Here is a 57,671-nt window from a genome sequence, read left to right as displayed (position 1 = left end):
CGAAGCCCGGCCGTGCCGGGCTTTTTTCCGCCTGTCAGCCGGCGGCGCAGCGAATGGTTTCGCTTTAGCGAACGCTTATCAAGGTCAGGCTACGGGTCTGCAATCGGTGGCTTGGAACGACCTCCAACATTGCTGACGCGAAGCTCGTTTGATCACGGAGAACGCGTGATTCATTCGTGCCGCAATGCCTCGATCGGATCCATTTGCGCGGCGCGGCGCGCGGGGAAGTAGCCGAACAGTACGCCGATCGCCGCCGCGAACAGGAACGAAAGCAGATTGATGGACGGGCTAAACAGATACGGCACATCCATCACCCTGGCCAGCACTACCGACGCCGCAGTGGCAAGCACAATGCCTATCAGGCCGCCCAAGGCCGCCAGCACCACAGCTTCAATCAGGAACTGCGACAGCACTTCGCTCTCCAGCGCGCCAATCGCCAGGCGCAGGCCGATCTCGCGCGTGCGTTCGGTGACGCTGACCAGCATGATGTTCATGATGCCGATGCCGCCCACTAGCAGGCTGACCGCCGCCACCGCGCCGAGCAGGGTCGTCATCACCTTGGCGGTACCGGAAATCGTTTCGGCGAGCTGCTTCGTGTCGAGCACATTGAAATCGTCTTCGTCGGCTGCCGCCAGCTTGCGGCGCTCGCGCAGCAGCTGGCCCAGGCTGGCTTTCAGGCTAGCACTGTCGGCGCCGTCGTTCATCGACACCAGCAGTGTCGCCACCCGCAGATTGCCGGTGACGCGGCGCTGAAAGGTATGCAGTGGCATCATGACGACATCGTCCTGGTCATTGCCCATCGCGGCCTGTCCTTTCGCTGCCAGCAAGCCCACCACCTCGCACGAGAATTGCCTGACGCGCAGGCGTTCGCCCAATGCATTGCGCGATTCAAATACTTCGCGCCGTACCGTTTCACCAATCACGCACACCGGCGCGCCGGCCTGCAGCTCGGCCTCCTCAAAGCGCCGTCCTGCCGCCAGCCTCCAGTTGTTGGTGTCGAACCACGCATTGCTGCTGCCGACCACGCTGGTTGTCCAGTTGCGGCCGTTGGCCACGACGGTGACGCTGGTGCGCGCTTCGGGTGCGACTGCCCTGATGCCGCCGATCTCGGCGGCAATCGCTGCCGCATCGGCCTCTTTGAATGCGGGCGCGCCACCGCCACCGCCGCCGAAGCCCAGGCGTTGCCCGGTGCGCACCATCAGCAAGTTGCTGCCCAGGCTGGCAATCTGGTTTTGCACCGCCTGGGTGGCGCCATTGCCCAGTGTGACCATCGTGATTACTGCGCTCACACCGATCACAATGCCGAGGACGGTCAGGAACGAGCGCAGCATGTTGCGATGGATCGAGCGCAGCGCCAACGACAGGGCATCAAGGAGCATATGGGTCATGCGCCCGCCTCGCGCGCCACCGAGGGCGTAGCGCTACCTTGGACGTCCTCGTCGATGACGAGCCTGCCGTCGAGGAAATGCAGCACCCGTCTCGCGTAGAGGGCCATGTCCGGTTCATGGGTCACCATCAGTACCGTGATCCCTTGCTGCTGGTTCAGCCCAACTAACAGATCCATGATCTCGCGGCCGCGCTGGCTGTCGAGATTGCCGGTAGGTTCGTCAGCCAGCAGAACCTTCGGTTCGGTGACGATGGCACGTGCGATTGCGACGCGCTGCTGCTGTCCGCCGGATAATTCACCGGGTGTGTGAGACTCCCAGCCGGCCAGCCCGACCGATGCCAGCGCCCGCGTTGCCTTCGCACGCCGCACGGCCACGCTCTCGCCTCGGTAGATGAGCGGCAGTTCGACGTTTTCGAGTGCCGACGTGCGGGCCAGCAGATTGAATCCCTGGAACACGAAACCGAAGAAGCGACGACGTAGGCGCGCGCGTTCGTCGCGCGACAAAATCTCGACATGGGTGCCGCTAAACAGGTATTCGCCCGCCGACGGCGTGTCCAGACAGCCAATGATGTTCATCGCAGTCGACTTGCCCGAACCGCTTGGCCCCATGATGGCCGTGAACTCGCCAGCCACAATGTCGATGTCGAGATTCTTGAGCGCCATCAGCGACGCCTGGCCGGAGCCATACACCTTGCTGACCCCGCGCAGCCGGATCAGGGGAGCATGGCCCGCTGCTTGCGGCGCGCTCACGGCTGCGTTCCCGCGCGCTGATCGGTGATCACTTGCATGCCCTCACGCAGGTCTCCGCCGGTCACCTCGGTCATGCGGCCGTCGCTGATTCCGGGCATCACGCTCACTTCGGCTGGCGCACCGTCTTGCAATATCCAGACCCGGCGCGTCGCCGCCGTGTTGGCACCGGCGGCGGGACGGCGCGGCGAGCGCGCCGGGCCGCGCGGCATCAGGCTGTCGACGATGCCGCCGGCGGCAGGCTTCGCCTCCCGATTCGGCGTGAAGCGCAGCGCCGTGTTGGGCACCAGCAGCGCATTATGGCGTTCAGTGGCGCGAATGACGGCGGTAGCGGTCATGCCCGGCCGCAGGCTCAGGTCACTGTTGTCGACTTCCAGATAGGTCAGGTAGGTGACGACGTTATCCGTGATGGTCGATCCGTAGGCGACCCGCGTCACCACTGCGGGATATTGTCGGTTGGGGTAGGCGCTGACAGTGAAGCGCGCCTGTTGTCCAAGCTGGAGCGCGCCGACATCGGCTTCATCGACGTTGACCTGCAGGCGCAGCCGGTGCAAGTCCTCAGCAATCGTAAACAGCGTTACCGCCTGCAACGACGCCGCCACGGCGTTGCCGGGGTCCACGCTGCGGGTGAGGACGACGCCGTCGGTGGGCGCGCGAATCGATGCCTTCGCAAGGTTGGTTTCGTCGGTGGACAGGGTGGCGTTGGCACTAACGACATTGGCGCGCGCGCTCAGTTCATTGGCACGACCACGTTCGAGTTCGGCCAGGCTTGCGTCCAGTTCGGCCTTCGATGGCACTTTGCCGTCCGACAGGCGCGCCACCTGTTCCAGCCGGGCTAGGTTGGCCCCCGCTTCCTTCACCGTGGCCTCCGCCTGCGCCACGGCGGCCTTCGCGCCGGCGAGCGCTGCGCGCGAGCGGACGATCTGGTCGTTCAGCTTGGCGGTGTCGAGTTCCACCAGCACTTGCCCTTTCTTCACCTTGTCGTTCACGTCCACCATCACCCGCGCCACCGTCCCCGATAATTCGCTACCGATGCTGACGAGACGGGTTGGCTGCAAACTGCCGTTCGCGCTGACGGTGAGCAAAAGCTCGCCGCGCTTGACCTGCTCGGTGGTGTAGCTCGGCGCGGCGCCGGCCTTGCGCTGTAATTGCCACTGGTACAGCCCCAGCGCCACGGCGACGAGTATGACTGCGCCCAATGCCCAAGGCATGGCGCGCCGCCACCAACGCTGCCCGCCGGGCTCGCTCAGCGGCGTATGCGTCTCGGTGCCGGTCGCAGTTTCTGCAGGGGAGCTGTCCATGTTCATTGCGCATTCCCGCTCACGGTTCCATCCGGCCCACGCATCGCCGCATGATCGGGCGTCCAGCCGCCGCCCAGTGCCTTGTACAGACGGACGTGGTCGGCGCTGAAGTCGGCGCTGGTGGACGCCACCGCATCCTGCAAAGCGAGCAGCGAGCGCTGCGTCTCGAGAACAACCTGGAAGTCGATCACACCGCCGGTGTAGCGCTGGCGGGCGAGTAGCTCCGCATTCACGGCGGCCTCGGCCGCATAACGCAGGTGGAGTAGCCGCCCGCGATCGCCTTCCAGTGCCGACAGCGCGTCCTCCACGTCCTTCAATGCGGTCAGGATGGCCTCCCCATACGCCAGCCGTGCTTGCTCCAGCGCCGCCTGCTGCGCGCGAACCTGGGCGCGCCGGCTACCGCCGTCGAAAAGCGGACCGGACACGCTGGCGAGAATCGTCCGCGCCACCGCGCCGCTGCCGAGCGCGGCCAGGCTGGCCGCGTTGAGTCCGAGCGAACCGGCCAGCCTGAATCCGGGGTAACGCGCGGCGTCGGCGGCGCTGACCCGAGCCAGCGCCGCGCGCACTTCATACTCTGCCGCCGCGACGTCAGGGCGCTGGCGCAAGGTATCGGCCGGCAGGCTCAGTGCCAGCTCATCTGGCGCCTGCGGGACCGGCGCCACACCCGCCAGCTGCGATTGCAATCCCGCCGGCGGCTGTGCACACAACACCGCCAGCGCGTGCGCGATCTGGGCGACGTTGGCCTCCAATGCGGGAATTTGCGCCTGGGTCTGCTCGCTGGCCGCACGCGCCTGCTCGCCCTCGAGCGAAGTGAGCAAGCCGGCCTGCACCCGCCAGCCTGTGATCTGAAGGGTTTCCAGCTGGCTGGCCAGGTTGGCGCGCGCGATGACGAGCCTGGCCTGTTCCCCACGCAACTGGATATAGGCAAGCGCAACCTCGGCCGCAATCGATACCTGGACCGAGGCCAGCGTCGCAACGGAGGCCTGCGCACCTGCCTCGGCAGCGCGCACCCCATAGCGGTTCGCACCAAACAGATCCGCTTCCCAACTGGCATCGATGCCAGCGCTAGCGGGACTATTTGCGCCAGCGTTGCCCGTCTTGCTGCGCTGCGCAGAACTGGAAAAGGACGCAACTGGCCGCAGCGACGCGGCTGTGACGTCGCGTAAGGCGCGCGCCTGACGTAGCGCCGCCTGCGCGCTCATGACGCTAGTATTGGCCTGCAATGCTCGGCGCACCAGCATGCCGAGCATCGGGTCGCCAAAACTGTCCCACCAAGCGGCCAGTGCGATGCCGACGGACTTGTCGCCGGTAGGCTGGGATTGGAGCGTTGTCGACCAGGCCACCGGCACGGCAATGTCTGGAGTGGTCGGCGTCATGGGCAATGAACTGCAAGCCGACAATAAGGTCGTCGCTCCGAACAGCAAGATTCTGGCCAGCATGCGATCGTCCCTCCATCGGCTACGATATCGGATGAAATCCAATGTAACCCAGAAGAGCCAATGAGTGATCCCACCCATTTGATGTAAATCAAGTGTGGGGGAAGGATATGAACTGTCGTTCAAGCTTCATTTGCTGGCGTTGCGTGCGCGGTCGCTAACGCTCAAGCCCGTAATGCCGGATCGTGCATTCGGTAGTTGTCAACAATCCGGTCGAGAGCGCCATCCGTCCCATTGCCATCGGCAAAAAGAACTGGCTAATTAGCGGCTCGGAGCGGGCGGGCCGCCGTGCCGCCGCCATCCAGAGCCTGTTCGCCACCGCCAAGCTCAACGGACTCGATTCGCTGCGTTGGCTGGCCGGCGTTTTGGAACGTCTCCCGACGTGCCGCAACAGCCAGATCGACTCGCTGTTGCCATTCCCGGACTTTATCCAAACCTGAACGCGCTGCATAGGTGGAGCGGCTGGCCGCTTGCAATGGTTTATCTTGACATCAAGATAGTTTACGATCACACTCCATTTTTATCTTGATGTCGAGATAGTTCATGCCTGCCTCCGCTCACCGTCCCGCCTGGGGCGATATCATGCTCACCGCGCTGGCGCCCTTGATCTGGGGTTCCACGTATATCGTCACGTCCGAACTGCTGCCGCCCGATCGCCCCTTCACGGCGGCCCTGATCCGCGTGCTGCCGGCCGGCTTGCTGTTGCTGCTGCTGATGCGGCGCTTGCCCGCGCGGCGCGACTGGGGCCGCGTGCTGATTCTTTCCGCGCTCAATATCGGCGTGTTCCAGGCGCTGCTGTTCGTCGCCGCCTACCGCTTGCCGGGTGGCTTGGCGGCCGTGGTGGGCGCCATCCAGCCGCTCTTGGTGATGGGCCTGGCCTGGGGCGTGGAAGGGCGCCGTCCGGCCCGCCTGGCGCTGCTGGCCAGCGTGCTGGGCGTGGCCGGCATGGGCGTCTTGTTGTTGTCGCCGCGCACGGTGTGGGAACCCATCGGCATCGCCGCCGCGCTGGGCGGCACGGCCTGCATGGCGGCCGGCACGTATCTGACGCGGCGCTGGAAGCCGGACTTGCCCGTGCTGGCGCTGACGGGCTGGCAATTGTTGCTCGGCGGCCTGATGCTGGCGCCCGTCGCCTGGCTGGCCGATGCTCCGTTGCCGGCCTTGTCCCTGCAGCAAGTGCTGGCCTACGCCTACCTGTGCCTGGCCGGTGCCCTGCTGGCGTATGCGCTATGGTTTCGCGGCATCGCCACGCTGTCGCCCGTGGCCGTGTCTTCGCTGGGACTGCTCAGTCCCCTGATGGCCGTCGTGCTGGGCTGGGCCTTGCTGGGCCAGGCCATGACGGGCTGGTCGATGCTGGGCTTGCTGCTGGTGCTGGCCAGCGTGCTGGCGGTGCAGTGGGCCAGCGCCCGTCCCGCAACAAAGTCCTGACTTGCGCGCATTTCTCCCCGGCAGGCTGATTGCATCGGCCTGCCTGCTTCCCTCCGGGCGCTGCCTTTTTGCTGCACCGCACATACTGTTTTGCTTGCACTGTAATAGGGCATTGAGGCACTATTCGCTTCGCGCAAACGTTTGCGCGCAATGAAATTCCATAAAAGCATGCTCTACACGTGCTTGACCAACAACTCTGGAGACGCTCATGACATCCCGTATTCGCCTGAAAATGCTTGCCGCCGCTGTCCTCGTGTGTGCCTTGCCCGCCGTGCCGGCGATGGCGCAGACACCTGCCAAACCAAAGGTCGCGCTGGTGATGAAGTCGCTCGCCAATGAATTTTTCCTGACCATGGAAAATGGCGCCAAGGCGCATCAGAAGGCGAATGCCGCCAAGTACGACTTGCTGTCGAACGGCATCAAGGATGAAACGGATACGTCGAGCCAGATCAAGCTGGTCGAGCAAATGATCGTCTCGCGCGTTAATGCGCTGGTGATCGCCCCGGCCGACTCGAAAGCGCTGGTGCCGGTGCTGAAGAAAGCCATCGACGCGGGCATCATCGTTGTCAATATCGACAACAAGCTCGACGAGGGCGCCCTGAAAGAGAAGGGCATCAGCGTGCCGTTCGTCGGTCCGGACAACCGCAAGGGCGCCAAGGTCGTCGGCGACTATCTGGCCAAGCAGATCAAGAAGGGTGATCCCGTCGGCATCATCGAAGGCGTCTCCACCACCTACAACGCACAGCAGCGCACCCTGGGTTTCCAGGACGCCATGAACGCGGCCGGTGCCAAGGTCGTCAGCGTGCAGTCGGGCCAGTGGGAAATCGCTCCCGCCAACACGGTGGCCGCCGCCATGCTGAACGCCAACCCGAATATCAAGGCTTTGCTGTGCGGTAACGACAACATGGCCATCGGCGCCATTTCCGCCATCAAGGCGGCCGGCAAGACGGGCAAAGTGCTGGTCGTCGGCTACGACAACATCAACGCCATCAAGCCGATGCTGGCCGATGGCCGCGTGCTGGCCACCGCCGACCAGTTCGGTTCGCAGCAAGCCGTGTTCGGCATCGAGACCGTGCTGAAAGCCCTGGCGCAGAAGAAGAAACAGGCCGAGCTCGGTGGCGTCATCGAAACCAAGGTCGAACTGGTTGCCAAGGGCGCCAAGTCCTGATCGTTTGATCCCGCCGGGGCCGGCGCCAGCGTACTCACGAGTAGGCGGCGCCGGCCCCGCCGCCACTACCGCGGAGTTTTATCATGCCCATCGACATCCCCCCGGCGCCATCAACCGCCGCCCCTATATTGACCCTGGACAACATCGGCAAGTCCTATGTCGGCCCCGTGCTGGGCGGCGTGGGCTTGCACTTCGCCGCTGGCCAGGTGCTGGCGCTGACGGGCGAAAACGGCGCGGGAAAGAGTACCCTGTCGAAGATCATCTGCGGCCTGGAGCAAGCCACCACGGGCACCATGCTGCTCGACGGCAAGCCTTACCTGCCCGCTTCGCGCGGTGCCGCCGAGGCGCTGGGCATCCGCATGGTGATGCAGGAACTGAACCTGATTCCTACCCTGTCGATCGCGGAAAACCTGTACCTGAAAAATTTGCCGCAGCGTTTCGGCTTCATCGACCGGACGCGCCTCGAACGCGACGCGCGCGAACAGATGGAGCAAGTGGGCCTGGGCGGCCTCGACCCGTGGACACTCGTGGGCGAGCTCGGCATCGGCCACCAGCAAATGATCGAAATCGCGCGCAACCTGATCGGTTCCTGCCGTTTGCTGGTGTTAGATGAGCCGACAGCCATGCTGACGCACCGCGAAGTGGAATTGCTGTTCCTGCAAATCGAGCGCCTGAAGGCCGAAGGCGTGTGCATCATCTATATTTCGCACCGCCTGGAAGAACTCAAGCGCGTCGCCGACCGCATTGCCGTGCTGCGCGATGGCCAGCTCGTGTGCGATGACGATATAGCGGGACACTCCGCCGCCGACCTGGTCAGCCTGATGGTAGGCCGTTCGGCCGACGATGCTGTGGACTTGAGCGGACGCAGCATCGGCGCACCGTTGCTGCGCGTGCGGGGCCTGGCGCGCGGCAAGGTGGTCAACCCCACGTCCTTCGACTTGCGCGCCGGCGAAATCCTCGGCATTGCCGGCCTGATCGGCTCGGGTCGCACGGAATTGCTGCGCCTGATCTTTGGCGCCGACCGCGCCGATGCCGGTGAAATTTTCCTCGGTGACAGCGCCACGCCCGCCGCCTTGCACTCGCCGCAGGCGGCAGTGAAAGCCGGCATCGCCATGATCACGGAAGACCGCAAGGGACAAGGCCTGTTGTTGCGCCAGTCCATCGCCGTCAACACGACCCTGGCCTCGCTCGACACCGTCAGTGGCGCCGGTTGGCTCAACGATGCGGCTGAGGCGTCGGTGGCCGACGATTACATTCAGCGCCTGGGCATCCGCTCGCGCAACAGCGCGCAAACGGTGGCCGAGCTCTCTGGCGGCAACCAGCAAAAGGTGGTGATCGCCCGCTGGCTGTACCGCGACTGTCCCGTGATGCTGTTCGACGAGCCCACGCGCGGCATCGATATCGGCGCCAAGTTTGATATTTATCAGGTGCTGGCCGAACAGGCGCGCCAGGGCAAGGGCCTCGTCATCGTCTCGAGCGACTTGCGCGAGCTGATGCTGATCTGCGACCGCATCGCCGTCATGAGCGCCGGCAGCATCGTCGACACCTTCGAGCGCGGTGCCTGGAGCCAGGACGCGCTGCTGTCGGCTGCCTTCTCCGGCTATTTGACTCCTACTTCCACTCCAGCTGCGGCCTGATCCGCCGGAAAGATTCCCATGACCACCCATTCCTCTCCTTCGTATCTGCAGCGCAGCCTGGCCGACCTGAAAAACTATGCGGGCCTGATCGGCGCCTTGCTCGCCATGTGCGTGCTGTTTTCGTTTGCCAGCGAAAATTTCTTCACGCTCGCTACCCTCAGCACCCTGTCGAACAACATCCCGACCCTGGTCGTGATGGCCGTCGGCATGACCTTTGTATTGATCATCGGCGGCATCGATTTGTCGGTCGGCTCCGTCATGGCGCTGGCCGCTTCCGTGCTGTCGCTGGCCGTCGTGCACTGGGGCTGGCCCGTGTGGAGCGCGGCCCTGCTGGGCATGTTCGTCGCCGCCCTGTGCGGCGCGACGACCGGCCTGATTTCCGTCGGCTGGCGCATCCCCTCGTTCATCGTCTCGCTGGGTGTGCTGGAAATGGCACGCGGCATGGCTTACCAGGTGACCAATTCGCGCACGGAATATATCGGCAGCGCCGTGGACGGCATCAGCTCGCCGATCGCCTTTGGCCTGTCGCCGGCCTTCATCGCCGCCATCGCGATTGTTGTCATCGGCCACCTGGTGCTCACGCGCACGGTGCTGGGACGCCACTGGATCGGCATCGGCACGAATGAAGAAGCCGTGCGTTTGTCCGGCATCAACACGAAACCGTCAAAAGTGCTGGTGTTTGCCCTGATGGGCTTTCTGGCTGGCGTGGGCGCGCTGTTCCAGGTGTCGCGCCTGGAAGCGGCCGACCCGAATGGCGGCGTGGGCATGGAATTGCAAGTGATCGCCGCCGTCGTGATCGGCGGCACGAGCCTGATGGGCGGACGCGGTTCCGTCATCAGCACGTTTATCGGCGTGTTGATCATTTCCGTGCTGGAAGCGGGCCTGGCGCAGGTGGGCGTGTCCGAACCCGTGAAACGCATCGTCACTGGCCTGGTGATCGTCGCCGCCGTGGTGCTCGACACTTACCGCCGCCGCGGCGAGCGTTCATAATACTGGCCCATGGCAACGATCAAACAAGTGGCGCAGGCGGCGGGGGTGTCGTTTACCACCGTGTCGCACGTCCTCAACAATACCCGTCCCGTCAGCGACGCGGCGCGCCGCGCCGTGCTGGCGGCGGCGGAGCAGTTGCATTACGTGCCCAGCGCGCTGGCGCGCTCCCTGCGCAGCCGCAGCACGGGCACCATCGGCCTCATCATTCCGAATAATACGAATCCGTATTTTTCGGAAGTAGCGCGCGGCATCGAGGATAGCTGCTACGCGGCCGGCTACAGCGTGATTTTGTGCAATTCCGATGACGACCCCGTCAAGCAGCGCGACTACCTGAACGTGCTGCTGACCAAGCGCTGCGACGGCCTGATCCTGTCCGCGCTGGCCGACAGCGATGGCGAACTGCTGCGCAAGATGAAGGTGCCGGCCGTGCTGCTCGACCGCGCGCCCAGCGACCTGTCCATCGATGCGGTGGCCGTCGACAACCGCGCCGGCGGTGCCCTGGCCGCGCGCCATTTGCTGGGCCTGGGACGTCGGCGCCTCGCCTGCATCGCCGGTCCCCGCGAAGTGCGCATTTCCAACGAGCGTATAGCCGGTGCGCGCAGCGCCATGGCGGACGCGGGCGTGGTCCTGGCCGACGCCCTGTGCGTGCATGGCGATTTTACGAGCGCGGGCGGTTATGCGGCCGCGCTGGACTTGCTGGCGCTGCCGCCAGGCCAGCGCCCCGACGCCCTGTTCTGCTGCAATGACTTGATGGCCTTTGGCGCCCTGCGCGCCGCCGCCGAGCGGGGCATTGCCGTGCCGGGCGAACTGGCTGTCGTTGGCTTCGACGATATCGATCTGGCCAGCTTCGTGCATCCGGCCTTGAGCAGCGTGGCGCAAAATACGCGCGAGCTGGGCCACATCACGGCCGCCTGCCTGCTGGCGCGCATTGCCGACCCCGCGTTGCCGCGCCAGCAGCGCAGCATCGCGCCCGCACTGCATGTGCGCGGCTCCAGCGTGGCTGTACCTGCCACAGTAACTTCTTCCGCACCTACTTCTTCACCTGCAACTGAACTGATGGGAATGACATCATGATCGTGGTTATCGGCAGCATCAATATGGACCTGGTCTTGCGCGTGCCGCGCATGCCCCTCCCCGGCGAAACCCTGACGGGCGGCGCTTTTCGTACCATTCCTGGCGGCAAGGGCGCCAACCAGGCCGTCGCTTGCGCGCGCCTGAGCGGCAAAGTGGCCGCCGGTGGCCAGCAAGTGGCCATGGTCGCTTGCGTGGGCGATGATGCGTTCGGCACGACGTTGCGCTCCGCACTGGTGGGCGACGGCATCATCGATAGCCACGTCACGACCTTGCCGGGCGTGGCGTCCGGCATCGCCTCGATCCTGGTGGACGACAAGGGCCAGAACAGCATTGTGATTGCCGGGGGCGCCAACGATTTGCTCAGCCCCGCGCACATTGACGCGGCGCAAGGGCTGATCGAACAGGCCGATATTGTCGTGCTGCAGCTGGAAACGCCGATGGCTACCGTCGTGCACGCGATCAAACTGGCCCGCTCGCTGGGCAAGACCGTGGTGCTGAACCCGGCGCCGGCCGCCAGCTTGCCCGAAGGCGTGCTGGAACTGGTCGACTACCTGATTCCGAATGAAATCGAAGCGGCCATGCTGGCCGGCGTCAGCCCGCAAGGCGCGGATGCCAAGGCGCTGGCAGCCGCCCTGCAAAAGCTGGGCAGCGACAACGTCATCATCACCCTCGGCTCCAAGGGCGTGTACGCGGCCCTGTATGGCGGCGAATTCACCTTCCCGGCCGAAGTGGTGCAAGCCGTCGATACGACGGCCGCCGGCGACACGTTTATCGGCGGCTTCGTGGCGGGCCTGGCGTCCGGCATGGACGAGGCGGAAGCGATTCAACAAGGCCAGCGCGCGGCCGCCTGGAGCGTCACCAAGCCTGGTGCGCAAACTTCGATCCCCCACTTGCACGAACTGTTCTAACGACACCACACCCATGAAAAAATCACCGCTGCTCAATATTGCGCTGTCGCAACTGATCGCTTCGCTTGGCCATGGCGATATGCTCGTCATCGGCGACGCGGGCTTGCCCTCGCAGCCGGGCGTGCCCCTGATCGACCTGGCCTTGACGCGCGGCATCCCCGGCTTCATCGATACCGTCAACACGGTTTTGACTGAAATGCAGGTGGAATACCATTTGCTCGCCAGCGAGTTGCCGCAGCATAATCCGGCCATGGCGGCGCAGGTGGCGGCCCTGGCCTTGCCCGACGCGCGCCAGGTGACGCACGAAGAGTTCAAGCAACTGTCCAAGGGCGCGCGCGCCATCGTGCGTACGGGTGAGTGCAGTCCGTATGCCAACATCATTTTGGTGGCAGGCGTCGTGTTCTAGCGCAAACAAACGCCAGATTTTTTGCCAAAAACATCAACGTTATTGTTCTTAGTGAAATAATTATCCATCGGCAAAAGGGGCGGCTACAATAGTCGTACCCTGCCAGCTCGGCAGTTTCCTGTGGTGTCCTGCCATGCCGATGAAAGCATTCGACGCTTTCCGCTGCTGTTTCATTCTGCTGCTGTGCCTGGCCACGCCCGCCCGCGCGCTGGATGCCATTTCCCTGCAGCTCAATTTCACGCATCAGTTCCAGTTTGCCGGCTATTACGCGGCCATCGAGCAAGGCTATTACCGCGAGGCGGGGCTGGAGGTCAAGCTGGTCGAAGGCAGCGGCGTGCCGCTTGCCGAGGCGGCCGTGCTGACGGGCCAGGCCGACTATGGCGTGGGTAACAGCACCCTGTTGCTCAGCCGCATGGCGGGCAAGCCCCTGGTGGTGCTGGCCGTGGTGTTCCAGCATTCGCCCAGCGTGCTGCTGATGCGCCAGCATGGCGGCGCGCCCGACATGCGCAAGCTGGTGGGGGCGCCCGTGATGATCGGTGCGGCCACCGACGTGGCAGCCACATCCGATGAAGTATCGCTGTTCCTGCAGAAAATGGGCGTCGCGCCGCAGCAGCTGCGCCACTTGCCGCCCAGCTACCGGATCGAGGATTTGATCGATGGCAAGGTCGACGCGATTGCCGCGTATTCCACCAACGAACCGGACTACCTGGACCGGGCGGGCTTCTCCTATTACCAGTTTACGCCGCGCACGGCCGGCATCGATTTCTACGGCGACAACCTGTTTACCAGCGAGTACGAACTGCGCCGCCATCCCGAGCGCGTCAAAGCGTTCCGCGCGGCCAGCCTGCGCGGCTGGCAATACGCGATGGCGCACCGCGAGGAAATGGCGCATCTGATCCATGCAAAATACAGCCAGCGCCATGACCAGGCGCATCTGCTGTACGAGGCGCAGCAGATGGAATTGCTGCTGCAGCCCGTGCTGGTGGAACTTGGCTACATGAACCCCCTGCGCTGGCAGCATATCGCCGATACCTATGCCGCCATGGGCGTGCTGCCGCGCAATGCCACGGACAGCCGCGCCTACCAGGGCTTTTTGTATCGCCCCGTGCCGGGCGTCGACCTGGGCTGGCTGTACCTGTCGCTGGGTGTGGCGGGCAGCTTGCTGGCCGTGTCGGCCGCCTTTCACTTCAGTAACCTGGCACGCGAGCGCCGCCGCACGGAGGAAACCATCCGGCAAGGGGAATTGCGCTTTCGCACCATGTTCGAGGAAGCGCCCATGGGGATCGCCCTGATCGATACCGTGAGTGGGCAGTTTCTCGACATCAATCCGCGTTACCTGGCCATCAGCGGGCGCAGCCTGGAACACATGAAGCGGTCGAACTGGATGGAGATCAGCCATCCCGACGATGTGGCCGGCGAGCAAGAGCAGGTGGCGCAGTTGCTGGCGCGGCGCATGCAGGGCTTCCGCCACGCCAAGCGCATCGTGCGTCCCGATGGCGGCGTGGTATGGGTCGATGCGTCGGTGACGGCCATTGCCACGGCGCGCCATGGCGGGCCGCACCACCTGTGCATGCTGGAAGACGTGACGGACAAGCGGCAAACGGAAGCGCTGATCTGGCAGCAAGCCAATTTCGATACCTTGACGCAATTGCCGAATCGGCGCATGTTCCACGAACGCCTGCGCCAGGCGCTGGCCCAGGGCCGGCGCGATACGAGCCGCGTGGCCATTCTGTTTATCGACCTCGACCATTTCAAGGAAGTCAACGATACCCTGGGCCACCACCAGGGCGATATTTTGCTGATCGAAGCGGCGCGGCGCATCCGCGTGGGCGTGCGCGAGACGGATACGGTGGCGCGCCTGGGCGGTGATGAATTTACGGTGATCTTGTCCGACCTCGATGATCTGCAGCAAGTCGACCGCATCGCGCGGCAGATACTCGACGGCTTGCTGGCGCCGTTCTTGCTGGGGCAGGAGCAGGCCTTCGTCTCGGCCTCGATCGGCATCACCCTGTATCCGGACGACGCGGGCACGATCGAGGACTTGCTCAAGCATGCGGATCAGGCCATGTATGTCTCGAAAGGCGCGGGGCGCAACCGCTATAGCTACTTTACGCCCGCGATGCAGGTGGCGGCCGTCAACCGCATGCGCATGGGGGTGGACTTGCGCACGGCCGTGCGCGAACAGCAGATGCAGCTGCATTACCAGCCCATTGTCGAACTGCATAGCGGCAATATTGTCAAAGCGGAAGCCTTGCTGCGCTGGCACCATCCGCAGCGGGGCATCGTGTGTCCGCCGGATTTCCTGGCACTGGCCGAAAGCAGCGGTTTGATTGTGGATATTGGCGACTGGGTGCTGCGCACGGCGGCCGCGCAACTGCTGCGCTGGCGGGCGCAGGGCCAGGCCATCGGCTTGCCGGGGCTGCAACTGTGCCTGAACCAGTCGCCGCTGGAGCTGCAGCGCGAAGCCGAGGCGCCCGGCACCTGGCTGCGCCAGTTGATGGCGCTCGATGTGCCGGCCTCGGCCATCGTGCTCGACATGCGCGAAGATGCGCTGCTGGGACCCGGTGCCAGCGCCGGCAGCGGCATGGCGCAGCGGTTGCAGCATTTGCGCGACGCGGGCTTGCAGATCGCCTTGGACGACTTCGGCAGCGGCCCCGCCTCGCTGACGCAATTGCAGCAATGCGGCATCGATTACCTGAAGCTCGACGGCGTGCTGGTGCGCAAACTGGCGCCCGGCGCCAGCGAACTGGTGCTGTGCGAAGCCATCGTCACCATGGCCCACAAGCTGGGCTTGCAGGTCATCGCCGAAGGGGTGGAGACGCCAGAGCAGCGCGCGCGGTTGCTGGAAATCGGCTGCGATTTTGCGCAAGGCGATCTGTTTGCGCCGCCGCTGGCCATCGAAGCGTTCGATGCCCTGCTGCATGCCCGGCGGCCCTTGCAGCCTTGAAACAGGCGTGCTCAGCCACCAGATGTCCACTGGCCCTGCGGGACAGGGCTCCCGGCCTGAACAGGCTTATACTCGACGGGCTGGCGCCTGCGCCCGGCTCCAGCTGTCACCGGTTCGCGTCATGAACCGGGCGCGCAGGCAAACCTTCTTCCATTCACTCAACTCGAGGTGACCTCATGGGCATTTTCAGCAATATCTACAACAAGATCTTCCACCATGCGTCCGACGCAGCTCCGGCAGCCACGCCAGTTGCCGCTACCGACGTGCCAGCGGCGGCCGTACCGGCAGCAGCAGCTGCACCAGCGGTTGCCGTGCCGGTGGTGGACGTGGAAGTGGTGCTGGTCGACCTGGCCAGCAAGAACGCAGAAACACTCAATTGGCGCACGTCCATCGTCGACCTGATGAAACTGCTGCAGCTTGACAGCAGCCTGGGTTCGCGCAAGGAACTGGCGCAAGAGCTGCACTTCACGGGCGACACCAATGATTCGGCCAGCATGAATATCTGGCTGCACCGCCAGGTGATGATCAAGCTGGCGGAAAACGGCGGCAAGGTACCGGAAGAACTCAAGAATTAAACACTGGGCGGCAGCCGGAATCTCCAGCGCTGCCGCTATTCAATCCTGCGGGAACTGCCTATGATGGTGTTCCCATAGTGTCGCGATAGTTAAAGCCAATTGAAACTATTGTAACAATCAATTTTGAATATGGACTAAAACCCCTTACACTAGGGTCTTACTGATTCACCACACGAGAGGAAATGATTATGTCGCTCATCAATACCCAAGTTAAACCATTCAAGGCAACCGCATTCCACAATGGCAAATTCGTCGACCTGACGGAAGCGTCGCTGAAAGGCAAGTGGTCGGTATTCGTGTTCTACCCAGCCGACTTCACCTTCGTTTGCCCAACCGAACTGGAAGACCTGGCCGATCACCACGCCGAGTTCCAGAAGCTGGGCGTCGATGTCTACGGCATCTCGACCGATTCGCATTTCGCGCACAAAGCATGGCACGACACCTCGGACGCGATCAAGAAAGTGCAATACGCACTGATCGGCGACCCAACCGGTACCCTGTCGCGCAATTTCGAAGTCATGATCGAAGAAGAAGGCATGGCACTGCGCGGTACCTTCGTCATCAATCCAGACGGCTTCATCAAAGTGCTGGAAGTGCATGACAACGGCATCGGCCGTGACGCATCGGAACTGTTGCGCAAAGTCAAGGCAGCCCAATACGTTGCCGCTCACCCAGGCGAAGTGTGCCCAGCCAAATGGACGGAAGGCGCAGCAACGCTGACCCCATCGCTGGACCTGGTTGGCAAGATCTAAGTTTCGATGCACCACGTAGCAAACAAGTAGTTACCGCGATGCCGGACCGGGCGTCCGGCCCGGCATTCGCCTAAATATTTGTAAAGGAAGAAAAAATCATGTTAGATGCAACCCTCAAAACCCAACTGAAATCCTACCTGGAAAAAGTGGTGTATCCGCTTGAGCTGGTCGCTTCTCTCGATGACAGCGCAAAAGCCAGCGAGATGAAGGAATTGCTCCAGGAGATAGTCCTGTTGAGCGACAAGATCACGCTGGTCGAGCGCCTTGACGCTGGCGTACGGGTTCCGTCATTCAGCATCAACCGTACCGGCTCCGACATCGGCGTGCGTTTCGCCGGTGTGCCGCTGGGCCACGAATTTACCTCGCTGGTGCTGGCGCTGCTGCAAGTGGGCGGCCACACCATCAAGTTCGACGACGCCGTGATCGAGCAGATCCGCAACCTCGACGGCGATTACGAGTTTGAAACGTTTATTTCGCTCTCCTGCCATAACTGCCCGGAAGTGGTGCAGGCCTTGAACGCCATGGCGGTGATCAACCCGCGCATCAAGGTCACCACCATCGATGGCGGCGTGTTCCCGAAAGAAGTGGAAGAGCGCCAGATCATGGCCGTGCCGATGATGTTCCTGAATGGCCAGCATTTTGGCCAGGGACGCACGAATGTCGAGGAAATCCTCGCCAAGCTCGATACCAACGCAGGCGCACGCCAGGCGGCAGCGTTGAGCAAGAAAGATGTGTTTGACGTGCTGATCGTCGGCGGCGGCCCTGCCGGCGCGGCAGCGGCCATCTACGCGGCGCGCAAAGGCATCAAGACGGGCGTGCTGGCCGAGCGTTTCGGCGGCCAGACCCTCGACACCATGGCCATCGAGAATTTTATTTCCGTCAAGGAAACCGATGGTCCGAAGTTTGCCATGGCGCTGGAACAGCACGTCAAGACCTATGACGTCGACATCATGAACACCCAGCGCGCCAGCAAGCTGACGCCAGGCAAGCTGATCGAGATTGAAACGGCGAATGGCGCCATCCTGAAAGCCAAGACCGTCATCCTGGCTACCGGTGCCCGCTGGCGCGAAATCAACGTGCCGGGCGAGAAGGAATACCGCAACCATGGTGTCGCCTACTGCCCGCACTGCGATGGTCCCTTGTTCAAGGGCAAGCGCGTGGCCGTGATCGGCGGCGGCAACTCGGGTGTGGAAGCGGCGATCGACCTGGCCGGTCTGGTAAAACACGTGACCCTGATCGAGTTCGGCGCGGAATTGCGTGCCGATGCGGTGTTGCAACGCAAGCTGCACAGCCTTGCTAACGTGACCGTGATTACCTCGGCGCAAACCACCGAGATCCACGGCGACGGCAAGATCGTCAATGGCCTGAGCTATACGGACCGGGTCAGCGGCGAGTCGAAAAAGGTCGAGCTGGAAGGCGTCTTCGTGCAAATCGGCCTGGTGCCGAACACGGAGTGGCTGAAGGGGACAGTGGCACTGTCGCGCCACGGTGAAATCGAAGTCGATGCCCGCGGCCAGACCTCGATCCCCGGCGTATTTGCGGCCGGCGACGTCACCACGGTGCCGTACAAGCAGATCATCATCGCTACCGGCGAAGGCGCCAAGGCAGCCCTGTCCGCCTTTGACCACCTGATCCGCTCGGATGACGAGGAAGTGGTTGAAGAAGCCGCAGTGAAAGAAGCGCTGACGGCATAAGCTGTCCGGCCGCAAAAAAAACCGGAAGCACCGCAAGGTGCTTCCGGTTTTTTTACGTGTAGAGGAAACTTAGCTGCCGGCGTACAGCGGGTTGGCGGCCACATACACCTGCACGCCATCGACGGGCATGTCCTTCGGCGCGATCTCGCTCAGGGCGAATTTCGTTTGATGGTTAAAAGTTTGCACGTGCCAGGTAAAACGCTGGCCGGCGCGCGCGATGGTGACGGTTTCGCCGCGCGTGACGTTGATGTGGCGCGTGTCCGGCTGCAGTTCGATGCTGCGCTGGGCGGCGGCGTGCGGGGCGCTGCTGCCATAGTCGGCGGCCGTGCCCGTGGGACCGGCGGCGAGGGCCGAGGTGGCAAAGGTGGCGCACAGGATCGCCAAGGTGCTGCGGTGGGTGATCAACATGATTTCTCCAAGAATAAGCCAGGCGCGGTGAGTAACCGCACCGTGTTGTCGTCGTAGCTGCACCGGGATCGCCGGTTTTTGCAGCACGGCATCGTAAGCGTTTCTTGGCCGATTTGCAAAGCTGTATTTCCTGTCTATATTTCCACCGTCGCCGCCAGCGGCACGTCCGGCGCCAGGTGGCTGGTCAGCACGATGCACTGGCGCGCCAGGCGGGACGGGTCGGACAGGCGCTGGCGCAAGTACGCCATGGCGGATGCGTCTAGGCCATTGAACGGCTCGTCGATCAGCAGCAGGCGCACGGGCAAGACCAGGGCAAGGGCCAGTTGCAGTTTTTTGTGCTGGCCCAGCGAGAGGGCGGTGATGCTTTGCTGCAAGGTGGACGTCATGGCAAACGCCTTCAGCTCGTCGTTCAGCAGGGATTGGTCGCTGCCCGGATACAGAGCCAGGTGCAGGTCGAGAAATTCGTGCACTTGCAGCCAGGGCAGGGCAGGGGCGTCGCCGCCACAATAGAAGGCCAGTGCGCGGTAGGCCAGCGGCATGCGGCTACTGTCGACGTCATCGAGGCGGATGGCGCCGCGCGCGGGCAGCAGGGCGCCGCCCGCCAGCTTCAGCAAGGTCGTCTTGCCGGCCCCGTTCGCACCGCGCAGCCAGGTGATGCCGGGGCCGAATTGCAGATTGCAGCCCTGGAAGACGCTGTGCGTGGGGAAGTGAAAATCGAGGTGTTCGATGTGCAGGGTGGGAGAAGAGGCATTCAATTCCATAATTCGCTTCCGATGGCGCTCAAGGCAAGGATGGAGAGGACGACGAGGACGACTCTACCCCGCGCCTTGAGGCGGGGCAGGCCGACGATGGCCAGCAGGGCCACACTGGCCGTGAAGGCGTAGACCTGGGTCACGCGCTGCTGCAAGACGGCGGGATCGATGCAGTACAACAAGACGCCAGCGCCCAGCAGCACGGCAAACGGCGGCAGCAGGCTGGCGGCGCAAGCCAGGCGCATCAAGGCCGTGCTGGCCAGGGGCCAGGCGTTCAACGATGGGCGCAGCAAGCCGATCTGTTCTCGCACGGCCTTGTCGCCGCGGTCCGTCACAATGATCAGGCTGGCGCTGGCCAGCAAACCCAGCAGTGGGGCGGGCACGAGCGGTGCGCGCAGCAGCCAGGCCAGCATGCTGGCGCCAGCCGTGGCCAGCAGCACGCTTTGCTGGATGCCGATCCTGTTTTCATTGCGCCAGAACGGCAGCCAGAACAACTGGCGCCACAGGAACACGCTGCGCCAGCGGGGAGGCTGTGGCACATAGGCCGTCATCGTGGGTGGGCGCGCGCTTTGTGCGGCGCGCGGCGCGCGCAGGCGCTGCGCCACGATGAGTGTCGTCAGCAGCCAGGCCAGCAGCCAGGCGGCAATGGTGGCGGCCATGCCGGGCGCGGCAACTGGACGTAGCCAGGGCGGCGACTGCAGCAGCCAGATGCTGGCCGAGATGGCATAGGCGAGGCCCAGCGGCAGCATCAGCACACCGGCCACGGCGATATCGGCTTGCCAGCGCAAACGCGTCGGCAAGGGCAGCTGGCGCAGCCAGGCGGCGGTATTCGCCGGCAACAATCGCTTGCGCAGCAGCCAGGCGGGCAGGCAGGTCAGCAAAGCTTGCGCGCCCAGCAGACCCAAAGCGGCAGGCCAGGGCAGGCTCACGGCAAGAAAGCCGGGCAGGGTGATGACGCTGAGTAAACCCAGCAGGACGGGACCGGCCAGGAACACGAGGATTTCCATGGAACTGGCCAGGCTGGCGGCAAATTGCAGCAACGCATGATGGGCCAGGCGCAAGCGCAGGACGAGGTAGGGGGAAAGACTGCGGGGCAGGCGCATCAGGCAGGAGCTGCAGAGTCAGGATGAGCGCTGATTCTAACAGCCGGGGTCAGACCCCCGGACAAGTTAGCGTTGAGCTTGACGTTGGCGGTGTTGAGGGTCTGACCCCAGAATGGGAAAAGCCCTTCGGTTCCAGGAACCAAAGGGCTTTTCTTTTATTGGCGGAGCGGACGGGACTCGAACCCGCGACCCCCGACGTGACAGGCCGGTATTCTAACCAACTGAACTACCACTCCAAGCTCGTATGATCTGTGTTGCTGATCCATGAAGCACTGGATAATTTTCTGTATTGGTGGTGGGTGCTGAGAGGCTCGAACTCCCGACCTACGCCTTGTAAGGGCGCCGCTCTACCAACTGAGCTAAGCACCCGCATACCCAGAAAACTATCCCGACGTTTGTCACCACGTCTGGAAGAGGCACTATTATAGGGGGCGCTTTCGTGCTTGTGCAACTATTCTTGAGGGGGAAAAGCAGTTTTTTGCTGAAAAACGCAAAAATTTTCGGGGAGAGGGAGGGCTGGCGCTTTTTCTGCTTCTGAAATGGGAAAAGCCCTTCGGTTCTGGGAACCAAAGGGCTTTTCTTTTATTGGCGGAGCGGACGGGACTCGAACCCGCGACCCCCGACGTGACAGGCCGGTATTCTAACCAACTGAACTACCACTCCAAGCTCGTATGATCTGTATTGCTGATCCATGAAGCACTGGACAGTTTTCTGATTTGGTGGGTGCTGAGAGGCTCGAACTCCCGACCTACGCCTTGTAAGGGCGCCGCTCTACCAACTGAGCTAAGCACCCGTTGCTTGTCTCAGAAAACCATCCCGACGTTTGTCACCACGTCTGGAAGAGGCGCTATTATAGGATGGCTAAAACCCTTGTGCAAGCGCTTTTTTACATTATTGGGTAATACCCCACTGCGACAGCATCCACGCCATATTGAATGCGTTCTCGGCGATGGCGTTATAGCGGCCCGACGCGCCGCCGTGGCCGGCGCCCATATTCGTTTTCAGCAGCAGCGCATTGCCGTCCGTTTTATACGCGCGCAGCTTGGCCACATACTTGGCCGGTTCCCAGTACATGACCTGGCTGTCGTTCAGGCCTGTCGTCACCAGCATGGCCGGATAATTCTTGCGCGCAATGTTGTCGTAGGGCGAGTAGCTGAGCATGTAGTCGTAGGCCGCCTTCTGGTTCGGGTCGCCCCATTCCAGGTATTCGCCCGTGGTCAGCGGCAGGCTGGCATCCATCATGGTGTTCATCACGTCGACGAACGGTACGGCCGCGTGCACGGCGTGGAACAGGTCGGGACGCATGTTGACGACGGCACCCATCAAGAGGCCGCCGGCGCTGCCACCCTGGATGATCAGACGGTTCGGGCTGGTCCATTTTTCACGCACCAGGTAATCGGCGCTGTCGATGAAGTCATTGAAGGTGTTTTTCTTCTTCATCAGCATGCCGTCTTCATGCCAGGCTTCGCCCATGTCGGTGCCGCCGCGGATATGCGCCTGGGCATAGATGACGCCCCGCTCCAGCAGGCTGATGCGGCTGATGGCAAAACTGGCCTCCGTGGAAATGCCATACGAGCCGTACGAGTACAGCAGCAGCGGCGCGGAACCGTCGAGCTTGACGCCCTTCTTGTAGACGACCCACAGCGGCACTTGCACGCCATCACGCGCTGTCACCCACAAGCGCTGTGTCGTGTAGCGGCTACCGTCAAAGCCGCCGACGATTTCCTGCTGTTTCAGCACCGTGCGCTTGCCATCCTGCATGTTGACGTCAATCACCGTGGGCGGCGTGACGGGCGACTGGTACGACATGCGAAATTGTGTGGCGGAAAACTCCGGTGTGCCGGCCGCCGTGGCCAGGTAGACGGGGTCGTCGAACTGCACCGTCTTCCAGTTTTTATGCGCGAAATCGTAGATGCGCGCGCGGTTCAGGGCGCGCGCCTTTTCCATCACCACCAGGTGGCCCTGGAAGACGTCGATGGACTGGATCACGGCGTCCTTGTTGTGCGGCACGACGCTCTTCCAGTGTTTCGGCTGCGGCGCAGACAGCGGCGCGCTGACGACGCGGAAATTCTTCGCATCTTTGTTGGTGAGAATATACAGCTGGCCGTCGCGGTGTTCGATGCCGTAGCGGTGGCCCTTTTCGCGTATCAGCACGGACTGGAAACTGCCTTGCGGCTTGCTCGTTGGCAGCAGCAGCACTTCGCTGGTATCCGTGCTGCGCGCGGTGAGCACAAAGTAGCGATGATCGCGCGTGCGGCTCACGCCGATGGCGAACTGTTCCACTGGCTCGTGGTAGACCTGCTGCGCCGTGCCGCCCAGGGCCAGGCGGAACAAACGGTCCGCGCGCTTGGTGGTGGCGTCTTCCTGCGTCAGCATCAGGGTGGCGTTATCTGCCGCCCAGGCCAGCGAGGTGACGCGCTGCATGGTGTCGCCCAGCAACTTGCCCGTCTTCAAATCCTTGACATGCAGCTCGTACTGGCGGAAACCCGTCGTGTCGGTGGTGTAGGCCAACAATTGCTCATTCGGGCTGATGGCAAACGCGCGCACGGCAAAGAATTTGTGACCTTCGGCCAATTGATTCTGGTCCAGCAGGATTTCCTCAGCTGCCTGCGCATCGTAGGCGCCATGTGCGCCGACAGGGCGGCGGCAATGCAGCGGGTATTGTTTGCCCGCTTCCGTGCGCGTGTAATAGTAAAAGTTGCCCTGGCGCGCAGGCACGGACAGGTCCACTTCCTGCATGCGGCCCTTGATTTCCGCAGTCAGCTTGTCGGCCAGCGGCTGGATCGGGGCCGTGACGGCCGCCGTGTAGGCGTTTTCCGCATTCAGGTAGTCGATCACGGCAGGATCGGTCTTCTTTTGCAGCCAGCGGTAGTCGTCCGTGACGAGCGTGCCGTGGCGCGTTTCCTGCCAGGCTGTCTTGGCGGCCACGGGGGCGGTGGCGGCGTCGGCGGCCAGCGCGGATGCCGCCAGGGTGGACAACAGCAGGGCCGGCAAGATGGATAACCAGGCGGACCGGCGGCGCGCAGCGTGATGGGTAATGGACAAGGCGACTCCTTTGAATAGTTGTGTCAGGATTGTAATCTTGCCATTGAGAAAAGCAACTGCGGTGCGCATGCGTTTCAACTTGCATCCACGGGCATTTCCAGCGATACTGTATATAACTACAGTATCCTGCCGCGAGGTGTCCTTGACCACATCTGCCTCCCCACTTCCCGAGCCACCCGCCCGCCGCTGGATAGCCCACCTGGACATGGATGCCTTCTTTGCCTCTGTGGAACTGCTGAAATATCCCGAATTGCGCGGCGAAGCCGTCGTCATCGGCGGCGGGCGATTGCAGCAACCGGTGCTGCAGGAAGATGGCACGCGGCAGTTTGCGCGCATGCGCGACTACGTGGGGCGCGGCGTCGTCACCACCTCGACCTACGCGGCGCGCAAGTTTGGCGTGTTTTCCGCCATGGGCATCATGAAGGCGGCCAAACTGGCGCCCGACAGCATCCTGCTGCCCGCCGACTTCGAGGCTTACCGCGAGTATTCGGCCCGCTTCAAGCAAGCCGTGGCCCAGCTGTGCCCGATCATCCAGAACGTCGGCATCGATGAAATCTATGTCGACCTGACGGAATACGGCGAGCAGGCGCCGGCCATGGCGGCGCGCCTGAAGGCGGCCGTGTTCGAGGCGACAGGCCTGTCGTGCTCGGTCGGCCTGGCGCCCAACAAATTGTTGGCAAAAATCTGTTCCGACCTGGAAAAGCCCGACGGGCTCACTATTTTGTCGCCCGAGGATGTTGCATCGCGCGTGTGGCCCTTGCCGGCAAAAAAGATCAATGGCATCGGCCCGAAGGCCACGGCCAAGCTCGAAGCGCTGGGCATTGTCACCATCGGCGAGCTGGCGCGGGCCGATCTCACCATGCTGCGCACGCAGTTCGGTGACCTGTACACGGGCTGGCTGCGGCAGGCGGCGCTGGGCATCGACGAGCGGCCCGTGCAGACGAGCCGGGAAACCAAGTCCGTCAGCCGCGAAACGACGTTCGAGCGCGACTTGCAGGTGGTGCGCGACCGCGCCACCCTGTCGGAAAAGCTGGAAAGCCTGTGCACGCGCGTGGCGGGCGATCTGGATAAACAATCGCTGGCGGGGCGCACGGTGGGCATCAAGCTGCGCTTCGAGGATTTCAGCACCGTCACGCGCGACATCACCTTGCCCAGCGCCACGGCGGACGCCGCCGCCATCCTGCGCGCCAGCCGCGACTGCTTGCGGCGCGTGCCATTTGAAAAGAAAATCCGCCTGCTGGGCGTGCGCATCTCGACCTTGTGCGATCCGGCCGTGGTGACGCGGCAAGCGCCGGCCCAGGCGGAGCTGTTTCCCAGCCTCTAGCGGCGTTTCCTACAAGATACATACCGCGCCGGACCGCGCTTTTGACGGCATTTTCACGTCGAAAGTGTAGAATGGCGTTCCCCTGGCACTACTGAAACAAACGGAAGACAAAAACTATGTGGTTCAAGAATCTTCAGATTTACCGCCTGCCCGCACCGTGGGCTTACACGCCAGAACAACTGGAAGAGGCCTTGTCCTCGAACAAATTTACGCCGGCGACCAGCATGGATCTGATGCGCCAGGGCTGGGATACGCCGCGCCCGAACGGTGGTCTGGTGCACGTGGTCAACAAGCAAATGTTGATCTTGCTGGGCACGGAAAAGAAACTGTTGCCAGCCACCGTTATCAACCAGGTGGCCAAGGCCCGCGCTGCCGAGATGGAAGAAGCGCAAGGATTTGCGCCTGGCAAGAAAGCCATGAAAGAATTGAAGGAACGCGTGGCCGACGAGCTGCTGCCGCGCGCCTTCAGCATCCGCAGCAACGTCTGGACCTGGATCGACCCGGTCAATGGCTGGCTGGTGGTCGATGCCGCCAGCCCGGCAAAAGCCGATGAAGTCATCAAGCTGCTGTTGAAAGCCGTGGACAAACTGCCGCTGGAAAGCCTGCGCGTGCAGCGCTCGCCCGTGGCGGTGATGACGGAGTGGCTGCAGGCCGACGATGCGCCTGCCGGCTTCACGGTCGACATGGACACTGAATTGCGCGCCACGGGCGAGAGCAAGGCCACCGTGCGCTACGTGCGCCACACCCTGGAAGCGGACGACGTGCGCCGCCACATCGCGGCCGGCAAGCAGTGCACGCGCCTGGCCATGACGTGGAACGACAAGATCTCGTTCGTGCTGACGGAGTCCCTGGCCATCAAGAGCGTCAAGCCGCTGGACGTGATCAAGGAAACGGAATCGAGCACGAAGAACGACGACGAGCGTTTCGACGGCGACCTGATGCTGATGACGGGCGAGCTCGCCAAGCTGATGGCCGACGTGGTCGAAGCATTGGGCGGCGAAGCGACTGCATAAAAGCAGTTGTACAGGTACGGAAAAGGAGCTGACGCTCCTTTTTTTTCGCCTGTGGAGTATGTTGCTGCATAAAAAAAGCGCCTTGCACGGTGAAGTGCAAGGCGCTTTCCAGACAAGCTAATTCACGACGTCAAATTAGAACTTGTAGTTGCCGGTGATGTAGAACGAACGCATCATTGGATCGGCGTAGCGTGGGTCGAAACCGACTTGGTGGCCTGACGAAGAACGCAGCGACAGCGGCGGTGCACGGTCGAACAGGTTTTTGATGCCTGCGCGGATCGTGGTTTGCTTGTCAAAGGCGAAACGCGCTTGCCAGTCGAACGTGGTGTACGACGGAACTTGCAGGCGGAAATCCTTCACTTCTTTTGCGGCTGCTACGTCGTACACGGTAGCGGCTGCATCGGTGTAGCCGTTACGGTAGTTGACCGTTACCGTGTTGCTCAGGCGGCCCGTATCGAGGGTTGTCGTCAGCTTCATCAGGTTGCGGAACGTGACTTCGTTGGTGTCGCCGAAGAAGTCCATGTTGCTGGTGAACACGTTGTTGCTGCCTGCCTTGGTGTAGTTGGCGTGCAACATGTGCGTACCGCTCAGTTGGGCGGTCAGCTTGCCGAAGTCAAACTTGTGGTTGGCCGACAGATCCCAGTCGATACCACGGTATTCCTTCTTGCCGATGTTGACCGACAGTTTCTTGAACGCGTAGTAGGGATTGCCGGTCGATGGTTCGATATATTGCGTGAAGCTCGTCGCGTACTTGACTGGATCGGCAAATGCCTGCGCTTCGGTGATTTCCGATACGGCATTGCGCAGTTTCACGTCCCACAGGTCGGCGCCGAACGAGAAGGCCGCGCTAGGCTCGACACGGAAGCCCAGGGTGAACTGTTTCGATTTTTCCGATTGCAGCTCAGGATTGCCTTCCGACATGGCGTTGTATTGCGTTGCTTCCGCGCGGCACAGTGCCGTACCTGGGTAAGGGCAATCAAATTTCTTGGCAGTAAAGCCTGCAGTGACCAATGGCTGTGCCAGATCCAGCATGCTTGGCGCCTTGAAGCCCGTGCCGTAGGAACCGCGGATCAGCACGGTTTGTACCGGCTGCCAGCGTGCCGATACCTTGTAGGTATTGGCGCTGTCTTTTTTGCCGACAGTTTTGCTGTTCAGCTTGTCATCGATCGCCTTGACGGCATCGTAACGGCCGCCAACGGTCATTTCGAACGACTTGGTCAGCGGTGCCAGCAACTCGACGAAGGCGCCATAGGTATCGCGGCTCAAGTCGTAGGCAGGCGAGGTGTTGAAGTTGTAGATATCCTTCGACGTGCCGTTGCTGTCTGGCGACTGCTCATAGCGGTAGGTGCGGTAATCGCCACCGATACCCAGGCTGGCCTTGCCGCCTGGCAAGGAGAACAGTTCACGCGAACCGTGCGTGTCGATGCCGCGCATGGTGGTCGACGCGGTACGGATCGAACCGATGAACTGCGCGCCAGCGATTTGCGACTGCACGGATGGCTTTTGCGTTGTTGCAAACGGATTGAAATCCGGATTGGCCAGAATGTCCTTGAAGCCCTGATTTGTCGCGTAACCGCTCGTGTAGCGCTCGTCGATCGAGTTTTGCGACCAGGTCAGGCCGCTTTCGAAGTTCCAAGCGCCCAGTTCACCTTCCACGCCCAGCACCATGTGCTTGGTTTCGGTGATGGTGTTGCTGGCGCGCAGGCCAAAGTCCGTCGTACGGTAGTTGGCGGTGACCGACTTGACGTCGGCACGTTGCGCTGGCGTCAGGTAGGGCGACACATAGGTGTTGTACAGCGCGCTGTCCTTGGCGATCGAAATCGGAATCGGATTGGCGGCGATACGCGCGGTCAGGTCGAAGCGCGAGTAGGCGACTTCGGCGAACGCGTTCAGGTTGTCGTTCAGCTTGTAGGTACCCTTGGTGAACAGGCTGTCGCGTTTCGATTGCGGCACGATTTCCACCGTGGAACCGGTGTCGAAACCGCAAGCGCGGGCATTGCTGGTGGTGAGGTCGAAACCGTCAGGGCACGTTTTGTTGTTTTGCAGATAATATGGTGTGAAGGCGGTCGATACGCTGTCCTTCGTTTTGTAGGCTACGGTGGCGCCAGCCGGTGCCGCCGAGGTGCTGGTGCGGTCCCAGATGTAGTTCTTGCCGCCGCGGGCGAATTTCAGGTACGAGCTATCGGCGAACGTACGGTCGGTAGCGCGCAGTTTCGATTGCTCGTCGTGGCGGTACGACACCAGCACGTTGAAGCGGTCTTCGTCCAGGTCGCCGAAACCGTAGGTGACGCTGGTGTTCCAGGCGTTGCCGCCCTTGTCTTCCGGACCGCCGTAGGTGGCTTCCAGGGTGGCGCCTTGCTGGTTTTTCTTCAGGATGAAGTTGACTACGCCGGCGATGGCGTCCGAGCCGTACAGGGCCGAAGCGCCGTCGGTCAGGACTTCGACGCGCTCAACTGCGCTCATCGGAATGGCGTTCAGGTTGACCGTGGTGCCGGAGCCTTGTGGCGCGATGCGGCGGCCATTCAGCAGTACCAGGGTGTAGGTCTCGCCGATACCGTGCAGCGATGCGCTGGTATTGCCGCCCGAATTCGAGCCAGCGGCGACCGCGCCGATGGTAAAGCCTTGCATGGCGGGCAGGGCCTGGATCAGGTCGGCTACGGAAGTGGCGCCCGATTTGGCGATCGCTTCTTGCGTCAGGCGCTGCACAGGCAGTGCGCCTTCGACGGCGATACGCTTGATACTCGAACCGGTAATTTCAACTTTTTGAATTGCTTCGTCAGCCATGGATTGGCCAGAGAACAACACGCTACCTGCCAGGACGGTCAGGGCCAGGCGTACGCTGCGCACGCCGATTTTTTCTTTAAATGCCATTGTAACAATTACTCCGTAGTAGTTTTAATAACGACAAGCGGTACACGAGCACGTATCAAGCCATCGGATAGATGACCAGGGTGCTCGTGTACGGTAGGCGGAACCACGTCGGTGGGAAGTGGAAGACTACTTAGCGCAATATTGTTATAAATGCACTTATGACTTGTCGAGGCAAACATTATGTCGTCTCAGCAAGAAAAAATGCACATCAACCGTGTCGGATTTGGCAATAAATTATGGATACAGAAGAATATTTAACTCAATTGTTAAATTGCAGTTTTATATTTAATAATGCCGATGTTTTTAAAAATGATAGATGGTGTTTTTTTACAACATAAAATTATTGTATTGGCAATTTGATGTTTTACCTATAATAATTTGATGAAATCTGTTGTATTGCTGAATTTATGAAAGGCGAAAAAACGTAAAAAAAGCCCGTTGAAAACGGGCTTGTCGAATTGTGACAGGATGTCAGTCAGACCGTTTTTCAGTCTGCTTTTTGCATCCTGCCTGCCATCGTCTTACAAGGGCTGGAACACGCCGGCGGCGCGGTTCTTTTGCACATTGTCCCAGGCGAAGATCTGGCCATTCATGGCCACATACACGCCCGCTGGCAAGGTTTGCGCCACGCCGCAGGCAAAGCCCAGGTTGAACAGAGCATCGGAATTGTCGATCTCATAGGGAATCATGGCGCCCGTCAAAATCACCGTTTGCTGCAGGTTCGCCGCGCCCAGCACTTGCGCCGTTTCGCGCATGGTGTCGGTGCCGTGGATGATGACGATGGCTTTTTCCTGTGCCGCGCGGCACGAGGCCAGCACGCGCTGGCGGTCCGCATCCTGCATGTCGAGCGAGTCCAGCAGGGGCAGTTGCTCCAGGGCCACGGGTGCCGTCATGCGCGCGCGGGCAATCGCTGCCGGCAAATGACTGTCGGAAAAGCCCAGAGTACCGTTCAATTCGTTGTAGTGTTTGTCGAAAGTGCCGCCAGTGGCGAGTATGCGCAAAGTCATGATGTGGTCACGATGTCAGTGGAGAATGACGCGCATGATAGCGTGGATTGTGCGCCTTGCGTGAATGGCGGGCCCGTTGCGGGCCGTTGCAGATCGCCTCTGGAAAATTTGGCCATCTCTGAGTACACTGGTTTCTTTGTTTGCCTGCCACCCTGACTCCGTATGAAAGCGCTCGCTCCCGGTACCGTCATTTTTCACCGCCACCGCGGCTATGGCGTCATCACGTCCGTCAATTTGCTGACGGGCTGGATCGCCGCCCGTTTCGGCAGCGAAGCGCGCACCCTGGACTTGAACCTGTCGACCGACGATGTGCAGTTTGCCGATGGCGAAGCGATCCTGTTTCGCCGCGCGCCGCCCGACCGCATGCCGCATGCGCGCTTGATGGCCATGGTGCGCGAGCTGCACCAGGCCGGCTATCAAAAACTGTATCTGTATTCCTGGCCCAAGCCGTCGGGCCTGCACTGGCGCTGGCATTTGTTTACGGGGCCGCGCGACTGGATGCAGCGGCCCTGGCGCGAAGGCTGGTATGGCTCGGGCGCCGATTACAACGTCAACCCCGTGATGGGCTGGGGCGATACGCCCGGCGCCTCTACCGGCGAGTTGATCGATGCGCTGGCGCGTTTCGACCCGCAGGGGCTGGCGCAGGCGCTGGGGCGCGACGACGACCATAGCGCGTGGTTTGGCCGCGTCTGCGACGCCTTGTTGCCCAATTACATGTACAGCCTGGACATGCAGCGCACCCCGGGCGAGCCCTTGCAAGACATGCCGCCCGTGCCGGTGGTCGCCGTGCGCGCCGGCGTGGCGCCGTACGAGGGGCCGGACATCGCCTGGCCGCCCGGCTGGGCCGGCCTGTGGCGCGGCCGGCACGTGCTGCCGGCGCCCGCCATCCGCATCACCGGCGAGCCTGACCTTATCAAGGGGTTTCAGCGCTCCTGAGGGGCTTGCCGCGCGTGCTGCAACACCTCGGGATTGAGCAGGCGCGTGCATTGATTCTGCGCAAAATCGACGATGTTTTGCAGGGCGTAGCGGAAGTACAGCTCATAGCTGTCACGCTCGACGTAGCCCAGGTGTGGCGTGGCCAACACGTTCGGCAGCAGCAGCAATGGCGCGCCTGGCGCCAGCGGCTCGTCCGTAAACACGTCCAGCGCGGCCGCGCCTGGGCGCCCCTGCTGCAGCGCCGCTTCCAGCGCGCCCTCGGCCACCAGCTCGGCGCGGCTGGTGTTGACGAACAGGGACGTCGGCTTCATGCGCGCCAGGTCGTCGCTTGTTACCAGGCCGCGCGTCGTCTCGGACAGGCGCAGGTGCAGGGTCAATACGTCGGCCTGTTCAAAGAAGGCTACACGCGACTCTGCCGCCGTGTCGCCAGCGGCCACGGCCGCCGCGCGGCTCGCTTCGCTGCCCCACACGAGGATGGTCATGCCGAAGGCGCGGCCATAGCCGGCGATCAATTGACCGATCTTGCCGTAGCCCCAGATCGCCAGGGTGCGCCCTTTCAATACCGTCCCCAGCGTATTGCGCGCCGGCTCGATTGCTGACGTTTGCCACAGCCCTTCCTGCAAATGTTGCGCATACGGCACGATCTTGCGCTGCGCAGCCATGATCAGCGCCCACGTCAGTTCGGCCGGCGCCGTGGGCGAGCCGATACCTTCCGCGATGGCGATGCCCAGCTCCGTGGCGGCCGGCACATCGATGTGGCCGCTGACCTTGCCCGTTTGCGAAATCAGTTTCAGGTTCGGCAGTTTCGACAGCAAGGCGCGGTTGAAACTGCTGCGTTCGCGGATCAGCACCAGGGCGTCGAACGGCGCCAGGCGGATGGCCAGCTGGCCCAGTCCCCGCGCCGTATTGCTGAACACTTTGACCTCGTGGCCAGCGAGCAATGGGAAACAATCGAGGCCGCGCACGGCATCCTGGTAATCATCGAGTATGGCAATTTTCATGGTGGATGGCCGATTTTAGTAAGAATTTGGTAGGGAAATAACAGGATACGGGAAATGCGGAATAGCCTACTACATTAGTCAAGCTATGCTCCTACATTTTTGCGAGAATAGCTGATTGGCGGGTGTACAATCGCCGGCACTTTTGAAGCTTCCTGAGTATAGTTATAGCGCAAACTGTTCCCGCAGCCTGGGTGCATGATCCAGGTAAACGACACCAGAGCCCTGCTCGCGTGAAGACGCCGCCTGCAGTGAGCCGCAGCCACCTCTCAACGATGCTGCCTGTCTTGCCGGAATGACCAGAATTTCTTTTATTGGTATTGGAGGTAATATGAATCAGCCCGTCATGGGTGGCGTCGCCGCACTCAACGTCCCAGCTTATATTAAACAACAGAAACTGATCAACTGGGTGGCCGACATTGCCGCGCTGACCAAGCCGGAGCGCATCTACTGGTGCGATGGTTCGCAAGAAGAGTACGAGCGCCTGTGTGCCGAAATGGTTGCCAGCGGCACCATGAAAAAACTCAACGCGGAAAAACGCCCGAATTCCTACCTGGCCTGCTCCGACCCGAGCGACGTGGCCCGCGTCGAAGACCGCACGTATATCTGCTCGGCAACGAAAGAAGCGGCGGGCCCGACGAATAACTGGACCGAGCCTGGCGAGATGCGCCACACCTTGAACGGCCTGTTCGATGGCTGCATGCGCGGTCGTACCATGTATGTCGTGCCATTCTCGATGGGCCCGCTGGGTTCGCCCATCGCGCACATCGGCGTGGAACTGTCCGATTCGCCGTATGTCGCCGTCAACATGAAGATCATGACCCGTATGGGCCGTGCCGTGTACGACGTGCTGGGCACCGACGGCGCCTTCGTGCCGTGCGTGCACAGCGTGGGCGCACCGCTGGCTGCCGGCCAAGCCGACGTGAAATGGCCATGCAACAGCACCAAGTACATCGTGCATTTCCCGGAAACGCGCGAAATCTGGTCTTTCGGTTCGGGCTACGGCGGCAACGCTTTGCTGGGCAAGAAATGTTTCGCCCTGCGCATCGCCTCGAACATGGGCTATCAGGAAGCGCAAGCATCGGACAACAATCCGGGCTGGCTGGCCGAACACATGCTGATCCTCGGCGTGGAATCGCCGGAAGGCAAGAAGCATTACGTGGCGGCAGCCTTCCCATCGGCTTGCGGCAAGACCAACTTCGCCATGCTGATCCCGCCGGCAAGTTTTAACGGCTGGAAAGTGACCACCATCGGCGACGATATCGCCTGGATCAAGCCGGGCGTCGATGGCCGTTTGTACGCCATCAACCCGGAAGCGGGTTATTTTGGCGTGGCGCCGGGCACTAACGAAAAAACCAATTACAACTGCATGGCGTCCATGCGCGACAACACGATCTTCACCAACGTGGCGCTGACGGACGATGGCGATGTCTGGTGGGAAGGTTTGACGAAAGAAGCACCAAGCCACCTGATCGACTGGCAGGGCAAGGACTGGACGCCGGCATCCGGCACCAAGGCGGCGCACCCGAACGCGCGCTTCACGGTGGCGGCTACGCAAAACCCGGTGATCGATGCTGCCTGGGACGATCCGGCCGGCGTGCCGATCTCGGCCTTCATCTTTGGTGGCCGCCGCTCGACCACCGTGCCGCTGGTAACGGAAGCGCGCAACTGGGTCGAAGGCGTCTACATGGCCGCCACCATGGGCTCGGAAACGACGGCCGCGGCCGTGGGCCAGATGGGCGTCGTGCGCCGCGATCCATTTGCCATGTTGCCGTTTATCGGCTATAACATGAGCGATTATTTCCAGCACTGGCTGGACATGGGCGTCAAGGTGGGCAAAGTCAACCCCGCCGCCCTGCCGAAGATCTATTGCGTCAACTGGTTCCGTACGGACGACGCGGGCAAATTCGTCTGGCCTGGCTTTGGCGACAACATGCGCGTGTTGAAATGGATGTTGGAACGCATCGAAGGCAAGGCGGGCGGCGTGGAAAATCTGTTTGGCACGACGCCGCAGTATGGCGACCTGAACTGGGATGGCTTGCCATTCACGCAAGAACAGTTCGACACCATCACGTCGATCGACAAGGCGGCGTGGGTGGAAGAATTGAAATTGCATACGGAATTGTTTGAAAAACTCGCGTATCATCTGCCGCAAGAATTGGCAGATAACAAGGCTGCGCTGGAAAAGCGGCTGAGTGCATAAAGTTTAGTAGTGGGGGGAGAAACACGTCGGCGAAGACTGGCGTGCGATAAATGACACGCCGGCAATGACTGGGGTGCTAGCAAAAAGAGAAACGGCGCGGATTGCATGAGCAATCCGCGCCGTTTTTTATTGCGCTGCCGTCGTTACTGCTTCAGCAGCGGCCCCAGGTACTTGCCCGTCACGCTGGCCGGGTTCATGGCCACGTCTTCCGGCGTGCCCGTGGCGATGATCTGCCCGCCGCCGGCGCCACCTTCGGGGCCCAGGTCGACGATCCAGTCGGCCGTCTTGATGACGTCCAAGTTGTGCTCGATGATGACGAGGGTGTTGCCCTGGTCGCGCAGGCGGTGTATGACTTTCAGCAGCAAATCGATGTCGTGGAAGTGCAAGCCCGTGGTCGGCTCATCGAGGATGTACAGGGTGCGGCCCGTGTCGCGCTTGGACAATTCCAGCGACAGTTTGACGCGCTGCGCCTCGCCGCCCGACAAGGTGGTGGCACTCTGGCCCAGCTTGATGTAGCCCAGGCCCACATCGAGCAGGGTTTGCAGCTTGCGCGCGATCAAGGGGACGGGTTTGAAGAATTCATGCGCCTCCTCCACCGTCATGCCCAGCACTTCCGTGATGTTCTTTCCCTTGTAGTGCACTTCCAGGGTTTCGCGGTTGTAGCGCTTGCCGTGGCACACGTCGCATGGCACGTAGACGTCGGGCAAGAAATGCATCTCGACCTTGATCACGCCATCGCCTTGGCACGCTTCGCAGCGTCCACCCTTCACGTTGAACGAGAAGCGGCCCGCGCTGTAGCCGCGTTCCTTGGCTGTCGGCACCGTGGAGAACAGATCGCGGATCGGCGTAAACAAGCCCGTGTAGGTGGCGGGATTGGAGCGCGGCGTGCGGCCGATCGGTGCCTGGTCGACGGAAATGACCTTGTCGAAGTGCTCCAGGCCGCTGATCGATTCGTGCGGCGCCGGTTCCGTCTGCGAACCGTACAGATGGCGCGACAGGGCTGGATACAGGGTATCGTTGACCAGCGACGATTTGCCCGAACCGGATACGCCCGTCACGCACGTCATCAAACCCACCGGCAAGTTCAGCGAAACCTTTTTCAGGTTGTTGCCCGTCGCGCCAGTAATGACCAGCTGCTTTTCCGGATTGCTGGCGTGGCGCTTGGCGGGCACGGCGATCTTCAGCTTGCCATTCAGGTATTGCGCCGTCAGCGATTTCTTGTTTTTGAGAATGTCTTGCAGGGTGCCTTCGGCGATGATTTCGCCGCCGTGCACACCTGCGCCGATGCCCATGTCGACGATGTAGTCGGCCGTGCGGATGGCGTCTTCGTCATGCTCGACCACCAGCACGCTGTTACCGATGTCGCGCAAGTGTTTTAACGTTTCGATCAGGCGGTCATTATCGCGCTGGTGCAAGCCGATTGACGGCTCATCGAGCACATACATGACGCCCGTCAAACCGGAGCCGATTTGCGACGCCAGGCGGATGCGCTGTGCTTCGCCGCCGGAGAGCGTGTCGGCGCTGCGGTCCAGCGACAGGTAATCGAGGCCCACATTGTTGAGGAATTTCAGGCGCGAAATGATTTCCTTGACCACGCGGTCGGCGATCTCTTTCTTGGCGCCCGTCAGTTTCAGTTTTTCAAAGAATTCCAGCGTTTCGCGCAGCGGTTTTGCCGCCACTTCATAGATGGCGCGCTGCTGCTTGCCCGTGCCGACCTTGACGAAGCGCGCTTCCACGCGCAGGCGCGCGCCATCGCATGACGGACAGCATTTTTCATTGATGAACTTGGCCAGTTCTTCCTTGACTGCCATCGAGTCCGTCTCGCGGTAGCGGCGCTGCAGATTGTTGACCACGCCTTCAAACGTGTGTTCCTTGATGACGGTGCGGCCCCGTTCGTTGACATAAGTAAACGGGATTACTTGCTTGCCGGAACCGTACAACACGGCTTGCTGGGCATTCAGTGCGAGCTGCTCGAACGGCATGTCCAGGTCGAACTCGTAATACGCGGCCAGGTTCGACAGCATCTGGAAGTAAAACTGGTTGCGGCGGTCCCAGCCCTTGACGGCGCCCGACGCCAGCGACAGGTTCGGGAACGCGACGATGCGTTTCGGGTCAAAGAATTCAATGTGTCCCAGGCCGTCGCATTCGGGGCAGGCGCCCATGGGGTTGTTGAACGAGAACAGACGCGGTTCCAGTTCCTGCAGGGAATAGCCACACACATTGCAGGCGAACTTGTTGGAGTACACGTGTTCCTGGGCGGTATCCATTTCATAGGCAATGGCGCGGCCATCGGCCAGGCGCAGGGCTGTCTCGAAACTTTCCGCCAGGCGTTGCTTGATTTCCTGGTTCACCTTGATGCGGTCGATGACGACGTCGATCGTGTGTTTTTCTGTTTTCTTTAATTTCGGCAGGTCATCGACTTCATAGATCTTGGCCGCATGCGTGCCGCTCTGCACGCGAAAACGCACGAAACCCTGCGCCTGCATCTGCTCGAACAGGTCGACATGCTCGCCCTTGCGGTTGGCGACGACGGGCGCGAGGATCATCAGCTTGGTGTCTTCCGGCATGGCCAGCACGGCATCGACCATTTGCGATACGGACTGGGCGGCCAGCGCGTTTTCCGGGTGATCGGGGCAGTAGGGCGTGCCGACACGCGCGTACAGCAGGCGCAAATAATCGTGGATTTCCGTCACGGTGCCCACCGTTGAGCGCGGGTTGTGCGACGTTGCCTTCTGTTCGATGGAGATGGCGGGCGATAAGCCCTCGATCAGGTCGACGTCGGGCTTTTCCATCAATTGCAGGAACTGGCGCGCATAGGCCGACAGCGACTCGACATAGCGGCGCTGGCCTTCCGCGTACAAGGTGTCGAAGGCCAGCGAAGACTTGCCGGAGCCGGACAAGCCGGTAATCACGATCAGCTTATTGCGCGGCAAATCGAGATTGATATTCTTGAGGTTATGCGTGCGAGCGCCGCGAATGCGGATCTGTTCCATGTGATTGCCTTGCTTTCAGTGAGTGGTGCGGCCGGCGCATTGTGCCTGGGTGCAGATGAGGAGCCACAACGGGTCAACCTGTAACTATAGCCGGGTTTTGCTCTGCATGCCTGGGGCGTCCATGGGCGGATTGCGCCGCCGGGCGAACGTGCCCCGACAAAGTTTGATACAGATGCGTGCCGACGTTTAAACACTGTATATAATACCAGTATTCAAGTTTCTTGTTTTCCCTTGCCGTGAAAAAAACGTGCTGCCGCACGGTAGCTGGCGTCCGTTAGAAAGCGGGTGCTTTGCGCCGCGTGGTCGCTTATAATCCTCGTTTAGTACACTAAACTAACGCGCGGGACACCGGCTCCCGCTGCAGTTCATCAGGAGTTATTCATGGCATCAGTCAACAAAGTCATCATCGTCGGCAATCTGGGCCGTGACCCGGAAATCCGCTACATGCCTAGCGGCGACGCGATCGCCAATATCGCCGTGGCCACTTCGTACAAATCGAAGGACCGCAACACGGGCGAACAAAAAGAATTGACAGAGTGGCACCGTATCTCGTTCTTCGGCCGCCTGGCGGAAATCGTCGGCCAATACCTGAAAAAAGGCTCGTCCGTCTACGTCGAAGGCCGTCTGCAAACCCGTAAATACACGGACAAGGACGGCGTCGAGAAGTACGCAACCGACATCATCGCGGAACAGATGCAAATGCTGGGAGGTCGCTCCGGCATGGGCGGCGACGCCGGCGGTGGCGATGACAGCTACGGCGGTGGTGGTGGTGGCTACGACGCCCCGGCGCCGCGCCAGGCACCCGCTCCGCGTCCAGCCCCGGCACCGGCGCCACGCCCGGCACCGAAGCCAGCACCGAACTTCTCGGATATGGATGACGATATTCCATTTTAAATCTGCCGTTCTGACGCTTGCCGTCTGGCACTGTCGATAAAAAGCCTGCTTCATTCGTGAAGCAGGCTTTTTTTGTAGGCACGGGCTGTAGACGGCAATCCGGGGCGCATCGTCCCATTTCACAGCAAGAAACGGATGGCGGCGCTGTCCGGATGCTGGTCTGATGGTGGTTTTGACGACGCCGGAGCACAGCATGGATTTTCGCATTGCGGGGCTAGCGCCCGAGCCTTTTCTGCCCTTTTTTTCCTTATCCGATGCCGAGTTAACGGCGCTCGGCATGCGACGCTGTGTGGTCGACCAAGATCCCGGATTTCCTGACCGTATAACGCTGGTGGATGCCGAGTTGGGCGAGACCGTGTTGTTGTTGAACCATGTCTGCCAGCCCGCCATGACGCCCTACCGGGCTTCCCACGCCATTTTTGTCCGTGAGGGCGCTACACAAGCGTACGATGCCATCAATCAAGTGCCTGAATCGATGCGGCGGCGTCTATTGTCGCTGCGCGCCTATGCTGCCGATGGCATGATGCTCGATGCGGAAGTGGTGGACGGCACCGCTGTAGAGGCCGTCATTGCACAACTATTTGGCCATGCGGACGTCAGTTATATTCACGTCCACAATGCCAAGCGGGGCTGTTATGCGGCCCGCATCGACCGCGTTGGCCGCTCCCTTGCCTAATCGCGCAAGCCGATATCGAGTGTGTACACCGCCACCGCATTCCTGCGCGCCGCGTTGCGCATCAAATACACTTGCACCGTGTACTCGCCATCGGCCGGCAGTTTCGCCTGGTAACTGTTGCCGCTGGTCGAGCCGATGAACAGGGCTTCATCCTGGCCTGGCTGGCGGATGTTGAAGTAATTCGATGATCGATTGGTCTTGAGCTTGACGCTGAGGGTCTGGCCGGCTTTGCCAGTCACCGTGTATTCGGCCGTGGCGTAGCCCTTGATCTTGCCTTTCACGCTGTGCGTTTTCTTGTCTGCCGTCAATTCGACGTTTTCCTTGTGGACAGGATCAGCGCTCCAGGCCGGCGTGGCAAAGACGAGTGCCGCCAGCAGCAGGCTGGCGCAGATGGGCAGTGGACGACGCAGCATATGAAATTTCCTTTGAACGTGGATAAAAACCAGGCGATGGCGATGCTGCCCATCTTACGCCAGTGGCTGCCAGGCGCCTGTACGGCAGCGCGCGCAGGGCCAGTTCGAGGACGGTTTTTTCCACCTTTCTTGACCCAGGTACTTTTTTGGGGTGCGCACGTTTCAAGATGCGGCCAAATGCCGATTTCAGGTAGGCTGAAGCGTCTCTACGCTGCGGAACCGGCCGCGGGCGCTGCTGCGCCGGACCGGTTTTTTGCTGCTCTTCTTCCCTTTACTGAAAGGAACGCAAATGGGTATTTCCGGAAAAGTCGCACTGGTCACGGGTGCCGCGCAAGGTATAGGTAAGGCTATCGCCTTGCGCCTGGCCAAGGACGGCGCCGATATCGCGCTGGTGGATTTGAACCAGGACAAGCTGGACCTTGCCGCCGCCGAGGTGCGCGCGCTGGGGCGCCGCGCCGTCACCTTCATTGCCGACGTGGCGCAGCTCGATCAGGTGAGCGCCGCAGTGGCGTTTGCCGAGCAGGAACTGGGCGGCTTCGACATCATCGTCAACAATGCCGGCATCGCGCAAGTGCAGCCGCTGCTCGACGTGACGCCGGCCGAGGTCGACCGCATCATGCGCATCAATGTGCAAGGGACGCTGTGGGGCATCCAGGCAGCTGCCAAGAAGTTCAAGGCGCGCCAGCAGAAGGGCAAGATCATCAATGCATGTTCCATCGCTGGGCATGACGGCTTCGCCCTGCTGGGTGTGTATTCGGCCACCAAGTTTGCCGTGCGCGCGCTGACGCAGGCGGCGGCCAAGGAATTGGCGGCCGACGGCATCACCGTCAACGCGTATTGCCCCGGCGTTGTCGGTACCGACATGTGGGTCGAGATCGACAAGCGCATGGCCGAACTGACTGGCGCCGAGCTGGGCGCGACGTACAAGAAATACGTGGACGGCATCGCGCTGGGACGTGCCGAGACGCCGGAAGACGTGGCGGGGCTGGTCTCCTTCCTGGCGGGGCCGGACTCGGACTACATGACGGGCCAGGCTCCGCTGATCGATGGTGGACTCGTGTATCGTTAAAACACTGATGGCATAAAAAACAGGCCACGCTGTCGGTGACGGCGTGGCCTGTTTGCGTTGGTTCAAGCTAGCCTTAATTGAAAGTGATTTCCTTGCGGTTATCGCGCGAGACGCGGTCGATCATCTTGTTGTACGGATCGACGCCCACTTCAAATGGTTTGTCCTTCACGGTGATGGTTACCACGGGATCGCTGCCCGACAACACGCGCTTGTCCGTGAACAGGACTTTTTCATCCTTTTCCCTGGCGCCTGGGGGGCGCGCGAAGATGGCGATTTCCACCGGCTCGTCATAGCCGCGCGCACTCTCCTTGCCCTTGCCGTCGGACTCCAGCTTGGCCAGGTGCAGTTGCATGGTGACATCCCACTGACCGTCCTTGCGCTGCACGGCCGTCGCTTGCGACACGCGGTTGTCGTAGAAGACGATTTTCTCGAACAGGTCCGTGATCAGCGCCTGCTTGTCCTGTGGCGCTTCGGCGCGGATGTAGGCCAGCAGTTCGCGCGAGGTGGTGAATGGCGCCTGTTGGTAGCCCTTGTCCTGCAGATAGCGTTTCAGGGCACGGTTCAGGGCTTGCTCGCCGATTTCGTCACGCAGGCGGTAGAACACCAGACTGCCCTTGTTGTAGTGGATGTATTGCTGTCCCTCCACGCGTGCCAGCGGCAGTTCTTCGATGGCTTCGCCGCCGCGTCCGCTCAGGTAGCGGTCCAGTTCATAGCGCAGGAAGCGGCGCATTCTATTGCGGCCGTACTCCTTTTCCATCACCATCAGGGCCGAGTACTGCGACAGCGATTCCATCAGCATGCTGGCGCCCTGCACGTTGGCGCCAATCGCCTGGTGGCCCCACCACTGGTGCGCCATTTCGTGCGCCGTGACGTAGAACACGTAGTCGATGTCCTCCTTGTCGCGCAGGTCGGCGATGAAGCCGATGCCTTCCGAATACGGAATCGTATTGGCAAACGACTGCGCGAAGCTCTGGTAGCCGGGGAATTCCAGGATGCGCACCTGCTTGTGCTGGTAGGGCGAGAACTGGGTGCTGTAGTAGTCGAGCGACTTTTGCACGGAGGTCATCATGCGCTGCGTATTGTAGCCATGCTTTTTATCGAAATAAATCTCGATCGGCAGGCCGTTCCACTCGCCTTTTTTGACTTCCCAGCGCGCCGACAGGTAGGCAAAGAACGGCAGCATCGGCTGATCCATCTTGTAGCGGTAGTAGCGGCGGCCATCCTGTTCCCAGCTCTTTTGCAGATAGCCGGGCGCCAGGGCGATCTGCTCGCCGTTGGTGGAAACCGTCGTGTCGAAATGAATCCAGTCAGCATCGCCGCCCAGCACCGTGTTGCCATACGCGGAAGAATCTTCCAGCTTGGCCATGCGCTGCGGCTCGCCCAAGCCCCGCTTGCGGCGCTCATTACGATCCAGCAATTCCATTTCCTTGGCATAGCCGAAGTGGGGGAAAAAGGCTTGGTTGTTGAAGAAGCTGCCGTTCAGGTTGAGCTGGTCCGGTGCGCCATCGTTGGTGAAACCCTGATGCGTGACCGCCACCGTGAAGTCCAGCGGCAGGGTGGCGCCCGGTACCAGGGGCTGGGCCAGCTTGAGGATGCTGAAACCGAGTTCCTTGTCATCGAGCGCGACATTGTGCTCAGGCAAATTCAACCAGTGCGTTTCCAGGTCCGGGTTGAGCTGGATGCGCAGGGTGTCGAGCGGCTGCTGCGTTTTGTTTTGCAGCACGTAGTGGCCCTTGATCAACACTTTCCGTTGCTCAGGATAAATATCCACATCGGCCTGGACATCGGTGATCTTCGGCTGCGGCAAGTCTTTGTATTGTTTGTACAATTTCTCGTAGCGCGCCTGCTTGTCCATGCCGATGTTCGACGCTACGTACTGGTTCAGCACATTCGTGTTGTAGAAGATCCAGCTACCCGTGCCGGCCCAGCACAGCAGGACAGCGGCCAGCACGGCGCCGGCATGGCCGTTCAGGCGCTGGCCGGCCAGGCGCACGCGAGCGCGCCAGCCGGTGGACAGGCCGCGTACCCAGAACGCCTGCGCCAGCAGGACCAGCGCCACGGTAAACAGGCTCCAGTACAGCGCGAACCAGGCCCAGCCCGTCAGGAAATGGCCATAGCCATTCATGTCCGAGTACTTGATGGCCGGCGTGCCGCCGAAGGCGTACAGATTGTGTTCCAGGTGCAGCATGCCCAGCACGGCTTGCGCCACCATCAGCAGGATCACCAGCAGGTAGCCGATAAACTTGTTGTTCGACAATACTTGCAGGGTCAGAGCGCACAAGCCCATCAGCACGAAGAAGAGGGCGCCCAGCAAAGTGCCTTTCAGGTACAGCCCCAGTTCCACGGGCGCGCCGCCCTTGACGAGCTGGAAGCCGATGGCCGTGATGACGCCCGCCAGCAGATAGCCGGCGATGACGCCGATCAGGGCCGTGCATTTGGCCAGCAGGGGCACCCAATCGGGCACGGGCATGGCGTCGCTGACATCGGCGATCCTGGCTTGCCGTTCCTTGAAGATCAATTCGCCCGCGTAAAACGTGACGATGATGATCAGGAGGAAGCTGAAGCTGTTGCTGATCTGCTGCAGCATCAAATGCGTCATCGGATACACGGCCGTGCCGTACATGTTCTCGCCGACATTGGCGGCAGCGATCAGGTTGATCATGCCGAACAGCAGCATGACGAGGAAGGGCAGGCTCTTGAAGACGCCAGCCGCGTCGAAGCTCAGGATATGCCACCACTGGCGCCAGGCCGTCGCCGGGGTAAAAGTGGGAAGGCTGCGCGGCAGCTGCAGCGGCGCCGTGACGGCGGGGGCGGCGGCCACGGCCTTGTGCCTGCCAAACAGGCGTTTTCCCGTGCCTGTGCGCTGCGGCTTGAACAGGATCACGGTGGCGGTGAACATCAGCACCGTGATACCCAGCCACAGCAAGCGGTTGGCCAGCAGGAAGCCGGAAAAAGGCGGCAGGCCCGCGTTCGCTTCGGCGGACGTGAAGTAGCGCGTCATGCGGCCCAGGGCGCGCATGCCGAACGGGTCGAGCAGGACGGCGATCCATTCGTTGTTGATGTCGCGCGTGAAGGCGCCGGCCGTGCCCCACAGCACGAAAAAGCCCAGCACGCCCACGTAGACGAGCATCATCGAGCGCGTGGTGGCCGCCAGCAGCATCAGCAGGGCGCCGATGAAGAGCAGGTTCGGGATCACCATCACGGCGAAGCTCCACGCATACGCATGCAACGAGAACGCCCCCACGCGCTGCGCATCGACCCAGGGCATGAGGGGGCCGAGCATGAGGGCCAGGGCAATGGCGGCAAAGATCACCAGGCAGGCGACAAAGCCGGCGGCGAAGCGGCCGAACAGGTAATCCCACTTGCGCATGGGCGTGGCGAACAGCATGTCGGCCATGCCCACTTCGCTGTCGCGCAGCACGGCGCCGGCGATGAAGATGGTGATGAGCAACATCGAGAGCAGGCTGAACATTGTCAGCAACTGCGCCACCACGGTGGGCGCATTGCGGTTGATGTTGCCGATGGCACCGCCGATCTGAATCGAATCGCTGCTGCTGGCACCAAAGGCCAGCAAGGCCAGGATGACGGCAAATACCCACAGCAGCGGCTGTTTCAGCTGATAGCCGAGGTCAAACTTGAAAAATTCCTTCCACATGGCGGCCCCTTACGCCGCGACTGCGGCCGGTACTGCGGCGGAAGCGGCGGCGCCGTGGCGGGCAGCGTTGCGCACATGCAGGAAGTACACGTCTTCCAGGTCCGGGGCGATCTGCACGAAGCCGCTGTCGGGCTGGCTGTCGGCATACACATTGATTTGCGGCTTGCCGCCCACCAGGCGCGTCGACAGCACATTGTGCGATTGCTGGTACTGCGCCAGTTCTTCCGTCGTGACGCTGCGGCGCCACACCTTGCCGAGCAGGGTGTCGATGGCGGCCTGCGGCTCGCCCTGCACCAGCACCTGCCCCTTGACGATCATGGCCATGCGCGGGCACAGGTCCGTCACGTCGTCGACGATGTGCGTCGACAGGATCACCACCACCTGCTCGCCGATCTTCGCCAGCAGGTTCAGGAAGCGGTTGCGCTCGTCCGGGTCCAGGCCGGCAGTGGGTTCATCGACGATCACCAGGCGCGGTGCGCCCAGCAGGGCTTGGGCGATGCCGAAGCGTTGGCGCATGCCGCCCGAATACGTGCCCAAATTGCGCTTGCGTGCTTCCCACAGATTGGTTTGCTGCAACAAGGCTTCCACGGCTTCCTTGCGTACCCCCTTCTCCGTCAAGCCTTTGAGCACGGCGAAGTGATTGAGCAGGGTTTCCGCGCTGACCTTCGGGTACACGCCGAAATCCTGTGGCAGATAGCCCAACTGGCGGCGCAAGCCTGCCTTGTCCTGCAGCACGTCGAGGCCATCGAAGTGGATGCTGCCGCTATCGGGGTCTTGCAAGGTGGCAATGGTACGCATCAGCGAGGACTTGCCTGCGCCATTTGGTCCCAGCAAGCCGAACATTCCGTTGGGAATCTCCAGGCTGACATCGTTGATGGCCTTGACGCCATTGGCATATGTTTTGTTCAGCTGTTTGATCGATAGCATGTGCAGCACTCTCCAGAGCTTGGGTGTAAAAGCCGGCAGATACCTGCCTGCCGGTCTGTAAAAGGGGATCACCCTTGTTTTTCAGCCGCGATGGCGGACGTTACTTAAAGGAAATAATATATAAGCAATTGGAAAAAAGTAATCTTTTTGCGACCAAGGGTGGAAATGCAGGGCTGAAAGACAGGAGGGACGGATGAGTGACGTGGTGCTACACTCGCCATTTTTAGCGATGCCAGGTGGCGGAAAGACGCGATGATGCCGGTAGTACAGAACATGACATTGCGCGCCGTTGCGCCCGGCGAAGAGGGAGCGCTGGCGCAGTTGTTCCAGCTGTATTGCTACGATAATTCGGCCTGGAGCGGCGAGGCGTTGCTGGCTGACGGCCGCTATGACGTGTGCGACGCGGGGCTGGCGTCGTATGTGCACGCAGCAGGCCATACGGCCAGCTGGATCGAGGTCGATGGCGAACTGGCGGGCTTTTTCCTCACGGAGCCTGGCATGGCGGGTGAGATGGCCGTGCAGGAGTTCAGCGACTTTTTCATCCTGAAGAAATACCGGCGTCGGGGCGTGGCGCTGGAAGTGGTGCGCAGAGTGTTGCTGGGTAGCGCGCAGACGTGGCTGGTGGCGATGTTTCGTGCCGATGCCGCTGCCTGCGCGTTCTGGCAGCAGGCGTTTGCGCGCCTGCCGTTTGCCAGGGTCGAGGCGTGGGACGATGCCAGCCTGCCGCAGTTTCAGCTAACTCTGCTGAAACCGGCGGCCTGAGCCGGTTTAGAAGCGTACTTTCACATACGCCGACGGTCCCGTGAGGCGGATGTTCAGGTCGGCATCGCGTTCGCTGTCGCGGTGCAGCTTGATTTTCGAAATGCCGTAATCGGCCACGAAACCGATATTCTTGAACGGAAACCATTCCACACCGACGTTCCCGCCGTAGATGTGGCCATTGATGCGCCCGCCGTTTTTCTTGATGCCGGACGCTTCCGCATACATGCGCAAGTCCGGTGTAAACGCGTGGCGCCAGCCCACTTCCAGCAGCGGCGCAAACGCGTGTTCGCTGATGGAGTCGCGTGCCGTGGCCGTTTCACCATTGACGATGCCGGTGGCCGTGCCGTTCAGGCTGGCATGATAGTAGGCGGCGCCCAGGCCGATGCCGAAGGTGTCGTTGCCGCTGCCCAGCCACCATTTGTAGGCCAGCTTGGCCAGGTCCAGTTTCAGGTCGGCATTCGCCGTGGCCGTGCCCGTGACGGGCTGGCCATTGATGATGGTCTCGCCCGTCAGGCTTGGCGTGTAGGATTTGTCGTAGCGGTAGTAGTCGAATGCCAGGCCGTGGCGGTCGCCGATCAGCAAGTCTGCCTTGATGCGCGGGATGGTGGTATGGCTGGGCGTCGATTCCGGCGCGTCGATGCGGCCAAATTGCGTGTCGGCGCCGATATTGATGCGCGGATCGGCGGAAAATGCCCCTACCGAGATGCTGACACGGTCCAGGCTGGGTGATGGCTCGGCCCGCGCCGTGGCGGCTGCCGTGGCCATGCCCAGCACGCCCAGCATCATGGCGCCGCGCAAGGCGAGGTGGTGCGGGCGTGGTGGGGACAGGCGGGTGGACACGGACATGGCAAACATGGGGCTACTCCTCAAGATAAAGTGAAAACTGCCGCGACGTCAGGGCGGCTTGCGTTATGCGGTAATGCAATGAGGAAATGGTAGCAACTGTGACATTTAGATCACGTAGCCGCACGTCGCAAATTCCCGTCGGATTTGTCCTACCGTGTGTAACAGCTGGTACACGCACCGGCATTGCCTGCAACGCGGGACGCGTGCAGAATGGTGCGCACAAGGAGGAGACACTGCATGAAAATCGCCGCCATTTCCGATATCCATGGCAACCTGGATGCGCTTGAAGCCGTGCTGGCCCACATCGCCCGCCAGGGCGTGGATATGATCGTCAACCTGGGCGATATCGTCTCGGGCCATCTGCAGCCGCGTGCCACGGCGGCGCGCCTGACGGACCTCGGCTTGCCCACCATCCGCGGCAACCACGAGCGTCAGCTACTGGCTGATCCGGCCCGCATGGGCATCTCGGACGCATTTGCGCGCGCGCAACTGTTGCCCGAGCAACTCGCGTGGATAGATGCGTTGCCGGCCACCTTGCACTTGCGCCACGATGTGCTGCTCGTGCATGGCACCCCGACAAGCGACCTCGTGTATTTTCTCGACAGCGTCACGCCGCAAGGCAGCCGTGCGGCCACGCCTGACGAGGTGGCGGCGCGCGCCGGCGAGGCGGACGCGGCATTGATCCTGTGCGGTCACACGCACATGCCGCGCCAGGTGCGCTTGGCCGATGGCCGGCTGATCGTCAATCCGGGCAGCGTGGGCTTGCAAGCCTACGACGATGACCATGGTTATCCGCACGTGATGGAAAATGGCACGCCGCATGCGCGCTATGTCATCGCCGAACAGGGCGGGGACGGCGCCTGGACGGCGCACTTTCATGCGGTGGAGTATGACTGGGACAAGGCGGCCAGGCTGGCGCTGGCGAATGGCCGGCCCGACTGGGTCGTGCCACTGCGCACGGGCCGGGTCGGCATGCTTACCTGAACTCTTCGGCTACCAGGTTGTACTTCTGCATCTTGTGGTACAAGGTCTGCTTTGGCAAGCCCAGCACCGCACTCACTTCGCTGACGTTGCCGGCATATGCGCGCAGTTCCTGTTCGATCAGCGCACGTTCGAAGCCGTTGACCTGCTCCGCCAGCGACAGGGGACTGGTCTGGTTGCCCGCCAGCAGGCTCGAGGCGCCGCCGGCGATGCCCAGCACGAAGCGGTCGGCGATATTGCGCAGTTCGCGCACGTTGCCGGGCCAGGAATGGGCCATCAGGTTGCGCATCTGGGCGCTGGAGACCACGGGCGCGGCGCGGTTGTAGCGGGCGGCGGCGGCCAGCACAAAGTGCTCGAACAGGATGGGAATATCCTCACGCCGTTCGCGCAGCGGTGGCAGATGCAGCACGATCAGATTCAGGCGGTAGTACAGGTCGCTGCGGAATTTCTGCTGCTGCGACAAGTCTTCCAGGTCCAGCTTGGCCGCCGCAATGACGCGCACGTCGACGGGCGTGGGCACGTTCGAACCGAGCCGTTCGATATAGCGTTCCTGCAGCACGCGCAGCAATTTCACTTGCAGCGACAGGGGCAGGCTTTCGATTTCGTCGAGGAAAAAAGTGCCATGGTCGGCATGCTCGATCTTGCCCACTTGCCGCTTGGCCGCACCCGTAAACGCGCCCGGTTCATGGCCGAAGACTTCGCTTTCAAAAATACTTTCGGGAATCGCGCCGCAGTTGACGGCGACGAAGTTGTGCTTGCGGCGATGGCTGAAGTCGTGCAGGCAGCGGGCCACCATTTCCTTGCCCGTGCCCGTGTCGCCATAGATCAGCACGTCGGCCGGTTCGTCGGCTACATCGAGGATCAGGCGCCGTATGTCGCGCATCGCCACGGAATTACCCAGTAATCGCGCTTCGATGCCGCCGCCGTCCTCGAGCTGGCGGCGCAGGCTGTGCACTTCCAGGGTGAGTCGCCGCGTTTCCAGCGCGCGCAGGATGACGTCGACCAGTTGCTCGGACGAGTATGGTTTTTCGATGAAATCGTAGGCGCCCGTGCGCATGGCGTGCACGGCCATGGTGATATCGCCGTGGCCCGTGACGAGGATCACGGGCAGGTTGGCATCGAGCGTCTTGACCGCTTGCAGCAATTCCAGGCCGCTCATGCCCGGCAGGCGCACATCGCTGACCACGATGCCGGGAAAATCCGGCGTCAGCAGTTTATAGGCCAGCTCGGCCGAGTGGAAGGCCAGCACGTCCAGGCCGGCCAGCTGCAGTGCCTGCTCGCTGCCTTCGCGTACGGTGGGGTCGTCCTCGACCAGCAAGACCTTCAAGCCGTCAAACATGTTTTTCCTCCTGCGTTGCAATCTGTAGTTCGATGGTGAAGATGGCGCCGCCGCCGGGGGCGTTTTCGGCGCGCAGCACGCCGCCGAACTGGCGCGTGATTTGTTCGGAAATGGCCAGGCCCAGTCCCAGTCCCAGTCCTTGCGGCTTGGTCGTGAAGAACGGTTCGAACAGGTGTTCGTACACTTCCGTCGACAGGCCCGGTCCCGTGTCGGCCACATGGATCAGCACGTGCTCGGGCGTGCAGGCGACGGACACGCGCAAGCTGCGCACGTCGCTGCCATTCATGGCGTCGAGCGCGTTCGCGTACAGGTTCACCAGCACTTGCTCCAGGCGGTTGCTTTCGCACATGGCGAAAATGTCTTCAGGCGGCAGTTGCAGGGTGAAACGCACATTTTCCACCTGCAGCCGGCGCTCGACCAGGAACAGGGCATTGCTGATCGCTGTGGGAATCGACACGGAAGTCAGGCTGGTGGTCGATTTGCGCGCAAAAATCTTTAATTGCCCCGTAATGGTCCCCATCCTGGCCGCAATTTGCGATATCTTCGCCAGGTTGCGCCGCGCATCGTCGAGTCGTCCCCGCTCGAGCAGGATGACGGCATTGTCGGACATGGTGCGCAGCGCCGTCAGGGGCTGGTTGAGTTCATGCGTGATGCTGGCGGACATTTGCCCCAGCACGGCCATCTTGCCGGCCTGAAACAGTTCGTTTTGCGTGATGTGGAGTTTTTGCTCGGCCTTGCTGCGCACCTCGATTTCCTGGCTCAGGCTTTGCGTCATGGCATTGAGTTCCGAGGTGCGTTCCTCGACCATGGCTTCCAGGTTGTCGTAGGCATGTTGCAGATCTTCGCGGGCGCGCAATTTTTGCGCCACGGCCGCGCGGCGCTGGCGCAGGTAAAAGAACAGCAGCATGAAAAAGCCCAGCAGCACGCAAGAGAATGCGGCCGCCGCGCGCGCGCTCGCTTTCGCCTGCGCCAGGTCGGACAGGTAAATAAAAGTCCAGCCTTGCGGTGACTTGAGCTTGATCTGCGTCATGACGCTCGAGCTGATCTTCGGTGGCGTGTCGGCGTGTTCCTGCTCGCGCACGCTGATCACGCGCGCACCATTGCCCAGTTGGCGGTCGGAAACGAAGGGGATGGCTTCCAGCTGTTTCGAGTAATACTGGCGCGTGCGGTTGAGTTCTTCGACGATCGCGGGCGACAGCGGTGCCAGGGTCTTGTATTTCCAGTCCGCCATGGAACTGAGGAAGATTACGCCGTGCTCGTCGGCCAGCATCACCTTGTCCGCGCCTTGCACCCAGCGTTTTTCCAGGGTTTCCAGGTTCACCTTCACCGTTGCCAGGCCCAGCATGTGGCCATTCTGGTAAATGCCGTGGGCAAAGAAGTAGCCGGGCTCCAGTCGCGTCGTGCCGACGCCATAAAAACGCCCCGGCGTGCCGCGCAGCGCGTCCTGGGCGTAGGGGCGGAACGAGATATTGTCACCAATGAAGCTGTCGGGCTGCTGCCAGTTGCTGGCGGCCCGCGTGTTGCCGTCGAGGTTGCTGATGAAAATGGTCGACGATTTCGCCTGGGCATTCATCTGCTCGAGGTAATGGTTGACCGTATCGACCAGTACCGGGTCTTCCGGGTGCTGCAGCAGGCGGATGACGTCACGGTTCAGCTCCAGCGTCTTGGGCAGGAAGTCGTATTTTTCCAGCGCATTTTCAAGACTGCTGACATACACCTCAAGGCGCTGCGCGCCGCTCGCCTGCAGTTTGCCGATGGCGATGCGCTCCGTCCAGAAATACACGAGCCAGACGGTGGCCAGGCAGGCGGCCAGCACCACGCCCCAGGCCAACGTTTCACGGCCCGAGCGTTGCGCCAGGCGCTGGCGCCAGGAAAGGGAGGGTTTGTTACTGCTATTCATAAAATCAGCTGCCAACTTGCAAGAACCCACAGTATCGCATTTAAATATTGCGTAAAAAGAAAAAGCCGCCGGATATGCATCCGGCGGCTCACGCTTTTATGTCACGGACAGCTCGATGTCCTTAGAACGTGTGGCGCATGCCCAGGTTAAAGCCGCTGGTGCCGGTGCCATCGTCGGTGGCATTGCCAACCTTGTAGGGAGCGCCGTTCTTGTTGCTGATGTGGCCGTAACCGGTGTACAGGTCGCTGCGCTTGGACAGCGCATAGAACGCGCCGATGGCCCACTGCTGGGCGTCACGGTTCGCGTTGCTCTTGTCATTGTGGCGGATGTACGACGCGACCAGCTTGGTGGCGCCGAACGGGGCGCTGAAGCCAACGAGGATATCGTTGCTCTTGCTGTCGTCGGTGGCGCGGTTGTCGGCGTAGCCGAAGTTGCCTTGCAGCACGCCAAAGTCGTAGCGCGTGGCCAGCAGGGTGTTGCGCGTTTGCTTCGCCACCAAATTTTCCAGGCGGTGGTGCGTCAGGGTCACGTTCAGCGGGCCGTCGATGTAATGCACGGCACCGCCCATGCTGCGGTTTTTCGCATTGTCGCCGGCCACTTCGCCGAAACCATACGCCAGGTCGGCCGACAGCTTGTTCCAGGTCGGCGTGCTGTATTGCACCATATTATCGACGCGGTAATTCGTCGTCGCCATAATGTTCGATGCGGTGCCGGCCAGGCCGATGACAAACGGATCGGCCACGTCGCGCAGGGCCAGGTAGTACGGCGTATACTGGCGGCCCAGGGTGACGGCGCCGGCGCTGCCGCTCAGGCCCACATACGCCTGGCGGCCGAACAGCCGGCCGCCCTGGCCCGAGGTGCCGGTATCGATATTGAAACCGCTTTCCAGCACGAAGGTAGCTGCCAGGCCAGCACCCAGGTCTTCCTTGCCTTTGAAGCCGATGCGCGAGCCCGAGGCCACGCCGGAGGCGACGCGGTTCAGGCGGTCGCCAGCCGCATCCTTGTCGAACACCAGGCCGGCGTCAGCCACGCCATACATGGTCACGCTCGATTGCGCCAGTGCGCCGCCGGAAGCTGCGCCGAGGGCCAGCAGGGTAAACAGGACTTTTTTCATGAAAATCTCTCTAATAAGTTGGAATGACTATTGATCGCACTACCTGACTGCTTGTTACTCAACATGGACAACAAATAAATGGCCCGCTTGTGGCGGGCCATGGCGCTATCAGGCTTTGCTAGCGTGGTCAGCTTCGCCCCAATGGCTTTCCGTGTTCTGGTTGGCGGCGTTGGCCGCGGCTGCTTCTTCCTCGGTGGCCAGGCCACCTTCCCACTTGGCGACGACGGCCGTGGCGACGGCATTGCCAACCGCGTTGGTGGCCGAGCGACCCATGTCGAGGAATTGGTCGACACCCATCAGCAGCAGCAAGCCCGCTTCCGGAATATTGAATTGGTTCAGGGTCGCGGCAATCACCACCAGCGAGGCACGCGGCACGCCAGCCATTCCTTTCGATGTCAGCATCAGCAGCAGCAGCATGGTGATCTGCGTGCCGATCGACAGGTCGATACCGTAGGCTTGCGCAATGAACAGCACGGCGAAGGTGCAGTACATCATCGAGCCGTCGAGATTGAAGGAGTAACCCATTGGCAACACAAAACTGGAAATCTTGCGGTCCACGCCGAACTGGTCGAGCGCCGTCAGCAGTTTTGGATAGGCTGCTTCCGAGCTGGCCGTCGAGAATGCCAGCAGGAACGGTTCGCGGATCAGGCCGACGAGCTTGAAGATGCGCGGGCCGATGACGACAAAGCCGGCGCCGATCAGCAGGGCCCACAGGCACAACAGGCCCACGTAGAAGCCGCCCATGAACTTGGCAAACGTGACCAGCACGCCCAGGCCGTGGGTGGTGATGACGGAGGCCATGGCGGCGAACACGGCCAGTGGGGCCAGGTTCATGATGGTGCCGGTGATGCGCAGCATGACTTGCGCCAGCTGGTCGACGACGGCCGTCAGGGTCTTGCCCGATTCGCCCAGGCCGGCCAGTGCGCCGCCGAAGAAGATCGAGAACACCAGCACTTGCAGGATTTCATTGTTGGCCATGGCCTCGATCGGCGACTTCGGCACCAGGTGCGTGAAGAAATCTTTCAAGGTGAAGGCAGCCGTTTTCAAATTGGTCGAAGCGTGCACGTCCGGCAATGGCAAGCCCAGGTTGGTGCCCAGCTGCATCAGGTTCGACAGCACCATGCCCAGCGCCAGCGAGACCAGTGAGGCAACCACGAACCAGCACATGGCTTTCAAGCCGATGCGGCCCGCCGTTTTGCCGTCGCCCATGTGGGCGATGCCGACTGTCAGGGTGGAAAATACCAGTAGCGCAATGATCATCTTGATCAGGCGCAAGAAGACGTCGGTGACGATGGAAATATTGCCAGCGATCTGAGCGCTGAGCTTGGCATCAGGGAAAGCGGTGTTGCATCCATAACCGACGGCAATGCCGAGGATCATGGCAATCAGGATGTACAGGGTTAATGGCCGTTTCTTTTTCATTTTGACTCCTCCGGTGAAACGCCGCTGTGAGCGGATTATTGATAGCGAGCAACTTAAGCTTGGAGTCAATATTTCTCAAAAACAAGCCCTTGCATGCTAGCGATTATTTGCAGCAAAACCTGTACATAGCAAAGGATATGCCTGAAATGGAAATTTGGTAGCTAACTTCTTAAGTTATTGATTTAATGAAGTTTTTTTGTTGTCAGGATGTCGCAATCTGGCGTGCTTGCGCGAAATATTGGACGCGGCGGGGCATCGCTGTATGACTTTTCATACGCTAGTCGCGGCAGGGGGGCGGTGCGCCAAAAAGACAAGATTATCAGGAAAATAAAAAAGCCCCTCCGAAGAGGGGCTCGATGTCGCGCAATACCTGTTTCCTTGATTTTAGCGCTAGCTGTTAGAACTTGATATTTGCCGTCAGGCTGAACGAACGTGGCTGGCCCGGGGTGTAGCGGAAACCGGACTTGTTGATGGCCGCCACATAGGTCTTGTCGGCCAGGTTGTAGGCGTTCAACTGCAAGTCGAGGTTTTTGTTGACGGTATAGGTCGCCATGGCGTCGAAGACCCAGTACGCATCCACGCGGGCCGGCGTGCCGACGGCGCCATCGGTGCCGCGCAGCATTTCACCCACGTAACGCGCGCCTCCGCCGATCTTCAGGCCGAACGGCAGGGTGTACGAGGTCCAGCTGGTGAACGCCTGTTTTGGCGTGTAGGTGAGGCTCTTGTCGCCGCTGGCCGTGAAGACCTTGTTCGACTCGACCTTGGTATTCATGCGGGTATAGCCGGCGCTGACCAGCCAGTTCGGCATGATCTCGCCCACCACGCCCAGTTCCAGGCCTTGTACGCGCTTCTTGCCGGTCTGGTAATAAATGGTCGAGATGACAGGATCCTGTTCCACTTCATTCTTGACGGTGGTCTGGTAGACGGCGGCCGACAGCGACAGTTTTTGCTTCAGGAAGTCCCACTTGGTGCCGATTTCCTTGGTGACGGTTTCCTGCGGGTCATAGTTCGGGTTTTGCGCGCTGTTGGCGGCGGCGCTCAGGGCGAAGTTGACGCCAGGCGGCGCTTTCGACGTGGCCAGCAAGGCGTACACGCTGCTGTCCGGCGTCGGCTTGTACATGGCCGAGATCTTGCCGTTGGCCAGGGTGTCGCTCAGGGTCAGGTGAGTGGGAATCGGTGTGCCGACCGGCAGTTTTTGCACCTGGTCCTTGGCCACGGCCGTTTGCAGGGAGACGGCGTCATACGTGGTGTTGAAATGGTCGAAGCGCACGCCGCCATTGAAAATCCACTTGTCGCCGAACTTGACGGTGTCGAACACATACAGGCTTTGCGTGTTGACTTCGCCTTCGGTGAAGGCGCCGCTGCGTACGGGGTTGTGGCCGGTGACGGTGTCGCGCGGATTCGGCTGGTACAGGTTCGCTGCCGGCAAGGTACCCAGGCTGGCTGGCACATAGCTGTAGTTGGTCTGTTTTTCGCTGGTGAACTCGGCACCTGCCACCATGGAGTGCTTCAGCACGCCCGTGTCGAACTGCGCGCTGACCACGGTCTGGTTGGTCAAAATCGTGTTTTCCTGGTCCTTGACGGTGCGCAGATTGCGCGCCATGGTCCAGGTCGACGGATCGGTCGGGGCCGGTGTCTTCAGGTTGCCCATGCTGCCCATGAAGGCCGTCAGCAGGTAGTCCTGCTGGGTCTTGCCGTAGCGCGTGGTGTTCTGGAGCTGCACGTTGGGCGAGAAATCATGGTCGATGCGCAAGGTGCCCATGTCGGCCTTGACCTTGTCGTAGTCCGAGGTGGAACCGTAGAAATTCTTCGGATCGACCTTGGCGGCGCCGTTCAGGAAGGTACGGATGACCGGTTGCTCCTTCGTGGCAACGTCCGGCGTCGAGTAGCCAGGCAAGCCGATGGTCGGCACGCCGCCGTCGGGCACGTTGTCTTGATCCACGTGCAGGTAGCTGGCCGTGATGCGCGTTGGTTTACCGATGCCGAAGGTGACGGTGGGGGCGAAGGCCCAGCGCTTGTTCTTGACTTCATCGCGCGCCGGGTTGCCGCTGTCCTGCGTCATCAGGTTCAGGCGCAAGGCCGTGCCGGTATCGCTGTCGAGGATGCGGTTCCAGTCGGCCGTGGCGCGTTTCTGCTTGCCGCTGCCGGCCGTCAGCAGCGAATTGAACTTGTTTTCCATGGTCGCCGTCTTGCTGACCAGGTTGATCGAACCGGTAGGTGAACCACGGCCACTGTCGGTGCCCGCAGGGCCCTTCAATACGTCGATCTGCTCGATGTTGAAGACGTCACGCGAGATGGAGCCCACGTCGCGCACGCCATCGACATAGATGCTGCCGGACGAGTCGAAACCACGCATGTAGACGGCGTCGCCCGTGTTCGTGTTGCCGTTTTCACCGAGGAAGAAGGTACCGACGCCCGGCGTGTTGCGCAGCGCATCCGTCAGGGTCAGCGCGCCTTGCTGTTCGATCAATTCCTTCTTGATTACGACGATGGTTTGCGGCGTATTGACCAGCTCTTCCGTGTATTTTGGCGACGAGGCTTTTTCGGCCTTGAAATCATTTTCCTTTGAGCCCACGACCTTGATTTCGTTCAGGGTTTGCTGCGATGCCGGGGCACTCTGGCCGGCCGGGTCGGCCGCCTGGGCGGCGACGGGCAGCAGCATCACGGCCAGGGCGGCGCCGATGTGCTGGTTGAAACGGGTTGGGGCGTGTTTGCGGCTCTTGATTGCCATCTTGCTCTCTCGATAAGGTCAGGGTAGTGGTTCCTGGCTGGCTCTGCGACGCGGTGCTTGGGCACGCGGGCAAGTGGCTGGCGATGGAGACGGAAGGCCGTATTGTAATAACTGGGCGCCATTTCGTAAATGAGAATCGTTATCAGTATCATTTACGCAACGGATTTGGGGTGCTGCAAAAAAAACACTGTCATGGCGCATGAATACTTGCTTTGCTGCCTGGCCGCTGCTATGCGCGCAAGCGCTCTGGAGCGGGAGTATGATGAGCAACCTTTACAAATCTCCGCCCAGCATGCTGCAGACTCCCGATGCCTTCGTCCCCCTGCTCGACCCTCCGGAACCGGCCCCGGCCGCCATCGAGACGCTCACCTTTATCTTTTACCGCGGGCGCCTGCTGTTGCGTACGCCCGAGCTGGCCCTGCCCACTGCCGCCGAGGCGGCCGCGCTCGATATCGACCTGAGCCGCGCGCAGCCCGTGGGCCTGTGGCAGGGCCGCTATTGCCAGACCGTCTGGACCGATGAGGAACTGCTGCCCGCCAATAGCGGTCTGGCCTGGCACGGCATGCGTTCGCTCTTTAATGCCGTCGATGATGACTTTCTGGGCCTGGCCAGCCGCGCCGTGCAACTGGCCGAGTGGGCGCGCACGCACCGCCATTGCGGCGTGTGCGCCACGCCCATGCAGCGCACGCGTGGCGAACGCTGCTTCACGTGCGCCGCCTGTGGCATGCTCGCGTATCCGCGCATTTCGCCGGCCATGATGGTACTCATCCGCAAGGGCGACTCCGTGCTGCTGGCCATGCACAAGCATTCGCCATCGCAGCGTTTCAGTCCGCTTGCCGGTTTCCTGGAAGCGGGCGAATCGATCGAGGAAGCCGTGCACCGCGAAGTGATGGAAGAGGTGGGCTTGCGCGTGCACAACCTGCAGTACTTCATGAGCCAGTCCTGGCCGTTTCCCCATTCGCTGATGATCGCGTTTACAGCCGATTACCTCGATGGCGAGATCCGCCTGGACGAGAACGAGATCGCCGAGGCGCGCTGGTTTGGCCCCGGCGATGCGTGGCCGGAAGCGAGTTCGAGCGTGTCGATTTCGGCGCTGCTGGTGAGAGCGCACCGTCCGCCAGCGGCATAGGAAAGCCGGGGCCGCTCGGGCAGCTTGCCGCATTTTCTATATACTGGCGGCAATTGCAAATTTTAGGGTGGTTTAGCATGTCTCAAGAAGAATTTTCCGAAAACGACTGGCGCCGGCTGATCAGCAGCTTTGGTGAAGATCCGCAGCGTCCTGGCTTGCTGGAAACGCCGATGCGCGTGGCCAAGGCGTGGAAGCACTGGACGTCCGGCTATGGCCAGGATCCAGTGGACTTGCTGAAAGCCTTTGAAGATGGCGCGGAACAGTATAACGAGCTGATCGTTGTGCGCGGCATCCCCGTCTACAGCCATTGCGAACACCATCTGGCGCCCTTCTTTGGCAAGGCCACCATCGGCTACGTGCCCAATGGCAAGATCGTCGGCCTGTCGAAACTGACGCGCCTGGTCGATTGCTTCTCCAAGCGCCTGCAAGTGCAGGAACGCATGACAATGCAGATCGCCAATGCCCTGATGGAAGTGCTGGAACCGAAATCGGTGGGCGTGGTCGTACGCTGCCGTCACCTGTGCATGGAAAGCCGCGGCATCCGCACGCCGGGCGAAGAAACCATCACCTCGGCGATGCTGGGCGAGATGCAGCCGAACCTGGCGCTGCGCACGGAATTTTTGGCCCTGGCGCGCGAAGTTTGATTATTTTGGCGACGATGCAGGACGAAGGCGGCTGATGCCGCCTTTTTTTATATTCTTCCGGATTCCCGC

The 57,671-nt window shown here is 61.5% G+C and carries 44 protein-coding genes, 4 tRNA genes and 1 pseudogene (1 of these 49 cut by a window edge); 23 read left to right on the top strand and 26 right to left on the bottom strand.

Annotation, left to right across the window (positions count from 1 at the left end; translation table 11 throughout):
* Positions 1–170: 170 nt before the first annotated feature.
* From ACQ4WL_RS20405 to ACQ4WL_RS20390, 4 genes are read right to left on the bottom strand one after another with little or no spacing between them, the layout of a single operon-like run.
* A complete protein-coding gene (locus tag ACQ4WL_RS20405; RefSeq protein WP_436511438.1) occupies positions 171–1,379 on the bottom strand; it encodes an ABC transporter permease in 1,209 nt (402 codons plus the stop codon).
* 5 nt (positions 1,380–1,384) lie between these two features.
* Complete coding sequence (locus ACQ4WL_RS20400) at positions 1,385–2,137, bottom strand: ABC transporter ATP-binding protein (protein WP_436511369.1); 753 nt, start codon at positions 2,135–2,137, stop codon at positions 1,385–1,387.
* Positions 2,134–3,435 (bottom strand): efflux RND transporter periplasmic adaptor subunit, encoded by a 1,302-nt coding sequence (locus tag ACQ4WL_RS20395; RefSeq protein ID WP_436511437.1) that lies wholly within the window; start codon positions 3,433–3,435, stop codon positions 2,134–2,136. The genes ACQ4WL_RS20400 and ACQ4WL_RS20395 overlap by 4 nt, the downstream gene beginning before the upstream one ends.
* A gap of 2 nt (positions 3,436–3,437) precedes the next feature.
* On the bottom strand, positions 3,438–4,874 hold the full coding sequence (locus ACQ4WL_RS20390) for an efflux transporter outer membrane subunit (protein WP_436511368.1): 1,437 nt from the start codon (positions 4,872–4,874) through the stop codon (positions 3,438–3,440).
* A 200-nt stretch (positions 4,875–5,074) separates the two neighbouring features.
* Between ACQ4WL_RS20390 and ACQ4WL_RS20385 the strand changes: the two are divergent.
* The 12 genes and pseudogenes from ACQ4WL_RS20385 to ahpF all read left to right on the top strand — a co-directional run.
* Positions 5,075–5,311, top strand: a pseudogene (locus ACQ4WL_RS20385) (transposase domain-containing protein); the annotation flags it as partial.
* Between the two features lie 103 nt (positions 5,312–5,414).
* Entirely contained in the window at positions 5,415–6,296 is an 882-nt protein-coding gene (locus ACQ4WL_RS20380) for an EamA family transporter (protein ID WP_436511367.1), read from the top strand.
* Between the two features lie 208 nt (positions 6,297–6,504).
* The gene (locus tag ACQ4WL_RS20375; protein ID WP_436511366.1) at positions 6,505–7,464 is read left to right on the top strand and encodes a sugar ABC transporter substrate-binding protein; all 960 of its coding nucleotides are present in this window, start codon (positions 6,505–6,507) and stop codon (positions 7,462–7,464) included.
* Positions 7,465–7,547: 83 nt separating this feature from the next.
* Positions 7,548–9,101: a sugar ABC transporter ATP-binding protein gene (locus ACQ4WL_RS20370; RefSeq protein WP_436511365.1), complete on the top strand. Its 1,554-nt coding sequence runs from the start codon at positions 7,548–7,550 to the stop codon at positions 9,099–9,101.
* Positions 9,102–9,119: 18 nt separating this feature from the next.
* Positions 9,120–10,091, top strand: a complete 972-nt coding sequence (locus ACQ4WL_RS20365) for an ABC transporter permease (RefSeq protein ID WP_141171082.1) — start codon at positions 9,120–9,122, stop codon at positions 10,089–10,091.
* A 9-nt stretch (positions 10,092–10,100) separates the two neighbouring features.
* Positions 10,101–11,165 (top strand): LacI family DNA-binding transcriptional regulator, encoded by a 1,065-nt coding sequence (locus ACQ4WL_RS20360; protein WP_436511364.1) that lies wholly within the window; start codon positions 10,101–10,103, stop codon positions 11,163–11,165.
* Positions 11,162–12,073 carry a ribokinase gene (rbsK, locus tag ACQ4WL_RS20355; RefSeq protein ID WP_436511363.1) on the top strand — a complete coding sequence of 304 codons (912 nt, stop codon included), beginning with the start codon at positions 11,162–11,164 and terminating at the stop codon, positions 12,071–12,073. Before ACQ4WL_RS20360 ends, rbsK begins: the two co-directional genes overlap by 4 nt.
* A gap of 13 nt (positions 12,074–12,086) precedes the next feature.
* Positions 12,087–12,479: a D-ribose pyranase gene (gene rbsD / locus ACQ4WL_RS20350; protein ID WP_230506466.1), complete on the top strand. Its 393-nt coding sequence runs from the start codon at positions 12,087–12,089 to the stop codon at positions 12,477–12,479.
* A 133-nt stretch (positions 12,480–12,612) separates the two neighbouring features.
* A complete protein-coding gene (locus tag ACQ4WL_RS20345) occupies positions 12,613–15,426 on the top strand; it encodes an EAL domain-containing protein (RefSeq protein WP_436511362.1) in 2,814 nt (937 codons plus the stop codon).
* Positions 15,427–15,602: 176 nt separating this feature from the next.
* On the top strand, positions 15,603–16,001 hold the full coding sequence (locus ACQ4WL_RS20340) for a DUF3597 domain-containing protein (RefSeq protein WP_436511361.1): 399 nt from the start codon (positions 15,603–15,605) through the stop codon (positions 15,999–16,001).
* A 188-nt stretch (positions 16,002–16,189) separates the two neighbouring features.
* Positions 16,190–16,753: an alkyl hydroperoxide reductase subunit C gene (gene ahpC, locus ACQ4WL_RS20335; protein ID WP_034780873.1), complete on the top strand. Its 564-nt coding sequence runs from the start codon at positions 16,190–16,192 to the stop codon at positions 16,751–16,753.
* Positions 16,754–16,851: 98 nt separating this feature from the next.
* The gene (gene ahpF, locus ACQ4WL_RS20330) at positions 16,852–18,447 is read left to right on the top strand and encodes an alkyl hydroperoxide reductase subunit F (protein ID WP_436511360.1); all 1,596 of its coding nucleotides are present in this window, start codon (positions 16,852–16,854) and stop codon (positions 18,445–18,447) included.
* A 69-nt stretch (positions 18,448–18,516) separates the two neighbouring features.
* Here the strand turns inward: ahpF and ACQ4WL_RS20325 are convergent, their stop codons facing one another.
* From ACQ4WL_RS20325 to ACQ4WL_RS20290, 8 genes are all read right to left on the bottom strand, one after another.
* Positions 18,517–18,855, bottom strand: a complete 339-nt coding sequence (locus ACQ4WL_RS20325; RefSeq protein WP_436511359.1) for a CzcE family metal-binding protein — start codon at positions 18,853–18,855, stop codon at positions 18,517–18,519.
* A gap of 134 nt (positions 18,856–18,989) precedes the next feature.
* Positions 18,990–19,616 (bottom strand): ABC transporter ATP-binding protein, encoded by a 627-nt coding sequence (locus ACQ4WL_RS20320; protein ID WP_436511358.1) that lies wholly within the window; start codon positions 19,614–19,616, stop codon positions 18,990–18,992.
* Entirely contained in the window at positions 19,607–20,710 is a 1,104-nt protein-coding gene (locus ACQ4WL_RS20315; protein ID WP_436511357.1) for a hypothetical protein, read from the bottom strand. The genes ACQ4WL_RS20320 and ACQ4WL_RS20315 overlap by 10 nt, the downstream gene beginning before the upstream one ends.
* Positions 20,711–20,869: 159 nt before the next feature.
* Positions 20,870–20,946: transfer RNA gene (locus ACQ4WL_RS20310), tRNA-Asp, on the bottom strand.
* 57 nt (positions 20,947–21,003) lie between these two features.
* Positions 21,004–21,079, bottom strand: a tRNA-Val gene (locus ACQ4WL_RS20305).
* 217 nt (positions 21,080–21,296) lie between these two features.
* Positions 21,297–21,373, bottom strand: a tRNA-Asp gene (locus ACQ4WL_RS20300).
* Between the two features lie 54 nt (positions 21,374–21,427).
* Positions 21,428–21,503: transfer RNA gene (locus ACQ4WL_RS20295), tRNA-Val, on the bottom strand.
* 98 nt (positions 21,504–21,601) lie between these two features.
* Complete coding sequence (locus tag ACQ4WL_RS20290) at positions 21,602–23,755, bottom strand: S9 family peptidase (protein WP_436511356.1); 2,154 nt, start codon at positions 23,753–23,755, stop codon at positions 21,602–21,604.
* Positions 23,756–23,960: 205 nt separating this feature from the next.
* Between ACQ4WL_RS20290 and dinB the strand changes: the two genes are divergently transcribed.
* Together dinB and ACQ4WL_RS20280 are read left to right on the top strand one after the other, a co-directional pair.
* Complete coding sequence (gene dinB, locus ACQ4WL_RS20285; RefSeq protein ID WP_436511436.1) at positions 23,961–25,079, top strand: DNA polymerase IV; 1,119 nt, start codon at positions 23,961–23,963, stop codon at positions 25,077–25,079.
* Between the two features lie 116 nt (positions 25,080–25,195).
* Positions 25,196–26,092 carry a recombination-associated protein RdgC gene (locus ACQ4WL_RS20280; protein WP_071075042.1) on the top strand — a complete coding sequence of 299 codons (897 nt, stop codon included), beginning with the start codon at positions 25,196–25,198 and terminating at the stop codon, positions 26,090–26,092.
* Positions 26,093–26,227: 135 nt separating this feature from the next.
* Here ACQ4WL_RS20280 and ACQ4WL_RS20275 read toward each other — a convergent pair whose 3' ends face one another.
* A complete protein-coding gene (locus ACQ4WL_RS20275) occupies positions 26,228–28,963 on the bottom strand; it encodes a TonB-dependent receptor (RefSeq protein ID WP_436511355.1) in 2,736 nt (911 codons plus the stop codon).
* Between the two features lie 521 nt (positions 28,964–29,484).
* A complete protein-coding gene (locus tag ACQ4WL_RS20270) occupies positions 29,485–29,970 on the bottom strand; it encodes an asparaginase domain-containing protein (RefSeq protein WP_034781194.1) in 486 nt (161 codons plus the stop codon).
* Between the two features lie 162 nt (positions 29,971–30,132).
* Here ACQ4WL_RS20270 and ACQ4WL_RS20265 point away from each other — a divergent pair, with 162 nt between their 5' ends.
* Entirely contained in the window at positions 30,133–30,906 is a 774-nt protein-coding gene (locus ACQ4WL_RS20265) for an L-asparaginase (protein WP_436511354.1), read from the top strand.
* Here the strand turns inward: ACQ4WL_RS20265 and ACQ4WL_RS20260 are convergent.
* Positions 30,894–31,907, bottom strand: coding sequence for a D-2-hydroxyacid dehydrogenase family protein (locus ACQ4WL_RS20260; protein WP_436511353.1), 1,014 nt, complete (start codon positions 31,905–31,907; stop codon positions 30,894–30,896). The genes ACQ4WL_RS20265 and ACQ4WL_RS20260 overlap by 13 nt on opposite strands.
* 328 nt (positions 31,908–32,235) lie before the next feature.
* Between ACQ4WL_RS20260 and ACQ4WL_RS20255 the strand changes: the two genes are divergently transcribed.
* Positions 32,236–34,107 carry a phosphoenolpyruvate carboxykinase (GTP) gene (locus ACQ4WL_RS20255; RefSeq protein WP_436511352.1) on the top strand — a complete coding sequence of 624 codons (1,872 nt, stop codon included), beginning with the start codon at positions 32,236–32,238 and terminating at the stop codon, positions 34,105–34,107.
* 143 nt (positions 34,108–34,250) lie between these two features.
* Here ACQ4WL_RS20255 and uvrA read toward each other — a convergent pair whose 3' ends face one another.
* Positions 34,251–37,100: an excinuclease ABC subunit UvrA gene (gene uvrA / locus ACQ4WL_RS20250; RefSeq protein ID WP_436511351.1), complete on the bottom strand. Its 2,850-nt coding sequence runs from the start codon at positions 37,098–37,100 to the stop codon at positions 34,251–34,253.
* 381 nt (positions 37,101–37,481) lie between these two features.
* Here uvrA and ssb point away from each other — a divergent pair, with 381 nt between their 5' ends.
* Entirely contained in the window at positions 37,482–37,994 is a 513-nt protein-coding gene (gene ssb / locus ACQ4WL_RS20245) for a single-stranded DNA-binding protein (RefSeq protein ID WP_058050329.1), read from the top strand.
* Between the two features lie 193 nt (positions 37,995–38,187).
* The gene (locus tag ACQ4WL_RS20240; RefSeq protein WP_436511350.1) at positions 38,188–38,670 is read left to right on the top strand and encodes a DUF1203 domain-containing protein; all 483 of its coding nucleotides are present in this window, start codon (positions 38,188–38,190) and stop codon (positions 38,668–38,670) included.
* Here the strand turns inward: ACQ4WL_RS20240 and ACQ4WL_RS20235 are convergent.
* Positions 38,667–39,083, bottom strand: coding sequence for a hypothetical protein (locus ACQ4WL_RS20235; RefSeq protein ID WP_436511349.1), 417 nt, complete (start codon positions 39,081–39,083; stop codon positions 38,667–38,669). The genes ACQ4WL_RS20240 and ACQ4WL_RS20235 overlap by 4 nt on opposite strands.
* Positions 39,084–39,372: 289 nt before the next feature.
* Between ACQ4WL_RS20235 and ACQ4WL_RS20230 the strand changes: the two genes are divergently transcribed.
* Positions 39,373–40,152 (top strand): acetoin reductase, encoded by a 780-nt coding sequence (locus tag ACQ4WL_RS20230; protein ID WP_436511348.1) that lies wholly within the window; start codon positions 39,373–39,375, stop codon positions 40,150–40,152.
* A 73-nt stretch (positions 40,153–40,225) separates the two neighbouring features.
* Here ACQ4WL_RS20230 and ACQ4WL_RS20225 read toward each other — a convergent pair whose 3' ends face one another.
* Positions 40,226–43,807, bottom strand: coding sequence for an ABC transporter permease/M1 family aminopeptidase (locus ACQ4WL_RS20225; protein WP_436511347.1), 3,582 nt, complete (start codon positions 43,805–43,807; stop codon positions 40,226–40,228).
* 9 nt (positions 43,808–43,816) lie between these two features.
* A complete protein-coding gene (locus ACQ4WL_RS20220; RefSeq protein WP_436511346.1) occupies positions 43,817–44,734 on the bottom strand; it encodes an ABC transporter ATP-binding protein in 918 nt (305 codons plus the stop codon).
* 252 nt (positions 44,735–44,986) lie between these two features.
* On the opposite strand from ACQ4WL_RS20220, the gene ACQ4WL_RS20215 reads away from it, so the two are divergent.
* Positions 44,987–45,496, top strand: a complete 510-nt coding sequence (locus ACQ4WL_RS20215) for a hypothetical protein (RefSeq protein WP_436511345.1) — start codon at positions 44,987–44,989, stop codon at positions 45,494–45,496.
* Between the two features lie 6 nt (positions 45,497–45,502).
* On the opposite strand, the gene ACQ4WL_RS20210 is transcribed toward ACQ4WL_RS20215, so the two are convergent.
* Positions 45,503–46,351 carry a porin family protein gene (locus tag ACQ4WL_RS20210; RefSeq protein WP_436511344.1) on the bottom strand — a complete coding sequence of 283 codons (849 nt, stop codon included), beginning with the start codon at positions 46,349–46,351 and terminating at the stop codon, positions 45,503–45,505.
* Positions 46,352–46,579: 228 nt separating this feature from the next.
* Between ACQ4WL_RS20210 and ACQ4WL_RS20205 the strand changes: the two genes are divergently transcribed.
* Positions 46,580–47,326: a metallophosphoesterase family protein gene (locus ACQ4WL_RS20205; protein WP_436511343.1), complete on the top strand. Its 747-nt coding sequence runs from the start codon at positions 46,580–46,582 to the stop codon at positions 47,324–47,326.
* Here the strand turns inward: ACQ4WL_RS20205 and ACQ4WL_RS20200 are convergent.
* From ACQ4WL_RS20200 to ACQ4WL_RS20180, 5 genes are all read right to left on the bottom strand, one after another.
* On the bottom strand, positions 47,319–48,662 hold the full coding sequence (locus tag ACQ4WL_RS20200; protein ID WP_436511342.1) for a sigma-54-dependent transcriptional regulator: 1,344 nt from the start codon (positions 48,660–48,662) through the stop codon (positions 47,319–47,321). The genes ACQ4WL_RS20205 and ACQ4WL_RS20200 overlap by 8 nt on opposite strands.
* Positions 48,655–50,562, bottom strand: coding sequence for a sensor histidine kinase (locus ACQ4WL_RS20195; RefSeq protein WP_436511341.1), 1,908 nt, complete (start codon positions 50,560–50,562; stop codon positions 48,655–48,657). Before ACQ4WL_RS20195 ends, ACQ4WL_RS20200 begins: the two co-directional genes overlap by 8 nt.
* A gap of 121 nt (positions 50,563–50,683) precedes the next feature.
* Positions 50,684–51,676 carry a porin gene (locus ACQ4WL_RS20190; protein ID WP_436511340.1) on the bottom strand — a complete coding sequence of 331 codons (993 nt, stop codon included), beginning with the start codon at positions 51,674–51,676 and terminating at the stop codon, positions 50,684–50,686.
* Between the two features lie 108 nt (positions 51,677–51,784).
* On the bottom strand, positions 51,785–53,098 hold the full coding sequence (locus tag ACQ4WL_RS20185; RefSeq protein WP_141171056.1) for a dicarboxylate/amino acid:cation symporter: 1,314 nt from the start codon (positions 53,096–53,098) through the stop codon (positions 51,785–51,787).
* Positions 53,099–53,495: 397 nt separating this feature from the next.
* Positions 53,496–55,829: a catecholate siderophore receptor Fiu gene (locus ACQ4WL_RS20180; RefSeq protein ID WP_436511339.1), complete on the bottom strand. Its 2,334-nt coding sequence runs from the start codon at positions 55,827–55,829 to the stop codon at positions 53,496–53,498.
* A gap of 292 nt (positions 55,830–56,121) precedes the next feature.
* Here ACQ4WL_RS20180 and nudC point away from each other — a divergent pair, with 292 nt between their 5' ends.
* A complete protein-coding gene (nudC, locus tag ACQ4WL_RS20175; RefSeq protein ID WP_436511435.1) occupies positions 56,122–56,958 on the top strand; it encodes an NAD(+) diphosphatase in 837 nt (278 codons plus the stop codon).
* Between the two features lie 77 nt (positions 56,959–57,035).
* Positions 57,036–57,602 carry a GTP cyclohydrolase I FolE gene (gene folE, locus ACQ4WL_RS20170; RefSeq protein ID WP_436511338.1) on the top strand — a complete coding sequence of 189 codons (567 nt, stop codon included), beginning with the start codon at positions 57,036–57,038 and terminating at the stop codon, positions 57,600–57,602.
* Between the two features lie 47 nt (positions 57,603–57,649).
* Here the strand turns inward: folE and ACQ4WL_RS20165 are convergent, their stop codons facing one another.
* Positions 57,650–57,671, bottom strand: partial view of an AraC family transcriptional regulator gene (locus ACQ4WL_RS20165; RefSeq protein WP_436511337.1) — the final stretch only. The gene runs 815 nt beyond the window's last position; 22 of the gene's 837 nt are visible here — the last part of the coding sequence; the start codon falls outside the window, past its right edge; the stop codon is at positions 57,650–57,652.

This window comes from Janthinobacterium kochi (assembly GCF_051380715.1).
Classification (GTDB): Bacteria; Pseudomonadota; Gammaproteobacteria; order Burkholderiales; family Burkholderiaceae_D; genus Janthinobacterium.
The sequence above is the reverse complement of the archived record's forward strand: the minus strand, read 5'-3'. Positions and strand labels throughout refer to the sequence as shown.

Excerpts from the sequence above, each read along its gene's own strand:
- ACQ4WL_RS20360 (WP_436511364.1), top strand. The coding sequence starts at position 10,101 with ATGGCAACGATCAAACAAGTGGCGCAGGCGGCGGGGGTGTCGTTTACC.
- rbsD (WP_230506466.1), top strand. The coding sequence starts at position 12,087 with ATGAAAAAATCACCGCTGCTCAATATTGCGCTGTCGCAACTGATCGCT.
- ACQ4WL_RS20210 (WP_436511344.1), bottom strand. The coding sequence starts at position 46,351 with ATGTTTGCCATGTCCGTGTCCACCCGCCTGTCCCCACCACGCCCGCAC.
- ACQ4WL_RS20340 (WP_436511361.1), top strand. The coding sequence starts at position 15,603 with ATGGGCATTTTCAGCAATATCTACAACAAGATCTTCCACCATGCGTCC.
- ACQ4WL_RS20390 (WP_436511368.1), bottom strand. The coding sequence starts at position 4,874 with ATGCTGGCCAGAATCTTGCTGTTCGGAGCGACGACCTTATTGTCGGCT.
- ACQ4WL_RS20280 (WP_071075042.1), top strand. The coding sequence starts at position 25,196 with ATGTGGTTCAAGAATCTTCAGATTTACCGCCTGCCCGCACCGTGGGCT.
- ACQ4WL_RS20260 (WP_436511353.1), bottom strand. The coding sequence starts at position 31,907 with ATGAAAATTGCCATACTCGATGATTACCAGGATGCCGTGCGCGGCCTC.
- ACQ4WL_RS20190 (WP_436511340.1), bottom strand. The coding sequence starts at position 51,676 with ATGAAAAAAGTCCTGTTTACCCTGCTGGCCCTCGGCGCAGCTTCCGGC.
- rbsK (WP_436511363.1), top strand. The coding sequence starts at position 11,162 with ATGATCGTGGTTATCGGCAGCATCAATATGGACCTGGTCTTGCGCGTG.
- ACQ4WL_RS20405 (WP_436511438.1), bottom strand. The coding sequence starts at position 1,379 with ATGCTCCTTGATGCCCTGTCGTTGGCGCTGCGCTCGATCCATCGCAAC.
- dinB (WP_436511436.1), top strand. The coding sequence starts at position 23,961 with ATGGATGCCTTCTTTGCCTCTGTGGAACTGCTGAAATATCCCGAATTG.
- ACQ4WL_RS20395 (WP_436511437.1), bottom strand. The coding sequence starts at position 3,435 with ATGGACAGCTCCCCTGCAGAAACTGCGACCGGCACCGAGACGCATACG.
- ACQ4WL_RS20325 (WP_436511359.1), bottom strand. The coding sequence starts at position 18,855 with ATGTTGATCACCCACCGCAGCACCTTGGCGATCCTGTGCGCCACCTTT.
- ahpC (WP_034780873.1), top strand. The coding sequence starts at position 16,190 with ATGTCGCTCATCAATACCCAAGTTAAACCATTCAAGGCAACCGCATTC.
- ssb (WP_058050329.1), top strand. The coding sequence starts at position 37,482 with ATGGCATCAGTCAACAAAGTCATCATCGTCGGCAATCTGGGCCGTGAC.
- ACQ4WL_RS20200 (WP_436511342.1), bottom strand. The coding sequence starts at position 48,662 with ATGTTTGACGGCTTGAAGGTCTTGCTGGTCGAGGACGACCCCACCGTA.
- ACQ4WL_RS20230 (WP_436511348.1), top strand. The coding sequence starts at position 39,373 with ATGGGTATTTCCGGAAAAGTCGCACTGGTCACGGGTGCCGCGCAAGGT.
- folE (WP_436511338.1), top strand. The coding sequence starts at position 57,036 with ATGTCTCAAGAAGAATTTTCCGAAAACGACTGGCGCCGGCTGATCAGC.
- ACQ4WL_RS20365 (WP_141171082.1), top strand. The coding sequence starts at position 9,120 with ATGACCACCCATTCCTCTCCTTCGTATCTGCAGCGCAGCCTGGCCGAC.
- uvrA (WP_436511351.1), bottom strand. The coding sequence starts at position 37,100 with ATGGAACAGATCCGCATTCGCGGCGCTCGCACGCATAACCTCAAGAAT.
- ACQ4WL_RS20225 (WP_436511347.1), bottom strand. The coding sequence starts at position 43,807 with ATGTGGAAGGAATTTTTCAAGTTTGACCTCGGCTATCAGCTGAAACAG.
- ACQ4WL_RS20270 (WP_034781194.1), bottom strand. The coding sequence starts at position 29,970 with ATGACTTTGCGCATACTCGCCACTGGCGGCACTTTCGACAAACACTAC.
- ACQ4WL_RS20205 (WP_436511343.1), top strand. The coding sequence starts at position 46,580 with ATGAAAATCGCCGCCATTTCCGATATCCATGGCAACCTGGATGCGCTT.
- nudC (WP_436511435.1), top strand. The coding sequence starts at position 56,122 with ATGCTGCAGACTCCCGATGCCTTCGTCCCCCTGCTCGACCCTCCGGAA.
- ACQ4WL_RS20240 (WP_436511350.1), top strand. The coding sequence starts at position 38,188 with ATGGATTTTCGCATTGCGGGGCTAGCGCCCGAGCCTTTTCTGCCCTTT.
- ACQ4WL_RS20180 (WP_436511339.1), bottom strand. The coding sequence starts at position 55,829 with ATGGCAATCAAGAGCCGCAAACACGCCCCAACCCGTTTCAACCAGCAC.
- ACQ4WL_RS20255 (WP_436511352.1), top strand. The coding sequence starts at position 32,236 with ATGAATCAGCCCGTCATGGGTGGCGTCGCCGCACTCAACGTCCCAGCT.
- ACQ4WL_RS20380 (WP_436511367.1), top strand. The coding sequence starts at position 5,415 with ATGCCTGCCTCCGCTCACCGTCCCGCCTGGGGCGATATCATGCTCACC.
- ACQ4WL_RS20185 (WP_141171056.1), bottom strand. The coding sequence starts at position 53,098 with ATGAAAAAGAAACGGCCATTAACCCTGTACATCCTGATTGCCATGATC.
- ahpF (WP_436511360.1), top strand. The coding sequence starts at position 16,852 with ATGTTAGATGCAACCCTCAAAACCCAACTGAAATCCTACCTGGAAAAA.
- ACQ4WL_RS20220 (WP_436511346.1), bottom strand. The coding sequence starts at position 44,734 with ATGCTATCGATCAAACAGCTGAACAAAACATATGCCAATGGCGTCAAG.
- ACQ4WL_RS20370 (WP_436511365.1), top strand. The coding sequence starts at position 7,548 with ATGCCCATCGACATCCCCCCGGCGCCATCAACCGCCGCCCCTATATTG.
- ACQ4WL_RS20345 (WP_436511362.1), top strand. The coding sequence starts at position 12,613 with ATGCCGATGAAAGCATTCGACGCTTTCCGCTGCTGTTTCATTCTGCTG.
- ACQ4WL_RS20235 (WP_436511349.1), bottom strand. The coding sequence starts at position 39,083 with ATGCTGCGTCGTCCACTGCCCATCTGCGCCAGCCTGCTGCTGGCGGCA.
- ACQ4WL_RS20195 (WP_436511341.1), bottom strand. The coding sequence starts at position 50,562 with ATGAATAGCAGTAACAAACCCTCCCTTTCCTGGCGCCAGCGCCTGGCG.
- ACQ4WL_RS20215 (WP_436511345.1), top strand. The coding sequence starts at position 44,987 with ATGATGCCGGTAGTACAGAACATGACATTGCGCGCCGTTGCGCCCGGC.
- ACQ4WL_RS20375 (WP_436511366.1), top strand. The coding sequence starts at position 6,505 with ATGACATCCCGTATTCGCCTGAAAATGCTTGCCGCCGCTGTCCTCGTG.
- ACQ4WL_RS20275 (WP_436511355.1), bottom strand. The coding sequence starts at position 28,963 with ATGGCATTTAAAGAAAAAATCGGCGTGCGCAGCGTACGCCTGGCCCTG.
- ACQ4WL_RS20315 (WP_436511357.1), bottom strand. The coding sequence starts at position 20,710 with ATGCGCCTGCCCCGCAGTCTTTCCCCCTACCTCGTCCTGCGCTTGCGC.
- ACQ4WL_RS20265 (WP_436511354.1), top strand. The coding sequence starts at position 30,133 with ATGAAAGCGCTCGCTCCCGGTACCGTCATTTTTCACCGCCACCGCGGC.
- ACQ4WL_RS20320 (WP_436511358.1), bottom strand. The coding sequence starts at position 19,616 with ATGGAATTGAATGCCTCTTCTCCCACCCTGCACATCGAACACCTCGAT.